The sequence below is a fragment of the Mesorhizobium mediterraneum genome (assembly GCF_002284565.1).
Classification (GTDB): Bacteria; Pseudomonadota; Alphaproteobacteria; order Rhizobiales; family Rhizobiaceae; genus Mesorhizobium; species Mesorhizobium mediterraneum.
The window spans coordinates 164,783-222,453 of the sequence record NZ_NPKI01000051.1 but is presented as its reverse complement, the minus strand read 5'-3'; the positions used below and the strand labels follow the sequence as shown (position 1 = coordinate 222,453).

The following is a 57,671-nucleotide window of genomic DNA, read 5'->3' as shown; positions in this document are numbered from 1 at the left end:
CGTAGGTGCAGTCAGCGAGGAGCGTCCATGCGGATCGAACATCTCCTGGCCGCCAAGGCCGCTGCCCATCCCGCCAAAACGGCATTGATCACCAAGGACAAAAGGCTGCGCTACGAAGAACTGGACGATCTTTCGAGCCGCCTGGCCGCCGCCCTTTTCGCGAACGGCGTCAGGCGCAACGACCGGGTCCTGATCTTCATGGACAATTGCTGGGAGGCCGCGGTTTCGATTTTCGCGGTCCTCAAGGCAGGGGCGACGTTCAGTCCGATCAACGCATCCACCAAGGCCGAAAAGCTTGCCTACATCATCGCTGATTGCGACCCTGCGGCGATCCTCACGCAAGCAAAACTGATGCCCGTTGTCGCGGAGGCGTGCGGATCGAGCGGCAAGACCGGCATCTTCGTGGCTTCCACCGCTGGTGCCGATAACCAATACCCGGCAGGTGCGACATCCCTGGCCGACTGCCTGACGCTCGAAGCCAGTGAGATCGACCACGGCGGCATCGACGTCGATCTGGCCATGCTCATCTACACCTCGGGCTCAACGGGCCGGCCCAAGGGCGTGATGATGTCGCACCGCAATAGCGACGCGGCCGCGGACTCCATCACCAACTATCTGCGCAACGCGCCAGACGACATCATTTTGAATGTTCTTCCGCTCGCCTTCGATTATGGCCTCTATCAGTTGCTGATGGCTGTCAGGCTCGGCGCCACGCTCGTGCTCGAAAAGTCCTTCGCTTTTCCTCAAGCGGTCTTTGAACGTATCCGCGAGGAGGGCGTCACCGGTCTTCCGCTCGTGCCCACGATGGCAGCGATGATCCTGCAGATGCGTGACCTGACGCCGGGTTTCCTGCCCAGCCTTCGCTATATTTCGAATACGGCGGCGGCGTTGCCGCAGGCGCACATAGAACGTCTGCGCTTCCTTTTTCCCGGTGTCAGGCTGTATTCGATGTATGGCCTGACGGAGTGCAAGCGCTGCACCTATCTGCCGCCCGAGGAGCTCGATCGCCGGCCGGGATCGGTCGGAATAGCCATTCCGAACACTGAAGCCTTCGTCGTCAACGAGGACGGGCAGCGAGTGCCATCGGGCGTTGCGGGTGAGTTGGTCATTCGCGGGCCGCATGTCATGCAGGGTTACTGGCGCAACGAAGCTGCAACCGAACGGACACTGCGGCCTGGCCCGAACCCTTGGGAGAAGGTTCTCTACACCGGCGATCTGTTCAGGACCGATGAGGACGGCTTTCTCTATTTCGTCGGGCGCAAGGACGACATCATAAAGACGCGGGGAGAGAAGGTGGCTCCGAAGGAAGTGGAAGCCGTGCTTCACGCCCATCCGGGCATCGCGGAGGCTGTTGTCGTCGGCGTGCCGGATCCCGTGCTTGGGCATGCGATCGGCGCACTTGTCATCCGCTCGGATCCGACGCTCAGCGAAAAGGATGTCATGCGCCACTGCGCGCGTCATCTCGAAGATTTCATGGTTCCCAAGGTCATCGAGTTCCGCTCGGAATTGCCAAAGACGGATACAGGCAAGGTCAGCCGCCGGCTTGCTGCAGAGATGATGGAGGCCGCGCAATGAGTGTTCGCCCCAGCGAGGACGCGCAGGCCATTCTGGCGCAGGCTCTGGCGATCGACCCCGGCGCCGAAACGGACAGGATCGTGACCGCTTTGCGCCAGCAGTTGCGCGGTATTCGCAAGCGGGGCCTCACGCTCGGTCTTTCCGGCGGGATCGATTCAAGCGTTTCGGTGGCGTTGGCAGCGCGCGCCGTCGGGCCTCAGAATGTATTGTGCCTGTTCATGCCGGAAAACGATTCCGATCCGGAAAGTCTGCGGCTCGGCCGCCTTGTCGCCGACACGTTCGGTGTCGAGGCTATTGTGGAGGATATCGGACCGACCCTGCGCGCCATGGGCTGCTACCAGCGTCGCGACGCCTTCATCCGCGAATTGGTCCCAGAATACAGCGAAGGCTGGGCCTCGAAGATCGTGATCGCGAACGCCCTCGAGAGTGAGGGCTACAATATTTCGTCGCTGGTGGTGCAGGACCCCAAGGGCAAGCAGACGAAAATAAGAATGCCGCTCCCGGTCTATCTCGGGATCGTCGCTGCCACCAACATGAAACAGCGCACCCGCAAGCAGATCGAATACTATCATGCCGATCGGCTGAACTTCGCCGTTCTTGGAACGCCGAACCGGCTGGAATACGATCAGGGATTCTTCGTCAAGAACGGTGACGGCGCGGCCGACGTCAAGCCGATCGCACATCTCTATAAAACGCAGGTCTATGCGCTGGCGGCCTATCTCGGCGTTCCCGAGGAAATCCGCAACCGGCCGCCTACCACCGATACCTACTCGCTGGCGCAGACGCAGGAGGAGTTTTACTTCTCGCTTCCCTATGACCGCATGGATATTTGCCTTTGCGGCCTCAACAAAGGCGTGGCGGCCGAAGTGGTCGGGCAGGCGGCGGGACTAGACGCCTCACAAGTGGAACGCGTCTGGGCAGACATCACCGCCAAGCGAAAAGCCACGCGCTATCTGCACCTGCGCCCGCAACTCGTTGATGAGGTTGAGGAAGTCGGTACCTGACCTGCCTCTCCAACCCGGCCACGGCGAGCGCTTCAGGTGAAGCGGCCGCCGATCAACTGGCTCCACTGCTCGCCCGCAAGCCCGTTCAGGAAAGCTTGTGAGTTCTTCATGGCATCCAAAAGCTCGGGATCGCGTGAATGCACCACGGTCGAGGCAACGGTCAGGAAAGCTATGCGTCGCCCAAGCATTGCTTCCAGAAGTGCAGGTTGAATGCGTCCGCGCAGGCCGCTGATGCCGCGCACGGTGGCATGATCGATCAGGCAGTCGATGACGGGACCCGCCTGGCCGGGGAGGGCGAGGATCTGCAACACGCGACCGATTTCACCCGTCCGTGCGTGATAGGCGAATGCGCCGACATTGGTGCCGACTGGCGATGTCACGGAAACGTAAACAAGCTCGCCCAGATCCGTCTTTTGTGCCGCATCGGTCAGGATATGATCGAGTAGGCCTTCCGCCCAAGCCGGGCGCAGGGCGAACTGGGCGGTCAACGGTTCGATCAGCTTGGCAAATGTGTGACTGTCGATTTCGGACATCCGAAAGGCTCCGTGGCCTGCCCCGTCCGCCGCCACACCGGACCAGCGTCGTTCGCTCGACTTCATTCGTCTGCAATAAAATCGGTCGAGGGCGTGGGCAAACGGACTGAGCATTCGGACAAGCTTCATGCGACTGGCGGAAAGGCCGAGCACAAAGGTCGACGGCCGCATTACGCGTACCCAGTCAAGGCTGTATTGCGGCAGGACCACGCCGCGCAGCCGGGTCCACAACTTCGTGGAGATATCATTGGCCGTCTCGCTGAAGGAGATGTCCTGCGGACCATCCAAATAAGCTTTCAACAAGCGAGCGCCGGCCATCGGGTCGCGCTCATGATCCTCGACCATGAGCGAGCTGCAAATGGCGGCTCGTAATTGTCGGCCGCTGAACTGCATCGGCAATACGTGAACGCCGACAAACCCAGAGACGCGGCCGGCGTCGTTGACATGGACAAGCGACCGCAGATCGCCTCCGCAACCCGGCGCCTCCAGATAAAACCGTCTCATATATTCGATGAGCGCGGCCGGCGCTTCGGTCCGTTCTTTGCGCAGCACGCGTTGAAACATGCCCGCGACTGCCGGAAGATCGGCACTTTCAAGGGCGCGAATGACGCTCAAACGCGGCTCCCGGCACCGGAGTCCCGTCCACCGCGTTTCCGGACCAAAGGAGAGCTGTGGTGTTGCGGCAAGGGCAGTCTCTTTGCTTGAAGGGATGAAACCAGCGTTGCTGTACCAACTTCGGGTAAACCGATGTTAAAGTTTTGGTAGCGAACCTCGTGCATTGGCGCGGCCTTGCTTCGTCGGCGTCGCGGAACGTCTGGCGAGGCCTCAGCCCTGAACCCGACAGCCTTGTAGAAGTTCAGCGCGTCAATATTCCGCCGCATGACTTCAAGGCAAAGCCCGGTTGAGCCGCAGGCGGCAAGGCGCTGATCGAGAAAGACCATCGCTCGCCTGCCGATGACTTTTCCGCGCGCCTGCGGCAACAGGTCGATATGGCCTTGCGAGGGATAGACGGCGAGCGCTTGCGGGACAGAAAAATCGGGATGATGGATCCGATGCCGCGCCCAATCGCTGCCGCGCCAACGGGAGCTATCGGGTCCAGGGTCGGCCACGCGTGCTTGAAGGTCGGGATACCACTTTGCGGCCAGGCTGGCATTGAAGGAATTTGTGTCGGCTGCGCCAAGGAGATAGCCGCAGGCACCCTCGGGATCATCGATGACGAAGGCCAGATCGGGTTGGAGGACCTGGTAGGAGATGGTGAAGGCCCGAGTAGATCCGGGTCGTCTTCGCGGCCGGTCGCGTCCTTGCCCGCATCACCGGTCTTCAGACAGATCATGGCAAGTGCCGGATGATCGGCTGTTGTTGCCGGCCGCAGGAAAAACCGTCACCGAAATCGAGGATCACGGCGGAAGGAGCCGAAAATCCTTGCCCTCGGGCAGCAATTGGCCGCCATCGACGACGATGGTCGTGCCGGTGATGTAGCTGGCATCGTCCGAGGCGAGGAACAGGAAGGCATTGGCCACGTCGCGCGGGCTGCCGAGCCGGCCGAGTGGAATGGAATCCTGCATGTTCTTGATATAGGCCGCGCCGCGGTGCATCTGGATTGCTTCGGTGAGGATGTTGCCGGGCTCAACGCCGTTGACAGTGACGCCGTAGCCGGAGAATTCCAGCGCCGCCGAACGGATGAAGCCGTTGATGCCGGCCTTGCTGGCGGCGTAGTGGCCGTGACCGGGGCTGGTGACGTGCGGGCCGGTAATCGACGAGGTGTAGAGCATGCGCCCGAAGCGCTGCGCCTTCATCGGCGCCAGCGCGGCAAGAGTGGCATTGAAGGTGCCGCGCAGATTGACGGCCATGACCCGGTCCCAGTCGTCCGGACTGGTGTTCTCGATGAGCTGCCAGGGGTAGATTCCGGCATTCTGGACCAGGATGTCGAGACGGCCGTGACGGTCGAGGGCCAGCGCCACGGCGGCCTCTGCATCGGCTATCTGCGAGATGTCGGTACAAATGAAGGCGGCGCCGAGTTCGTCCGCGGTCGCTTGCCCGGCCTCAACCTCGGTATCGGCCAGGACCAGCTTTGCGCCCTCTTCGGCAAAGCGTTGTGCGATGCCCTTGCCGATGCCGCGCGCACTGCCGACGATCAGCGCGACCCTGTTTTCGAGACGGCCAGTCATGCCAGCCTCTGGCGAATGGTTTGCTTGAATGCGTCGAGCAGCACGGCGGCGAGCACGAGCATGCCGTGGATCACTTGGGTGAAGTTGGCCGGCAGGCCCATGAGGTTGATCGCCGTGTTGATGGCCGACAGCAAAAGCACACCGGCATAGACGCCGGGCAAAGTGCCGACGCCACCCTTCAGACTGACACCGCCGATGACGACGGCGGCGAAGGCGTTGAACAGCAGGCCGACGCCCAGATTGGCGGTGGCGCCGGAGGTGCGGATCGCCAGCAGCCAGCCGGCAAGGCCGGCTATGGCGCCAGCGAGAACAAAGGCAATGACGAGGTTGCGGTTCACGCGGATGCCGGCGCGGAAGGTTGCGGTCTCGTTGCCACCGATCATGACGAGATGCCTGCCGAACGGTGTCTTGGCCATAATCAGCGAGAAGACCACGAAACACGAAATGGCGATCCAGGCGGTGAGGGGGAGGCCAAGGAGCCGCTGAATGCCGAACCAGCGGATCGCCGGAGCAAGGTCCTGCGCAGAGCGGCCGCCGGAAATAACCAGCACAAGGCCGCGCACCCAGATGTAGGACGCGAGCGTGATGATGAAAGCACTCATCTTCACTTTCACGACCAAATAGCCGTTGATGACGCCGATGATGCCGCCGACAATCAGGGCAAGCAGCAGCGAAACCGGAACCATCAGCCATTCCGGGTGCAACTGAACGCCAAGGCCGATACCCGCCGAGCAGAACAGGATGCCGACCGCCATGGCGCCGAGCGCCGCCACGGACTCGACCGACAGGTCCATGTGTCCAGTGATGATGACCAGCGCCAGGCCGATCGACATGACACCAAGCACACTCGACGCCTCTATGATGTTGGCGAAGATGCCGAGCTGGAAATAGTTTGGAATGAAAATGGAGAAGACCACCAGCACGAAGACCAGCATGAACCAGACGAGGTTGTCGAGGGCGAACTCGAGGGCGTGGCGCGTGCGGGGATTCATGTGCTGATCCGGCTGGCGCATGACCCCGAAAACCGAATCGATTTTTCCGGGATCGTGCGCGGATTGAAAATTGCTGCAGCGTCCCTGCGCGTTCGTTCTGACGTGCCGGGCTGCAGCGGTTAGGCTCCGGGCCAGCTTGGCCCGAAGCCCCAGGGGACCTTGCTATTCGATCGGCTTCACCGTGTCCGAGGGCGGTTTCATATTGCCCCAGAAGGCCGGGTTATCGACATTTTCCTTGGTGATCGCAGCGCCGGGGATCTTGATGTTCGGCCCCCAGGCTTCTTTGGTCACGGTCGACTTCAGGCCGAGCACTTCGTACTCTCCCGGCTTGATCTCCTGTTTGTTGACGACCTTGTCCATGAACATGGCGACGGCGGCGGCCTGAGCGTAGAGCGGCTGCTCGACTTCGACATTGAGCCAGCCCTTGCGGATCAGGTCGAGGCCGACCGGCGCACCGTTCGAGCTCATCAGCATAACGTCGCCCGGTTTCTTGCCGGCGGCCTCGAGCGAGGCGACGGCAGCGACCGAGAGATGCGCGGCGTGGCTGAAGATCAGGTCGATATCCGGGTTGGCGAGCATCTGGTCGGCAACGATGGTGCCGGCGTTGCTGGCTTCCCATTGCATGGCCGGAACCGAGATGATCTTGACGTCCGGAAATGCCTTCATCTTCTCCTCGAAACCCTTCTGGATATCGAGCGTGTAGGGATCGCCAGGATCGCCGAGCACCTGGAGGATTTTCCCCTTCACCGAGCCGTTCTTCGCCTTCAAGAGCTTCTCGGCCTGGTCGGCGGCGACGTAGCCGATCTCGACGGTTCCGGCCACCGATGTGAAGTCGGAGGGTGTCGAGGTGATCTGGCGGTCGAATTCGACCACCGGGATGCCGGCGGCGCGGGCGGCCTCGATGGACGGCTTCAACGCATTGAAATCGACGGCGGCGAGAATGATCGCCGACGGCTTGAGCGCGATGACGTCGTTCATCTGCGATTGCTGAGCGTCGGTCTTGTTATCGGCGTTCAGCGTTTTCATCTCGTAGCCGACCTGCTTCAGGAACAATTCCAGAGCGCTCACCGAGCCGGTCTGAAACTCGTCGAGTAGCGTCGGCACCATATAGTAGACGGTGCCCTTGGACTGGGCGAATGCCGGCGTGAGCGTGGCAAAGGCCAGTGCCAGGATACCGAAGACAGCAAGAAGTATTTTCTTCATGTCGTTCGCTCCTTTTGCGCCGGACCCCTCATTTTGTCCCTCAGCCAGCCGGTCCGGCACCGGCAAGCGTCTCTCCGGTGATCATGTTGATCACCGCGTCGGGACTTGTTTTGTTGCGCGCGACATCGCCCGCCACGACACCTTGCCGGATCACAACGATCCGGTCGGCGACCTGAAAGGCCTGCTGCATGATATGAGTAATGATGACGACGCCGATACCCTGGCTCGCCACCTGGCGGATCATGTCGAGACCGCGCCGCGTCTGCTCGACACCGAGTGCTGCGAACGGCTCGTCGAGAAGCACGAGCTTGCCGCCGAAATGCACGAATCGGTTGAGTTCGATAGCCTGTCGCTGACCGCCCGAGAGATGCTCGACATTGGTCCTGAGCGAGGGGATGCGCGTGCCGGCGCTGGTCAGCGCCTTCTTGACCACTTGCTCCATGGCGGGTTCGTCGAGCACGGGAACGCCAAGAAATTTCCTGGTGATCTCGCGGCCCATGAAGAAATTGGCGACCACGTCGACATTGGTGCAAAGCGAGAGGTCCTGGTAGACGGTCTCGATCCCCGCGGCCTTGGCCTCGGCGGGAGATTTGGCGAGGAATTCCTTTCCCTCGAACAGCATGCGGCCGGAGGTAGGCTCCAGCCCGCCGGCGATGATCTTGACCAGTGTCGATTTGCCGGCGCCGTTGTCGCCCAGAAGCGCCACCACCTCGCCCTTGCCGATCGAGAAGCTGATGCCCTTGAGCGCTTCGATGGCGCCATAGTTCTTGGTGACGTTGTCGAGCACCAGCAGGGGTTCGCTCATGCCAGGCTGAGTTCCGATCATGCCAGGCTGAGCTCCGCTCATGCCGCGATCCCCTTGCCTTGCAGGATGTCTCGCCCGCGTTCGCGCTCGGCGGTGAATATCTGGCCGAAGCGCGGCGAAAGCACTCCGGAAACTGCAAGTGCTGCGGCCCCGCGCAACACCGCATGCTGGCCGCCGCGTGCGACGGTGACACGGGGCGTCGTGCGGTCTCCTCGCGCCGAGACCGAGTTGGGAAGGTTCGCAACCGAACCGGCCAGCCGTTCAAGCAAATCGGTGGACGCAAGTCCGCCGAGGATGATGGTTTCGGGATCGAACAGGTTCTCGATGATGGTGAGGGCGATGCGGAAGATCGGCCCGACTTCATCAACCCAATCGGCGTCGCTGATGTTCCGGCGCCGCAGCGCCTCGAGCGAGAGGTATCTTTCGAGGCAGCCGCGATTGCCGCAGGGGCACGGCTCGCCAACCGGCACGACAGGGATGTGTCCGATTTCGCCGGCATTTCCCCAGGCGCCGCGCAAGGCGCTTCCGTCATGCACCATAACGCCGCCAAGACCGACACCGAAATAGAGATAGTAGTATTCGGAATATCCCGCTCCGAGGCCGTACAGGCGCTCGCCCATTGCCGCGGCCGCCATGTCGGTCTCAAAAAACGCGGGCAGGCCGGTCGAGGCCTCCAGCCGTTCCCGAAGCGCCACGTCCTTCCAGCCGGTCATCGTCGTCGGGCCGATAAAGCTCATCGATTCCACGCCGAAAGGGCCGGGCAGCGCCATGCCGATGCCGAGAACGCGACCGCCAGGGCGCAATCCGGTCAATTCAAGCACCATCGCGCCGATCAGCTCGAAGGCATGGTCGGGCGTTGCGCTGGGAGCCTCGCGGTAGGTGCTCTCGATCACGTCACCGCTCAAATTGATCAGCGCCGCATTGATGCCGAGGGGAGTGACGTGGATGCCGACGGCGTAGCCGCCCTCCGGGTTGATCCGCAGGGTCGCCGGAGGCAGCCCGCGCCCCCGCGGCTCTTCGCGCATGGACAGAACGTAGCCATGTTCTTCCAGCTCGCGAACGATGGTCGACACCGTTTGCACGGTGAGCCCGACCCGCCTGGCAATGTCGCCGCGAGTGATCGGGCCGTGGAGGCGGATGGATTCGAGGACGATGCGCCTGTTGTAAGGCCGCCCGAATTCCTGATTGGTCCCCCGCAGTGCCATGTCTTGCGCCCTTAGGAAACATAAGGTTCGCACCGAATATTTATTCAGTCAAATGGAATTCAAAAATAATTTTGCGCGGGATCCCGGTTATGTAGCGTTCCTTAGTGCCCCCCTCTGTCCTGCCGGACATCCTCCCCACAAGGAGGGAGATTGGCAGCTTCGGCGCGGTGCTCATTCATGAAACGTTGGAGACTGGCGAAAGCCGGGACGACCGCCGATCTCCCCCCATGTGGGGGAGATGCCAATTTTTGACAAAGAGGGCAGGACAGAGGGGGTACTGTCCCGCCAGCCCCAAAAAGCAGGTACAACCTATAGGCTGCAACTAATGCCAGGGAATTAGATCAGAGGTACTGTGCGACCTTCTTGCCGACCCTCAGGAAGCGCAGCGGGTCGATGGCTTCGCCATTGTGGCGGATCTCGTAATGCAGATGCGGGCCGGTTGAGCGGCCGCTGCTGCCGGTCTTGCCGATGACGTCGCCGGCGTTGAGCCTCTCGCCGACGGTCACGCTGATTTTGCTGAGATGCCCATAGCGCGTCGCAAAGCCATTGCCATGGTCGACCTCGACCATGCGGCCATAGCCGCCGTTCCAGCCGGCCTTGACGACGACACCGGGCGCCGTGACCTTGGCGGGCATTCCGGTCGGCGCTCTGAAATCCATCCCCGAATGCAGCGCGGCGGTGCCGAGGAGCGGGTCGGTGCGCACGCCGAATGGGCTGGTGACCGAACGGCCGGGGGCAGGATTGGCGAGCGGCAGCCGTCGCGCCTCGGTCTTCAGGCGGTCGAGCGCGTCCAGCGCCTCGTCAAGTTCTCTTACCTTGCTGTCGAACATCATCGAACTGTCGAGCGGTATCAGCGGACCGCCGGCATCGCTCTTGCCGAAATCGCTGTCGACCGGCAGGCCAGCCGCCTCAAGCGCCTGTGAAATCGCATCGGCGTTTCTGTAGGCGTTGTCGGCAAGCGCGGTGATGCGGGTGAGCTGCTGGCTCTCTATGGCCTTGAGCGACTCGTTGATCGACACGAACAGTCTGTCGGCACGATCGGCCGCCGTGTCGCTCGGCAGCGGATCGGAGCGGGTCGACCATAAGGAGAACGGCCTGGTGTCGCCACCGCCAAGACTGGCGCCGACGCTGGCAACCGAATAGGCCTGCGGCTGGGCGTCGGTCCCGCCGGCGCGTTTGTCCGGCTTTGCGGACGCAGGTGGCGCTCCGACGTCGCTCCCGGTGCGTTCGAGGATCGGGCCGAGGCGGCCATGGCGCAGGCTGAGCTGGGTCTGTCGCTCCAGCAGTTCGCCAACCTTGGTTTCCATGAGCTGCTGGTCGAGAAGCTGGCGGCTGGTGATCCGGTCGACCTGGGCGCGTAGCGCGGAGATGCGGTCCTCATAGGCCTGCTGCATGCGCGCCTGCCGCGCCGTGGTCGCGCCGATCAGGTCGTCGCGCAGCACGAGGTAGGAGGTCGCCAGCAGATAGCCTATGGCCATCGCTGCCAGCGCGGAGCCGCAAAATGCGGCAACCCATGGCCGTATGGTAAAATGCCTTATCTCGTTGCCCCGGGCGATAATGACCGTGTGGGGCTCCTTGCGCCTGCCAAAGACCGTTGACTGACTGGCTACGTTCACGGGACCAAGCTTTCGTTACGACACCAAACGACAAGCCTGATTACACATCATTAAGGTTAACGGTCGGTTGCTTGCGCGCAACGCCTTACACCCATGTGTTGTGCCCGAATTAGCGTGAGGCGCAGATTTTGCGCGTCTCACGCCTCACGTTGGCTGCCGTCAAAGCGCCCGCACCGCCTCCAGCACCGCCTCGGCGTGGCCCTTGACGCGAACGTTCCGCCAGATCCTGGCAATTCGTCCGTCGCTGCCGATCAGGAACGTTGCACGCTCGACGCCCATATAGCGGCGGCCATAAAGCTTCTTCTCGACCCACAGACGATAGGCTTCGATCACCTTGCGCTCCTCGTCGGCGACAAGATCGACGGTGAGGCCGTATTTCGATTTGAATTTGTCGTGTTTTTCGGACGCTGTCCGGCGACAGGCCGATCACGACGGCACCGAGCTTTTCGAATTCCGGCTTCAACTGCGAAAAGCCGATCGCCTCATTGGTGCAGCCTGTGGTGTCGTCCTGCGGATAGAAGTAAAGTACGACCGGCTTTCCCAGCAATGCCGCGAGGTTGAGTGATCCGCCGCCGTCTCGGGGAAGTTCGAATTGCGGCGCAAGCTCGCCGACGTCGAGATCAGCCATATCGATGCCCTTGTTTGTGGTTACGCGCCAAGCCGCATCGATATAATGTCAAACCGGGATTCGTCCACCGGTCGAGTTCGTTCAACGGAAAATTGCGTGGATCAGGAGCAGCCGCAGCACGAGAAGATCAGATTCAGGCGTGATGAGATCACCGACCTGGGGGCCTTCCCGTCCGCGTGCCGCGTGCCGCCGCTCGGCCAAGCGTCGATCGGCCGCGGCGTTCGTGTTCTTGCACGGCTGTTTGCCGGCCTTGTGGCCCTCGTGCTGCTGGCCGTTGTCGCTGTGTATGCGATCGGCATTTCCGGTTTCGGCACCGAGCGGCTGCGGACCGAGGCGGAAATAGCCATCGAGAAATTGGCCGGCGTCGACGTCGATGTTGCGGTCGGACCGGCCCGTCTCACGCTCGACGGATCGAGCTTCATCGCGCTGCAGGTCAGCGACGTCAGCCTCAAGACCGCCGACGGCAAGCCGATGGCCGATGCCGGACGGGTCCGCTTCGGCATTAGGCTGATACCGCTGCTTTCCGGCGAGGTGCGGCTCACCAGCGCCAGGATTTCCGACGCGCGCATCATGATGGCGGCGATCCCGACTGCTGGCGACTGGACGGCGGCGCTGCGCAATGACGACGGCCTCATCGATCCGGAAAGACTATCCGATGCGGTCTTTGCCAACCTCAACCGCGCGCTCGACACGGTGCAGGTGGATTCGATGCGCCAGATCGACCTCAGCAATGTCGACCTCGTTCTGCCTGAGGCCGGCGCGGTCAAACTGGTCCGGATCACCGACGCCACCGTTGCGCAGTCGGGGCCGGGCGGCATGGAGTTTTCATCCTACGCGGATGTCGACGGCAGGGCACTCACCGTCGCTGCCACAGCCACCCGCGATACGACGACGCGGCTCGTGACGGCATTGGATGCGAGCGTCGAGATGGCGGAGGCCGGCAAGGCCGCGGCAGCGCCAGGCGGGAAGCTGGGCGCGATTGCCTTGAAGTTGGCGGGATCGGAAGGATCCGGCGAGAACGCGTCGCGGCTGACGGCCTCGTTGTCGCTCGCCGGCTCCGTGCTCGATCTCGGCCCGCGTGCGGGGATGCTTCCAGCCGATGTCGATCTCGATGCGACGCTTGTCGCCGGCGCCAACAAGATACAGGTGGACAGGCTGCAGGTGAGGACCGGTCGCTCGACGTTCGATTTCGCCGGTTCGATCGGGCCGAAGCCGGCGACTGGAACAACGGGCGAGGAGCCGTCCTATCGCTACGACCTGACCAGCGACCGTTCGACGCTGGCGCCTTTGGAATCATCTGAACCTGCGCTGGATTTCATCGCCCGCGTCGCCGGCGTCTACCAGACCAGGAGCCATAAGCTCGTGGCCGAGCAGATCGGGATCAGGTCCGGGGGAGCCAGCGAGGCGCTGGGCACGGCGTCGGTCGAGTTCGTTGAGGCAAAGGTGCCGGGCATATCCGTTGCCTTCAACGTCCACGACATGCCGGTCTCGCATGTCAAGCAGTTGTGGCCCTGGTTTTCCGCGCGAAACGCCCGCCTTTGGGTGCTGAAGAACCTGTTCGGCGGCCGCGTCGTTGACGCCAGCCTGCAGTTCCAGGTTGTGCCGGGGCGCCTGGGCAACGGGATTCCGCTATCTTCCGATGAAGTGTTCGGCCGTTTCCAGATCGAAGGAGCGCGCTTCGATACGGCCGGTCACATTCCGCCTATACGCGATGCCGTCGGCGTTGTTGAATTCCACGGCAACGACGTCGACGTCAGGCTCTCCTCGGGCAACGTCTATATGGTCAGCGGCCGCACGGTGGCGGCGAGCAACGGCACGATGACGGTCAAGGCGGCAAACCGCCCGCCGGTGATCGGCGCGCTCGACATCGACGTCGCCGGCGAGGCGTCTGCAATCGCCGAACTCGCCTCCTATGAGCCGATCAACGCCATGCGCCATGTCGGCCTGCTGCCGGACGACCTGTCCGGCACGGTGACCGGCCACGTGAGAGCGGACATTCCGTTGCAATCTGGCGTCGACACCTCGAAGCTCGATTGGCTGGTGGCGCTCGACTACAAGGACCTGTCGCTGGCCAAGCCGTTCGAAGGCCAGGCAGTGACGCAGGCCAACGGTTCGATCACTGTCGAGCCCAATCGGGCCGTGATCTCCGCCAAGGCGCTGCTGAACGGCATTCCAGCCGAGCTCGACCTGATCGAGCCGCTCAACAATGCCGGGCCGCCACGCAGCCGGAAAGTGGCGCTGGTGCTCGACGACAAGATGCGCGCAACCGCCATGCCTGGCCTGTCGGCGCTGCTTTCCGGAACCATCAAGGTTGCGATCGACAAGAGCGGCGGCAGCAACCAGACTGTTTCGGCGGACCTGACCAACGCCAGGCTGGACATTCCGTGGGCAGGCTGGAGCAAGGGACCCGGCATTCCAGCCAAGGTCACATTTGCCATGACCAAGTCCGGCGACACCACGACGCTGTCCGACTTCGACCTGGATGGAAAGACTTTTTCGATCGACGGCGGCGTGGTGCTGGTCAACGGCGCCCTGTCCTCGGCGCGGTTCAGCAAGGTCACGTTGAACCGGGGAGACGACGTTGCCGTGTCGGTGAAACGATCGGGCAAGGGCTACGCTATCGACATCAGCGGCAACGCGCTGGACGCACGCTCGCTGATCAAGCAATTCACGTCCGATGTCGACACCGCCACCAAGGCCACGGGTTCCGACGCAATTTCCGTCAGCGCCGATGTCAATTCCCTGACCGGCTTCCACAACGAGACACTGTCGAACCTGAAGCTCGACTACAGCGCCGCCGGCTCCAGGGTGAACGGGCTCAGGGTGAGCGCCACGGCAAGTTCGGGTGCTGCCATAAGCATCAGCAATACGACCGGCGCCGGCAGGCGCGCCCTCAACATGACGTCGGCCGATGCCGGCGCCATCCTGCGGTTCCTCAACATTTACGAGCATATGGAGGGCGGTTCGATCACACTGGCGCTCGCGGGGGCAAGCGATGGGCCGATGAAGGGCCAGGTCGATTCGAGCAACTTCTTCGTGGTCAACGAGCCGAAACTCGCCTCGCTCGTATCGACGACGCCGGCCGGCGACAGCCGCAGCCTCAACGAAGCCGTCAAAGCCAATATCGACACGTCGAGAGTGAAGTTCGAGCGCGGCTTTTCCGAGATCGAGAAGGGCGCCGGCTATCTCAAGCTGGCCAATGGCGTGCTGCGCGGTCCACGCATCGGCACCACCTTCCAGGGCACGCTCTACGACCGGAACAACAACATGGACATGACCGGCACGTTCATGCCGGTCTATGGCCTCAACCGCATCTTCGGCGAACTTCCGCTTTTCGGCGCGCTGCTCGGCAATGGCCGCGATCGCGGCCTGATCGGCGTGACCTACCGGCTCAGGGGCGATGCCAACAAACCGAAACTGGACGTCAATCCGCTGTCGGTGATCGCGCCCGGAATTTTCAGGTCGATCTTCGAGTATCGGTGAGGTCAAACCGCAATCACTTCAAGCGACCGAGTCTTGACCCAAAGCGGACTCTAGCTCGCCCCGGCTGAATAGACGACGGTTTCCGCGCACGTAAGGAATGGCAGCTTTGCGCCCAATGTCGGCCGTCGAGGCCAGCTTTGCCACTTTCCGTAAGCATTGCCGGCATACATATTGAGGTCGCGGTTTCCTTCCCTGGAGGCTTTCCGACGCCGGCCCCCTGCCGGAGGACAGGCTTTCGCTTGGGCCGGCATCCGAAACCCTACACATGACCGCACGTTCCCGGCACCTCTCCAAAGCGGGCGTTCGCGCTAGCGGGAGTTGCCCCAAGGGGTAGTCCAACTTCTGGCGGTCCCACAGCCTAGCCCTGGACGGTCTTACTCCGCCCGCACACTCGGCACCTATCGCCGTGGTCATCGGCTCGCACTGACTTGCGTCAATAGACGGGGCAGCCGCGCTCGCGGCCGAAAGTCAGATAGACGCGCTCACCATCGCGCGACCGACCGCGCACTTCGATGGTGCGACGACCCGCCGAGACGATGCGTGCCCGTCGGACACCTATCCGCTCGGCCTTGTCGAGCGCTTGGCCTTCCGTGCAGCCGCGACGAACGACCCGCTGCTCGACATAACGATCTTCGTAGCAGTCATCGTCTTCGTAAGGATCGCAACGTTCGCGCGTGCGCAGTTGCGGGCCATCGCGGCCGATGCTGAACTCGAATTCTTGTGCCGCGGTGGAGCCGGTAATCAGCGGCAAGCCCGAAATGCCCATTGCCAAGGCAAGGACCGTATTGATCAGGAAATTGCGCATAGTCGGTCCTCCGTTTAACACCACAACGATTTGGGAGGGCTTGGGTTTCAGCAGACCACGTGGTTTCTTTGGGGCATGGGGATAATCTGGAACCGTCTATCGGCAGCGGTTCCAGATTTCGATAGCAAAGTGCGACACGCAGCTCGGCCTGCGCTGAGCAAGGGCGGCGCTTACAGACCAGCTAGCTGATTGATCTTCGCTGCCATGATGAAATCGTTCTCGTGCAGGCCTCTGATCTTATGGGTCTGCAGCGAGATTTCCGCGTAGCCCCAGCCGAAGCAGATTTCCGGATGGTGCCCTTCCTCTTCCGCCAACCGGCCGACCCCGTCGACGAAGGTGAGTGCTTCCCGGAAATCCGCAAACTTAAATTTGCGGCGTATCAGGTGTCCGGCCTCCAGAAGATTCCAGCCGGGCGTCTGGGAAAGATATCCGCTGGCTTCCTTCTCGGTCAGCGGCGGTATGCCGCCGCGGCAAGGTGTACAGGTTTTCTGGGCAATGCTCTCTGCCATGACGATCTCCCCTTCTTGTTCCAAGTGGAGCGACCACTGTTTACCGCACTCGATATTTACTCGCATAGTGCTTACGGAGAAACTTGCGAATCTGATCGGCAAGGCGCTTGTTGTCCGTCTCCCTCGGCCGATCGCGGCGCTTTTGTCGACTCGGTCGATCGGTACCCCGGCTCCGTTTCGGGTGTTTGTTCATCTCAGATCATCAGCGGCAACGGGGCCGTCTTCCGTTCAGAGACGATCTCGACCGGGTTCCGATCGCGAGCCCGAACCGAGGACGCTCTCTGACCACCAGCGCCGGCTACTGGCTGTATCGCCCGGTCAGGCCGGCCAGCAGACCTACCCCATCGATCGCTTCATCGACGGATTTGCGAAAATCCATTCCCACACAACCGTTATGGCGCAGGTATTGTGAACGGCAAGCTCAAGCCCGAACAGAACCGGTTTGCGCCGCCGATCCTAGCCGCCGGATTAGTCAGTAGACGGCGAACTCGCGCCCCATGTCGGCCGTTGAGGTGATGTTTGCTGCGGCCCGATGCAGACGTTGCGACCACCCTGAACATCGCCGTTGCGCCAACACCTGACATTGCTCGTAGATACAGGAAGGTCGCGATCAAGCCCACGCAGGCCCTCAGCAGGAAGTGCCACCTAAAGGTTCTGATTTCTGGCGAACCGCTCTATCGGTGGAAAAAAAACGTCGAGAGTCGGGCTACCGATCTTCCTCGCTGCGAATGGGGGACGAATCGATCGACCGTCGGTGACCTAGTATTTTTAGCTTTATTCTGCCTATGGTTCGTGTCTCAACTTAGTGGGCAGCGGTGCGACCGAGGGCTAGAACCTGCACATGCGGGAATCACACGGCCAACTCGAAGCTAGGATTGAGCTTCTCACGTTCGAGCTCAACGAAGCCCTCGAACGCGAGACGGCGACCGGCGAGCTGCTTCGCGTCATCGCCTCGTCGCCGACCGATATCAAGCCGGTCCTCGACGCTGTGGCGGCGAGCGCCGCCCGTCTTTGCGACGCCTACGACGTGATCATCCGGCTCAAGAAGGACAATATGCTCCATCTCGGTGCGCATTCGGGCCCGATTGCGGTCGACGAGGCGCCGTGGCCGCTGGAGCGCGACCGGGTAATGGCGCGATCGGTGATCGATGCGAGGACCGTGCAGGTCGAAGACCTATCCGAAGCCGGGGCCGAATTCGCGGCAGGCCGGGAAATGGCCATTCAGTACGGCTTTCGCACCATTCTGGCGACACCTCTCGTGGGCGATGGAAGAGCGATCGGTGCGATTAGCCTGCGGCGAAGAGAGGTGAGACCGTTCAGCGACAGGCAGATTGAGCTTCTGAAGACCTTCGCCGACCAGGCCGTGATGGCCATCTCGAACGTGCGGCTGTTCGAAGAAGTGCAGGCGCGGACGGCCGAACTCAGCGAAGCGCTGGCTCAGCAGACCGCGACGGCCGACGTGCTCAAGGTAATCAGCCGGTCGGCCTTCGACCTTGAACCCGTACTGCAGACGCTACTCGATTCGGCGATCCGCCTGGCCGGCGGTGATATGGGCGCGATCTCACTGCGCGATGGCGATTGGCTACGGGTCATGACCGGGACCGGTTGGACCGATGAACTTCGCGCTTATGAGAAGAGCCATCCACACCCGATCGGGCGTGGGACATTTCAAGGTCGAGCCGCCCTCGAAGGGGCAACCGTTCATGTGCCCGACGTGTCCAAGGATATGGAATACAAAAGGCCGGAAGCGGCTACCATGGGCGATTTCCGCGCGGCCCTTTCGGTCCCCCTCAAGCGAGGCCAAGAGGTGATCGGTGTCTTCGGCATGGCGAGACGAACCGTGGGGCCGTTCTCACAACGCCAGATCGAACTTGTGGAGAGTTTCGCCGACCAGGCGGTCATCGCGATCGAGAACGTGCGCCTGTTCGACGAGGTGCAGGCGCGCAATCGCGAAGTGACCGAGGCCCTGGAGCGCGAGACCGCGACGGGCTCCATCCTGCGCGTCATCGCGGCGTCGCCCACCGACATCCAACCGGTTCTCGACGCCGTCGCTGAAAGCGCCGCGCGTCTCTGCGATGCCCATGACGCGACAATCTATCTGCGGCAGGGCGATCGTTTGGCGGTCGGGGCGCATCATGGGCCAATTCCGGTCGACGACGCCGGGCTGCCTGTCGCCCGTGACGTGGTCACCGGTCGCGCGGTGCTCGACCGGGCACCGGTCCATGTTCATGACCTGACCGAGGCGGGTGTAGACTTTGCGACTGGTAGGGCAATGGCCCACCGGCTCGGCTTCCGCACCATCCTTGCGATCCCACTGCTGCGTGACGGGGAGGCGGTCGGAGCGCTGATGATCCGGCGCATCGAGATGCGGCCCTTCACCGACAAGCAGATCGCGCTGCTCAAGACTTTCGCAGACCAGGCCGTCATCGCCATTTCCAACGTTCGGCTGTTCGAGGAGGTTCAGGCGCGGACGAGGGATCTGCAGGAAAGCCTGGAATACCAGACCGCCACTTCCGACGTGCTCGGCGTGATCAGCCGCTCGCCGGCGCAGGCGCAGCCGGTCCTCGACACCATCGTAACGACCGCCGGCCACCTCTGCGAGGCGGACTATGCCTATGTCTACATGCGCAAGGATGACGGGAAATATCATCTGGTGGCGGCGCACCCGGCGGACGCCGCGCAGATCGACTACTGGCGCGCCAATCCGGTCAGCCTCGACCGCGGCACGACCACCGGACGCACGGCATTGGAGCGGCGAACGGTGCATATCCCGGACGCGACCGCCGACCCGGCCTATACGCGCTCGGAATGGATCAAGCTGAGCGACGCGCGCACCTTTCTTGGCGTACCGCTGTTGCGCGATGGCGATCCGATCGGCGTCATCGCGGCGGCGCGCAGGCGCACGGTGCCCTTCTCGGACCGCCAGATCGAACTGATCACGACCTTCGCCGACCAGGCGGTGATCGCGATCGAGAACGCCAGGCTGTTCGAAGAGGTGCAGGCGCGGACGGCCGAACTGACCGAAGCGCTTGCTCAGCAGACCGCGACGGCGGACGTGCTCAAGGTTATCAGTGCCTCGACATTCGATCTCAAGGCGGTGCTTCAGACGCTGATAGAATCCGCGGTGAAGTTATGCGGGGCCGAACTGGGTGGCATATATATGCTCGACGGCGACGTTTACCGCATATCCGCTTCGCATGGGGACTCGCCTGAGTTGAGAGCCCATGAGGAAGCCCATCCCAATCGGGTTGGCCGGGATTCCTGGGTTGGTCGCGCCGCATTGGAAAGGGTGGTCGTTCATGTCCCCGACGTGACCCTGGACTTGGAGTATGGTACTCCAGATGTGCCAAAAATAGGAAAGTTCGCAGCTGGATTATCGGTGCCGTTGTTGCGCGAAGGGATCCCGATTGGTGTCTTCTCGATGGCGCGTGCAAAGCCAGGCCCGTTTTCCGAGCGCCAGATCGAACTCGTTCAGACTTTCGCCGACCAGGCCGTCATCGCGATCGAGAACGTCCGCCTGTTCGAGGAAGTGCAGCAGCGGACGCGGGAGGCCACCGAGGCGCTAGAGTACCAGACGGCGACCAGCGATGTGCTTGGCGTCATCAGCCGCTCGCCCACTGATGTGCAGCCGGTGTTCAACATGATCGCGCAAAGTGCCGCCCGTCTGTGCGAAGCGCAGTTCTGCTTTGTCTACAGATATGATGGCCAGCTTCTGCATTTCGTCGCGCATCACGGCATCACCGAAGAAAGCGTTGAGATCGTACGCAACACCTTTCCCGTGGCACCTACTCGCGGCAGTGCCGCCGAACGGGCGATTCTCTATCTTGAGGTGGCGCAGATCCCGGACCTCACCTTGGATAGTGAGTTCACGCATCGCGCCGCGGCGGCTTTCTCGGGCCTGCGCAGCGTTGTCGCCGTGCCGGTGCTGCGTGACGGCCTGCCCATCGGTTGCATAGCAGTCGGGCGTGCTGAGACGGGCTTTCTTGCCGCCAAGCAAGTCGAACTTCTGAAGACCTTCGCCGACCAGGCCGTGATCGCCATCGAGAATGTCCGCCTGTTTGATGAGGTCCAGGCGCGCACGGCGGAGCTCAGCGAGTCGCTCCAGCAGCAGACGGCGACCGCAGATGTGCTGAAAGTCATCAGCGCATCCGCCTTCGACCTGCAGACGGTGCTGGACACTCTCGTGGAATCGGCAGTCCGGCTGTGTCGCGCGGACAAGGGTTGCCTCGAACGAATTATCGATGGCAGGTTCGAATATGCGGCCATCACCGGATTTCCCCCGGGCTTCAGGGAGTATGGCGAAACGCACCAGACGGAACCCGGCCGCGGATCGGCTGTGGGGCGCGCTGCCGAAGAACTGCGCGTCATCCAGATCGAAGATGTCACCGTGGACCCCGAATATACACATTCGGCGATTGCCGCGGTCGGCGGCATGAGCACCGTCCTTGCAGTGCCGCTGCTTCGTGAAGGCGAACTCCTTGGCACCTTTGCCATGATCCGCACCGAGGTGCGGCCCTTTAACGAGAGGGAAATCGAACTGGTCAAAACCTTCGCCGACCAGGCGGTGATCGCCATCCAGAATGTGCGCCTGTTCGACGAGGTGCAGGCACGTACCGCAGATGTCAGCGAGGCGCTGAGGCAGCAGACGGCGACGGCGGATGTGCTGAAGGTGATCAGCCGCGCGGCTTTCGACCTGCCCACCGTGTTGAACGCTCTGGTCGAATCGGCCGCCAAGCTGTGCGGAGCAAGCTATGGCGGAATCTTCCTTCGTTACGGCAACATGCTGCGTGGCCGCGCCACTATCTCCGAAAGAAAAACCGATTGGATGATGGATCATCCGATCGCAATCGACCGCCGGTGGCTTTCGGGACGCGTAGCCCTCTCGGGTAGTATCGAGTACATACCCGACGTGGAGGAGGATGCGGATTTCAATCTGCAGGAATTCCGGGCAATCACCGACACAAGGGCGCTGATGGGTGTTCCGATGCTCAGAGAAGGCAAGGTCGAGGGCGTGTTCTTCCTCGGGAAGATGGAGCCGAATTCATTCACTTCGCGCCAAGGCGAACTTGTGCAGACGTTCGCCGACCAAGCCGTGATCGCGATCGAGAACGTCAGGCTGTTCGATCAGGTGCAGGCGCGCACTGAGGAACTGTCGCGCTCGCTGGACGACCTGCGCAAGGCCCAGGATCGGCTCGTGCAGACCGAAAAGCTCGCCTCGCTCGGCCAGCTGACCGCGGGTATAGCTCACGAGATCAAGAACCCGCTCAACTTCGTCAACAATTTTTCCTCGCTGTCCGGCGACCTGGTCGTGGAGTTGCGCGAGGCGCTGCAAGGCGCGGCGATTGACGACAAGATCCGCGCGGAGATCGATGAGTTGTCGGACATGCTGAAGGGCAATCTCGACAAGGTGGTACAGCACGGCAAGCGCGCCGACTCGATCGTCAGGAACATGCTGCTCCACTCGCGCTCGGGCTCGGGCGAGCACCGGCCGGTCGACATCAATGCCGTCGTGGAGGAGAGCTTGAACCTCGCCTATCATGGCGCCCGCGCCGAGGGGAAAGGCTTCAACATCATGTTGGAAAGGAATTTCGATCCAGGCGCCGGCGAGGTCGATCTCTTTCCGCAGGAGATCACCCGCGTGCTGTTGAACCTGATCTCCAACGGCTTTTACGCGACGACGAAACGGCGGGCGGCTGAAGGCGAAACGGGTTACGAGCCGGTGTTGGCGGCATCGACGAAAAGCCTGGGCGATGCGGTCGAGATCAGGATCCGCGACAACGGCACCGGCATCCCGCCGGAGGTGAAGGAAAAGATGTTCAACCCGTTCTTCACCACCAAGCCGGCGGGCGAGGGTACGGGGCTCGGCCTGTCCTTGAGCCACGACATCGTCGTGAAACAGCACGCAGGCACCATAGAGGTCGACACCGAGCCGGGCGCCTTCACCGAATTCCGCATCGTCTTGCCGCGCGGGGCCGCGACGCTCGCCAAAGCAGGAGGCAACGCTTGAGTCTGCTCATCCTGGTCGTGGACGACGAGCCTGATGTGGAGGTGCTGTTCAGACAGCAGTTCCGGCGCGATCTTAGGGTAGGACGCTTCGCCATGGCCTTCGCGCTTTCGGCGCCGCAGGCGCTCAACGTAATCGAGGCAGCGGACAGCGCCTCGCTCATCCTCATCCTGTCGGATATCAACATGCCGGGCATGAGCGGCCTGGAGCTTCTGCCGAAAGCGAGGGCGTTGCGTCCCGATGTGCCCGTGATCATGATCACCGCCTATGGCGACGCAGAGACCAATAGGAAGGCGCTGGAAAACGGCGCCGAGGCACTATTGACGAAGCCGCTCGATTTCGTCGCGCTACGCGGCGAGATCGACGTTCGCGTCGGGCTCGCGGCATGACGGCGCTGATCCTGGTCGTCGACGACGAGCCGGACCTGGAGCCGCTGGTCCTGCAGAAATTCCGCCACCAAATCCGCGACGGCGCCGTGAGCTTTATCTTCGCCCGCGACGGCGTCGAGGCGCTCGACCTGATCGCCGCCAATCCCGACATCGAAATGGTCGTTACCGACATCAACATGCCGCGCATGGACGGGCTGTCGCTTCTTGCGAAGCTCCAGGACGCCGAGGAGCGGCTGTCGACCATCATCTTGTCGGCCTATGGCGACATGGCCAACATCCGGACCGCAATGAACCGCGGGGCCTTCGATTTCCTGATGAAGCCGATCGATTTCGCCGACCTCGAGACGACTATCGCCAAGACGCTGAGGCACCTTTCCCTTCTGCGCGACGCGCGGGGCAGGCAGGTGGCGGCCGAGCGCGCGCACGCCTCGCTGTCGCGCTACTTCTCGCCCAACCTCGCCGAGCGGCTCGCCGGCGACGCTGGCGAGCTTGCCGGGCAGCGACGCGAGGTGGCGTCGCTCTTCACTGACATCGCCGGCTTCACTGCGCTGGCGGAAACGCTCGACCCGGCGGTACTGGGCGAACTCCTCAACGCGTACCTCGCCGGCATGACCGAAATCGTTTTCCACCACGAGGGCACGGTGGCCAAGATCGTCGGGGACGCACTGCATGTACTCTTCGGCGCGCCGGGCGAGCAGCCCGACCATGCCGCCCGCGCGGTCGCCAGCGCGCTTGACCTCGACGACTTTTCGGAAGACTTCCGCGCCGGCTGGCGCGCCAGGGGCGTGGCGCTCGGCCCCACCCGCATCGGCGTCCACGCCGGGCCGGCGATCGTCGGCAATTTCGGCGGCGCCCGCTTCTTCGACTACTCCGCCTATGGCGACACCATCAACATCGCGGCGCGGCTGGAAGCCGCCAACAAGCAACTAGGCACCCGTATTTGCGTGAGCGAGAGCGTCGCGAGGCAAGTTGTGAATTTCCGAGGGCGGCCGGTGGGTGACCTCGTGTTGAGAGGACGAACGGAGTCGCTGCGCGCTTTCGAGCCACTGCGGCCTGAGCAATGCGACGACCTCGCGACAAAGGATTACCTCGCCGCCTTCGCCAAGCTGGAAGCCGGCGACCCTAGTGCGGTCACCTCGTTCGCTGCTGAAGTAGGCAGGCGCGCAGAGGACCAGCTTGCGAGCTTCCACTTGAAGCGATTGCTGAACGGGGCGACAGGTCCGCGGATCAACATGGATTGATCGAGCCTACATTCAAATGTCCGCTTCCTCTCCCTTCGATCTCCTTGAGGCTCGTTCCGAAATTCTTCAATACATGAACGGCATCGGCGGGCGCGCCGATCGTGGCGATGGCGCACCTCGGGAACATCCTTGGCCATCGCCAGGGACTGCCGCACCCTCCGATCGAATAGCCGATCAGCAAGGACGGTGCTCGGTAATGATTACGCAGATAGTCGACGGTCGAACGGAGGTCAGCGACATTCGAGGAGAAATTCGTCGGGGCGAATTCGCCCTCGCTCGATCCCAAGCCCGTGAAGTCGAAGCGTAGGACAGCGACTCCTTCGCGAGCGAGCCCAATTGGTTGAGAAGCACCATCCGCTCGTCCATCCGGAGGACCGGGCAATCTATATCGAAGGACTTCGCAAAGCCGGCCTCGGATGAGGCGAAGCGTCAATCGCTGCCCATTCCGAATTAGCAGCGCTCGTTGAACGAGTGCCCCCGCCCTCTCTCTATCGCTTCTCGGGCCCTTTTCTTCCAGCCCGTCCGACTTGGGTGAGATTCGGCGGCCGCCTCATCCAGGCGAATATCTGCTTTTCCACCTTGGCTGCACAAAGCGGACTGGCAGCCTTCGGCCCCGAACAAGACGTTCGGTGCATCGCCCTGAAGCGTCCGCAAGTGGTGCTACCTGCTCGTTCCGATCGATGAGACGAATGGCAATATTCACCCATCTCGGCCATTCTCAGTAGCCACCTGATTAAGTTTTACTTAGGCCGTGATCCCGAACCGAAGGTCAGTGCAGCAAGAAGCGAAACCGGTTTCGGAAAAGGTCATAGCTAATGGAGCCCATCCGATTCTATCGGGGACGGATCAGGCTTTGGTCAGACCGGCCGCACCAGAACGTGTTTTTTCTTGCCGAGCGACAGCTTTACGACCTCTTCCGGGCCAAGATCCTGAAGCGTCACCACCTTGCGATCGTCGGACACCGGCTGGTCGTTGAGGCGCACGGCGCCGCCCTGGATGTGTCGCCGTGCCTCGCCGTTGGACGCGGCAAGTCCGGCGATGACGAACAGCGACAATATGCCGACGCCACTTTCCAGATCGGCCCTGCCCACTTCGACAGTCGGCAGCGTGTCGGCGGTAACACCTTCCTCGAACGTTTTGCGCGCCGTCTCTTCCGCTTGCTCTGCGGCGGCACGGCCGTGCAGCAGCGTACAGACTTCAGTCGCTAGGATCTTCTTCGCCTCGTTGATTTCGGAGCCGCCAAGCCGTTCCAAACGCGCGACCTCGTCCAGAGGCAACGTCGTGTAGAGCTTGAGAAAGCGGCCGACATCGGCGTCCTCGGTGTTGCGCCAGTATTGCCAGAATTCGTATGGCGACAGCATTTCGGCATCGAGCCAGACAGCGCCTGAAGCCGACTTGCCCATCTTGGCGCCGGATGAGGTGGTGAGCAGGGGCGTGGTCAGCGCGTAAAGCTGCGCGCCCTCCATGCGATGACCGAGATCGATGCCGTTGACGATGTTGCCCCACTGGTCGGAACCACCCATCTGCAGCCGGCAGCCGAGACGCTTGTAGAGCTCGACGAAGTCATAGGCCTGCAGGATCATGTAGTTGAATTCGAGGAACGACAGTGATTGCTCGCGCTCGAGCCTGAGCTTGACCGAATCGAAGGCCAGCATGCGGTTGACGGAGAAGTGCCGGCCGACATCGCGCAGGAAGTTGACGTAGTTGATTTCCATCAGCCAATCGGCGTTGTTGACCATGATGGCGTCGTTCGGACCACCGCTGAATTTGAGGTAGGGCATGAAATTGCGGCGGATACCGGCCAGATTGTCCTCAATGTCCTGCGGCGTCAGAAGCTTGCGTGCCTCGTCCTTGAACGACGGATCGCCGATCATCGAGGTCCCGCCGCCCATCAGCGCGATCGGCCGGTGACCGGTCTGCTGCAGCCAGTGCAGCATCATGATCTGGATCAGCGACCCGGCATGCAGGCTCTTGGCGGTCGCATCGAAGCCGATATAAGCGCTCACCGTCTCCTTGGCGAAAAGCTGGTCGAGGCCGGCATCATCCGAAATCTGGTGGATGAAACCGCGCTCGCTCATTATGCGCAGGAAATCGGATTTGAAGGCGGACATCTTTTCTTTCCCGAAAGCGCCCAACCGAAGCGGATCGGGCGTGGTATGCGTGAAGGCGGGCGTTTAGCATCCAAGCGCGATCAGCAAAAGGGGAATCCGGTTTTGCGGCCCGCGCGGATGGCGTGCGGATGCTTGCTTCATCGTTTGGGCTGGCGTAATGAGGCGCCGCGCCAGCGGGTTCTTGCAGCACTTACCCCGCTGGAACGGCACCGCACGGCATCGAATCGAATGCCATATCCTGTGACAGAGCCCGACGCGATATGCCGGAGATATCCATCATCATTCCTTGCCGGAACGAGGCGGCGAACCTGCCGCTTCTGCTCGATGAGATCGGGGCGGCGATGGCCGGGCGCGACTTCGAGGTGATCGTTGTCAACGATGGCTCGACCGACGAAACCGCTTCGGTCCTTGCCGTCCAGGCAGTACTTCGGCCGTTTCCGCTTCGCCACCTCCGGCATGAGAAATCCGCCGGCCAGTCGCTCTCTGTGCGTTCGGGCGCATGGGCGGCCCGCGGCGATATCGTCGCTACGATCGACGGCGACGGCCAAAACGATCCCAAATACATTCCGGTGCTGGTCGACGCCCTGCGGCAGGCCGGTCCCGATTTCGGTGTTGCGCAAGGAGAGCGCCTGAAGCGCCGTGACAGCAAGATCAAACAACTGGCGTCCCGTTTTGCCAACTGGCTGAGAAAGGCCATCCTGCATGACGAGACCCGCGACACGGGCTGCGGCCTGAAGGCGATCCATACCGGTATCCTCAGGAAATTGCCGTTCTTCGACGGCACGCACCGCTTTGTTCCGGCGCTCGTCATCCAGGAGGGGTATCGCGTCGTGCATTGCGACGTCGTCGACCGCTCTCGCCGCCACGGTAAGTCGAATTACGGAATTTTCGATCGCGGCCTGCAAGGGGTGCTTGATCTCGCCGGTGTCTGGTGGCTGCGCCGTAGGCGCCGGAGAATGCCAAAAACAGAGGAAATCAGGCATGGCTAACGTGCTTCAGGAATTGGCGATCTGGCTTCACGAGGTCTTCGTCAAGCAATTCGATGCGTGGGTTCTGCTCGGCTTCGTCGCTCAGTTCTTTTTTTCGATGCGCTTCGTCGTGCAGTGGATCGCGTCGGAAAAAGCCAAGCGCAGCGTCGTGCCGATCGCTTTCTGGTTCTTTTCGCTGTTCGGCGGCAGCCTGCTGCTGATCTATGCCATCCAGCGGCAGGATCCGGTGTTCATCGCCGGTCAATCCATGGGCATGTTCATCTATGTTCGCAATCTCTGGCTGATTGCCAATGAGCGCAAGGCGGCGATGACGAAGGTCGACTGAGCGACGGGCCTCCGTAAGAAGCAAACCGAAGGGGCTGACGTGGCGAGCAGGAACTATCTTTTTCTCTTCCTGTTCAGCCTGCTGATGACGATTTCGGGACTGGCGGCCATGCCGCCGCTCGACCGCGATGAGCCGCGCTTCGTCCAGGCCACCAAACAGATGGCCGAGACCGGCGACTATGTCGACATTCGCTTCCAGGAACGCTCACGCTACCAGAAGCCGATCGGCATCTACTGGTTGCAATCGGCAGCCGTCGCGCTGAGCGGCGAGGGCGCCGAGGCGCCGATCTGGGTGTATCGACTGGTCTCGGCGCTGGGTATCGCCATTGCCGTTGTGGCGACGGCCTGGACAGGGGCCAATCTTTTCGGCGCCAACGCCGGTCTGGCCGCCGGCCTTGTCATGGCTGCGATCTTCGCGACGGCTTTCGAGGGGCGTGACGCCAAGACCGACGCGATGCTTTTGGCCTGCTGCGTGGCGGCGCAAGGCGCGCTGGCGCAGATCTATACGTCGTCGCGGCGGAACGAAGTCGTCGGCAGCCACCTGCCATGGATATTCTGGGTAGCCCAGGGTGCGGCAATCCTGATCAAAGGGCCGATCGCGCCGCTGCTGTCGGCGCTGACGGTCGCCGTGCTGTTCGCGTTCGAGCGGGACTGGCGCTGGCTGTCGAAGCTGAAGGCGGGGCGCGGCCTGGCTCTCGTGTTGCTGATCATCCTGCCCTGGCTCGTCCTGATCACCTGGAAAAGCGGCGGCACTTTCCTGCAGCAGGCAGTCGGCAAGGATATGCTCGGCAAGGTCGCACAGGGCGAGGAATCGCATGGCCTGCCGCCCGGCTTCTATGTCTTGACCTATTCGCTGTTCATGTGGCCGTTCGGCCTGATCGCGGTGGGTGCCGGGCTCCAGGCACTCAATCGTCTGCGCGACGATCCCCGGCTCCGCTTCTGCCTCGCCTGGTACATTCCGTTCTGGCTACTGTTCGAACTGATCCCGACAAAACTGCCGCACTATGTCCTGCCGGCCTATCCCGGCATGGCGCTCATGGTCGGTTGGCTTTTGACATTGAAGCCGCAGGACGCGAACGCGCCGCTCCAGCGCTGGCAGACCTGGTTGTGGTGGGCGACTGCCTTTGGCCTCGCCTTGGTCACAACAGGCCTTACCGTGCTCTGCATTGCCGCGCCGCTGTATTTTACCGGCACCTTCTCATGGTGGAGCATTCCGGCTGCCCTTGCTGCGCTCGGAGCCGGCTATCTCGGCTTCTCGCGCCAACTGCAAGTGCGGCTCGGCCGTATTGGGGCAATCGCGATTTGCGCCGGTACCACCTACGCCGTGCTGTTCGGTGTCATCGCGCCGTCGTTGAAGCCTATTTGGATGAGCCGCGAGATCGAGGCTGCGGTTCGCGCCAATCGACCCTGCGAGACGATGGTGCTTGCCTCGGCCGGGTATCACGAACCGAGCCTGGTATTTCTGGTGGGCACAGAAACGATATTGACCAATGTCGATGGTACTGCGCAACATCTGCTTGCCGATCCTGCCTGCGCGCTGGCGCTAGCACCGGTTGGCGAGGAAAAGCGGCTGGACGACCTGCTGGCAGGGCAGGGCAGGTTGGCGAACCGCGTCGCCCGGATCGATGGCGTCAACTATTCATCGGGGGAGAAAATGTCACTTGGTCTATACCGGATCATCAACTGACTTCAGTGGTTTGACATGAGCATTGGTCGCAGAGCTCTGGTTCTTGAGCTGCTTCGAAAGCTGCCGGCGCGGTCGGTGGGCAATCTCCAGAAAACGATAGCGATCGCTCGTTCCCGATTTGCGAGGCGGCCGGCCAATTATTCCAGGATGCCATGGCTGACCTTGGTAGTCGCCTATCTGCTTCTGACCGCTGCCAGCATGGTTTTCCTGGATGGCATTGCCGTCAGCTGGCGAGACCGCTGGCCGAACGGGCTTGTCGCGGTCGCCAACGGCTTTACCAGTTTCGGCTTGGGCGGCTGGTATCTCATACCGCCGCTGGTGCTGTTCGTGCCGGCCAATCTGCTGGACTGGCAAGCCCTTTCAAGGCGTTGGCGCATGGTTGCATACAACTGGACCTGCTTCGCCTTCTTCGTGCTGAGCGCGGCCGGTTTGTCGGGGCTGACGGTGACGGTCTTGAAGCACGTCTTCGGCCGCAGCCGGCCAGTCCTGGACATGGGGTTATTCTCGTTCCGCCCATTCGAGTTCGACCCGTATTTCGCCAGTTTTCCCTCCGGCCATGCAACGAATATGGGCATGCTTGCGGCCGTGGTGATCCTTCTTTCCCCGGCATGGGGGAAATACGTTGTTTTGCCCATCACCGTCTGGGTAGCGGCGACGCGGATTGCGGTCGGTGCACACTATCCGAGCGATACGATCGCGGGCTTCGGCCTCGGCATGGCTTGCACCGTCGTTACGGCGCTGGTCTTTGCCCGGCTCGGCTTCATCTTCCGCCAAACTGCGGCGGGACTGCCGATCCGCAAGAAGACATTCAGGCTCAGCGCGGCGTGGCGCAAGCCGGCCGGGTCGACACCGACGCCTGTCCTGGCAGCAGCCAATCCCTGACGGATACTACTTGCTATCCAGCCCGCCGTAGGATCGTACCAGCCGGACCATGTCGGGCGAGTTCGGGCTCTCGCTCTCGAGCCCTTCGGCAACACCGCTACGGTCGGCGATCGGCCGGTTCTGGCTGACCTTCCACTTGCCTTGGATGTCAGTGATCTCGATTTCCAGCCCGACAATGCCCTTGATCTGCGACTGGATGAAGGTGGTTGGCGCGTCGGTCACCGCCCAAGGTGCTTCGCGAGCGCCTTCCTGTGACACCGTCAAATCGGAAATCTGCTGGGCCAGCCAGTCCTGGTCCTCGATCACCGTTACGATGCCGCGCACCTGGACAATGGCGTAGTTCCAGGTCGGCACGACCTTGCCGGTCTCGCGCTTGGTTTCATACCAGGACGGCGTCACATAGGCGTCTGTGCCCTGGAAGACGACCAGCACCGGCGATGCCGGGCTGTCGGCCAGCAGCCGCCATTGCGGATTGGCTCTCGCCAGATGCGCGCGCAACCTGCCGTTCGGCGGCACATCGGCGTCGAGCAGGAACGGGATCGCGTTGGCGACCGGCCCCTCGGCTCCATTTGAGATCAGCAGGCCAAGCGGATGCGCCCGGATCAGCCCGTGCAGCACGTCCTGCCGCGTTTCCTGGAAATGAGGGGGCTGGTACATCGCTGCTATCTCAGCCGTTTCGGCCGCGGGTCGGACAATTCACCGGCCAACCGGCGATCGAGATAGTCCGCGCATTCCTGGAGCAGGAGGTCCGCATCGTTGGAGAAGAAATGGTTGGCGCCGGGCAAGGTCTTCTGGGTGATGGTGATGCCCTTTTGCGTATGCAATTTGTCGACCAGCCCCTGCACATCCTTCGGCGGCGCCACCTTGTCGGCGTCGCCATGGATGATGAGGCCAGACGACGGGCAGGGCGCCAGGAACGAGAAATCATAGGTGTTGGGCTGCGGCGCGATCGAGATGAAGCCTTCGATCTCCGGCCGGCGCATCAGAAGCTGCATGCCGATCCACGAGCCGAACGAATAGCCGGCGACCCAGCAGCTCTTGGAATCCGGGTGCAGCGACTGCACCCAGTCAAGTGCCGCGGCCGCATCCGACAATTCGCCGGTGCCATGGTCGAATTCGCCCTGGCTGCGGCCAATGCCGCGAAAATTGAAGCGAAGCGTGGTGAAATCCCGCTTCTGGAACATGTAGAAGAGGTCGTAGACGATCTTGTTGTTCATCGTGCCGCCGAACTGGGGGTGCGGATGCAGGACGATGGCAATCGGCGCGCTCTTTTCCTTGGAAGGCTGGTAGCGACCCTCCAGGCGGCCGGCCGGACCGGTAAAAATGACCTCAGGCATAAAATACTCCACATGGCATAAGAATGCGCGGCGCCCGGAACAACTCTTCCTCTGGCCTTGACGCAGGGCGAGCGTCTTCTTAGAAGCTAGTTTAGAATTGTTCAAAACTGGGTGGCCAAAAAAATCGTGGCTCGGCCACCCGCGCCGCAAGTCGCGTAAATAGGACGGCTTGCCTTGCAATTTCAAGGAAATAACGCGCTATCCTCGCGGAATGGCTCTTGAAGGGACCAATCGAAACGAAAATGACCGGAAGACGCGCCTATCTCGACTATAATGCCAGTGCGCCGCTGCTTGCCGCGGCGCGTGCGGCAATGATTGCCGCCCTCGATGCCGCCGCCAACCCGTCTTCGGTCCATGCCGAGGGGCGCGCCGCACGGCGGCTGATCGAGAATGCGAGGCGCGATGTGGCAGCACTGGTCAACGCCAGGGCCGAGCATGTCGTGTTCACCTCCGGTGCGACGGAAGCCGCCTCGACGTTGCTGACGCCGGATTGGCAGATGGGGCGCGGCACTATCCGCATGGGCCGGCTCTACGTCTGCGAGGCCGACCATCCTTGCGTGCTGAATGGCGGGCGTTTTCCAGCAGCCCAGGTGACGCGGATCGGCGTCGAGGGCAACGGCATAATCAAGCTGGACGCGTTGGCGGCGGCACTCGCCGCGCACGACAAGGTAGACGGCCTGCCGCTGGTGGCGACCCATGCCGCCAACAACGAGACCGGCGTCATCCAGCCCGTCGACCGCATCGCCGAAATCGTCAAGGCGGCGGGCGGCATCCTGGTCGTCGACGCCGTGCAGGCGGCCGGTCGCATTCCGCTCGATATGTCAGCGGGTTACGCCGATTACTTGATTCTGTCTTCGCACAAGATCGGCGGTCCCAAGGGCGTTGGCGCCATCGTCGCCGCTTCGGACCTGATGATGCCGAGGCCCTTGATCACGGGCGGCGGCCAGGAAAGGGGTCATCGCGGCGGCACCGAAAACCCGGCCGCGATCGTCGGTTTTGGCGCGGCGGCGCGGGAGGCCCTGATCGGATTGAAGAGCATTGACGCAGTCGGTCGCCATCGCGACGAGATCGAGGCCTTCGTAAAAACGCTGGTGCCGGATGCGGAAATCTTCGGAACCGGCGCGCCGAGGCTTGCCAATACGACATTCTTCGCTATTGCGGGCATCAAGGCCGAGACGGCGCAGATCGCCTTCGACCTGGCCGGCGTGGCGCTGTCGGCCGGATCGGCCTGTTCGTCGGGCAAGGTCGGCCCGAGCCATGTGCTGAAGGCCATGGGGCACAGTGACAGCCTTGGCGCTTTGCGCGTGTCCATCGGCCACGCAACGAGCGCCGAGGACATCGAACTGTTCCGTGCCGCGCTGGCAGATATTGCCTCGCGCCGCGGGGGCAGGGAAAAAGCCGCCTGAGTGCGGCAGAATGATGCAGGCCTTCCGGCCTGGTAGAGCCGTGCGTTTCATGGTGGCCGGGTGAATTTCCGGCAGGGACGCACTATATGGAACTTACGCCGCTTAGGGTTGCCCTCGGGGTACTCGTTTCGCGGTGCCATAGTTTGAAAACTGCCGGGCCTTGACCCCGGCGTGGATGGAGAACGCATATGCCTGCTGTGCAGGACACGATCGATCGGGTCCGAAAGATCGACGTCGACCAGTATAAATACGGATTCCAGACCGAAATCGCGATGGACAAGGCCCCAAAGGGCCTGAGCGAAGATATTATCCGCTTCATTTCAGCGAAGAAGGACGAGCCGTCCTGGATGCTGGAATGGCGTCTGGAAGCCTATCGGCGCTGGGTGACGCTGGACGAGCCGAAGTGGGCGCGCGTCCATTATCCGAAGATCGATTTCCAGGACCTCTACTACTATGCGGCGCCCAAGAGCACGCCGGGACCGACCTCGCTGAGCGACGTCGATCCCGAACTGTTGAGGGTCTATGAAAAGCTCGGTATCCCGCTGAAGGAACAGGAAATCCTCGCCGGCGTGCAGAAAACCGATGTGTCGGAATTCGAGGAAGCCAGCGACAATGTCTACAAGTCTGGTCGCGTCGCCGTCGATGCTGTGTTCGATTCAGTTTCCGTCGTCACCACCTTCAAGAAGGAGCTGGCACAGGCCGGCGTCATCTTCTGCTCGATCTCGGAAGCCATCCGCGAGCATCCGGAACTGGTGAAGAAGTATCTCGGTTCGGTCGTGCCGACCTCCGACAATTTCTACGCCACGCTGAATTCGGCGGTGTTCACCGATGGCTCCTTCGTGTTCGTGCCCAAGGGCGTGCGATGCCCGATGGAATTGTCGACTTATTTCCGCATGAACGAGAAGAATACCGGCCAGTTCGAGCGCACGCTGATCATCGCCGAGGAGGGGGCATACGTCTCCTATCTCGAAGGCTGCACGGCGCCGCAGCGCGACGAGAACCAGCTTCACGCCGCCGTGGTCGAACTGATCGCGCTCGACGATGCCGAGATCAAATACTCGACGGTGCAGAACTGGTACCCCGGCGATGCCGAGGGCAAGGGCGGCATCTACAATTTCGTCACCAAGCGTGGCGACTGCCGTGGCGATCGCTCGAAGATTTCGTGGACGCAGGTCGAGACCGGCTCGGCGATCACCTGGAAATATCCGAGCTGCATCTTGCGCGGCGACGATTCCAGCGGCGAGTTCTATTCGATCGCCGTGTCGAACGGCTACCAGCAGGTCGATAGCGGCACCAAGATGATCCATCTCGGCAAGAACACGTCGAGCCGTATCATCTCCAAGGGCATTGCCGCCGGCTTCTCGCAGAACACCTATCGCGGGCAGGTCTCGGCGCACCGCAAGGCGACCAACGCCCGCAACTTCACCAATTGCGACTCGCTGCTGATCGGCGACCAGTGCGGCGCGCATACCGTGCCCTACATGGAAGCCAAGAACGCGACGGCGCAGTTCGAGCATGAGGCGACCACCTCGAAGATTTCCGAGGACCAGAAATTCTACGTCATGCAGCGCGGCATTCCGGAAGAAGAGGCGATCGCGCTGATCGTCAACGGCTTCGTCAAGGACGTCATCCAGCAACTGCCGATGGAGTTCGCGGTCGAGGCGCAGAAGCTGATTGGGATTAGCTTAGAGGGCTCGGTCGGCTGACCGGATAAAAATTTTCAGGAAAAGAAAAAATGCTTGAGATCAGAAACCTGCATGCCCGCATCGTCGATGACGGCACCGAGATCATCCGCGGCTTGAACCTGACGGTGAAAGCCGGTGAGGTCGCCGCCATTATGGGCCCTAACGGCTCAGGAAAATCGACGCTGTCCTACATCCTCGCCGGTCGCGAGGATTATGAAGTGACCGAAGGCGAAATCCTCTACAACGGCCAGTCGATCCTCGAAATGGACCCGGCCGAGCGTGCCACCGCAGGCATCTTCCTCGCCTTTCAGTATCCGATGGAGATACCGGGCGTGGCGACGATGGAATTCCTGAAAGTGGCGATGAACGAGCAGCGCAAGGCGCGCGGCGAGGAGCCGCTGAAGATCCCCGAATTCCTGAAGCGCGTGAAGGACGCGGCCGCCTTGCTCGACATGGACATGGCAATGCTGAAACGGCCGCTCAATGTCGGCTTTTCCGGCGGCGAGAAGAAGCGCGCCGAGATCCTGCAGATGAAGCTTCTGGAGCCAAAACTGTGCGTGCTCGACGAGACTGATTCCGGCCTCGACATCGATGCGCTGAAGATCGTCTCGGAAGGCGTCAATGCGTTGCGCGCGCCAGACCGCGCCATCGTCATCATCACCCACTACCAGCGCCTGCTTCAGTACATCGTGCCGGATAGTGTGCACGTGCTCTACAGAGGCCAGGTGGTCAAGTCCGGCGACAAGTCGCTGGCGCTCGACCTCGAAGCCAATGGCTATGCCGGCGTGATCGGCCAAGCCGCGTGAGATGCCAGAAGGCCCAGAAGGCAAGCCAAACAAGGCGAAACTGATGAATATACACACGACACCCCAGCGAACGCCGGCCGAAACAGCGCTGATCGACGCCTTCAGCGACCGGCTGTCGCTGCTGCCCGGCGACGGCACGGTGATGCTGAAGCGCGACGACGCCATCGAGGCGATCAAGAGCGGACTGCCGACGCGGCGCATCGAATCCTGGCATTACACCGACCTGCGCCGTCTGCTGAATGCAGTGCCGGACTTCGATCCGGCAGCCGCCGCGAAAGCCATTGCGCCGATCGTTGAGGGCTCCGTCATTTTGCCGGTGCTGAACGGCGTGTCGAGCGCGAAAGTGCCTGTCATCGACGGCGTTATCGTCCAGCGCCTGTCGGAGAAATTAACCGACGGCAGCATCGCACCTGGGCTCGATCCCTACGGCACCGACGATGCCATCGGCGCACTGAACACAGCCTTTGTCGCCGACGGCTATTTTGTCGACATCGCCGATGGCGCCGAACTGGACAAGCCAGTCGAGTTGCAGAACCTGCAGGCCGGCGGCCAGACGCATGTGCGCCTGGCCGTCCGCGTCGGTGCCGGCGCCAAGGCTGTCATCGTCGAGCGCCAGACGGGCGAGGGCGCCGCACTGGTCAGTTCGGTCAGCCAGCTTCTGCTTGACGAGGGCGCCGACGTGACGTGGCTGATCGTGCAGGAGCAGCCGGATACGGCCACGCATCTTGCCCAGTTCAAGGCGCATCTTGGCAAGAATTCCAAACTGACGCTGTTCGTGATGAATGCCGGCGGCAAGCTGGTGCGTCAGGAGATCGTGGTCAAGACGACAGGCGAAGGCGCCGATTTCACGCTGCGCGGCATCAACCTGCTTGCCGGCGACACCCATACGGACGTGACCATGGTGCTCGACCATGCCGTGCCGCACACGGCTTCCACGGAAGTGATCCGCAACGTGGTGACGGGAAGAGCGCGCGGCGTCTTCCAGGGGCGCATCAACGTCCACCAATATGCGCAGAAGACCAACGCCAAGATGGCCTGCAACACGCTGCTTCTGTCGGACGACGGCGAGTTCTCGACCAAGCCGGAGCTCGAGATCTTCGCCGACGACGTCGTCTGCGGCCATGGCGCGACCGTCACCGAGATCGACCACAGCCATCTGTTCTACCTGATGGCGCGCGGTATCGACGAGAAGTCGGCCCGTGGCCTGTTGGTGAAGGCGTTCGTCGCCGAGGTGATCGAGGAACTGGACGACGAGGCGATTGTCGAGGCGCTGGAAACGAGGCTCGACGGCTGGTTCGCGACGCACGGGTGAAGTGGGTGAGGGGTGCTGGACGGAATGAGGCGATGCCTCGAGAGAGCTTGTGATGGACCAGAAAGTCGAAAACATCCCCTACGACGTCGAGGCGATCCGCCGCGACTTCCCGATCCTGTCGCGGGAAGTCTACGGCAAACCGCTGGTCTATCTCGACAATGGCGCTTCGGCACAGAAGCCGCAGATCGTGCTCGACACCATCCAGCACGCTTATTCCCAGGAATACGCCAACGTCCATCGCGGGCTGCATTTCCTGTCGAATGCCGCGACCGATGCCTATGAGAAAGCGCGCGAGACGGTTCGCCGTTTCCTCAACACGCCAAGCACCGACAACATCGTCTTCACTTCCAACACGACCGCGGCGATCAACACTGTCGCCTACGGCTATGGCATGCCCAATATCGGCGAGGGCGACGAAATAGTCCTTTCGATCATGGAGCACCATTCCAACATCGTGCCGTGGCATTTCATCCGCGAGCGGCAGGGTGCCAAGCTTGTCTGGGTGCCGGTCGACGATCTCGGCGTCTTCCATATCGAAGAGTTCGAGAAGCGGCTGACCGATCGCACCAAGCTCGTCGCCATCACGCACATGTCGAATGCGTTGGGCACGGTGACGCCGATCAAGGAGATCGTCCGTATCGCGCACGCGCGCGGCATTCCGGTGCTGGTCGACGGCAGCCAGAGCGCCGTGCATATGCCGATCGACGTCCAGGATCTCGACTGCGATTTCTTCGTCTTCACCGGCCACAAAGTCTACGGGCCCTCGGGCATCGGCGTGCTCTATGGCAAGAAGGACATGCTGGAACGCATGCGCCCATTCATGGGCGGCGGCGAGATGATCGAGGAGGTGACGCAAGACATCGTCACCTACAACGATCCGCCGCACCGCTTCGAGGCCGGCACGCCGCCGATCGTGCAGGCGATCGGGCTGGGCTCTGCGCTGGAATACATGGAAAAGATCGGCCGCGAGCGCATTGCCGCGCACGAGGCCGATTTGAAGGATTATGCCCATCAGCGGCTGCGGGCCATCAACTCGCTGCGCATCTTCGGCGATGCGCCCGATAAGGGCGCCATCATCTCCTTCGAGCTTCAGGGCATTCATGCCCACGACGTGTCGATGGTAATCGATAGGCAAGGCGTTGCTGTCCGCGCAGGCACGCATTGCGCCCAGCCGCTGTTGAAACGTTTCGGCGTAACCTCCACATGCAGAGCATCGTTCGGCATGTATAATACCAGGGCCGAAGTCGACGCTTTGGCAGATGCGCTCGAAAAAGCGCGAAAGTTCTTCGGGTGACGATCATGGATGATGCAGGCCGCACCGCTGAGACCACTTCGGAAACGACCGCTAACGGTCTAGTTTCCGCCTCGGCCATTCCCGCCGACGAACTGGCGCGGCTGACCGACGACATCGTCTCGGCGCTCAAGACAGTCTACGATCCGGAAATCCCGGCCGACATCTACGAGCTTGGCCTGATCTACAAGATCGACATCGAGGACGACCGCTCGGTCAAGATCGACATGACGCTGACCGCGCCGGGCTGTCCGGTGGCCGGCGAAATGCCCGGCTGGGTGGAGAATGCCGTCGGCGCCGTCGAAGGCGTGTCCGGCGTCGAGGTCAACATGACCTTCGATCCGCCCTGGTCGCCCGACCGCATGTCGGAAGAGGCGCAGGTCGCGGTGGGCTGGTATTAATGGGCATACTTGCGCCGGGCAGAAAATTTCACCATTTTAGGTGAGGAATCATTCGGCAGGCCTTGAACCTGCACGCAATGGAGAAAGAAGAAGATGGGACGCTTCGCCGTCATCACGATGACCGAAAAGGCTGCTGACCGGGTGCGCGAGATCGTCGCAACCCGTGAGAATGCGCATGGCATTCGTCTCGGCATCAAGAAGGGCGGCTGCGCCGGCATGGAGTATACGGTCGACCTGGTGACCGAGCCGAACACCAAGGACGATCATATCGAGCGCGACGGCGCCCATGTCTATGTCGCGCCCGAAGCGGCGCTTTTCCTGTTCGGCACCGAGATGGATTTCGAGCAGACGACGCTGCGCACCGGCTTCACCTTCCGCAACCCGAACCAGAGTTCGGCCTGCGGTTGCGGCGAATCGGTTGAGCTCAAGCCGGCCGATCTGAAGGCACTGGCCGAGGCACGCGCTTCGGCCTGATCGGGCTCCTCACTCCACCCACATTTTTGTTCGTTTGTGCCAGTCGGCGATCGACTCTTCCGGGTAGACGTCGAACACCTTGTCGCCCTTGCCGACGTCAGGTTCGACCCAGTTCGCCTTGTATTTCAGCATGAGATGCACCTTTTCAGGTGGTTTCGGCAGGTCTGTGTCGATCGCCGACGCGAAGGGATGGACCAGTTCCGGCCAGGTCGGATCGTAGAGCCACAGTGCCGATCCGCATTTCCGGCAGAAATTCCGCTCGCCCGTTGAAACCTCGCATTGCGGATGCTCGTCGTCCTCGATCTCCGCCTGGTAGACGCCAAGATTGCGTTTGCCCTTGATTTTCAACGTGTCGAAATCGGCGCCGAGATTGATGGCAAAGCCACCGCCGCCCTGCTGCTTGCGGCAGATCGAGCAGTAGCACAGCATGAACGGCACCGGCGTGTGGCTTTCCACCTCGAAACAGACAGCGTTGCACCGGCAGGACCCTTTGAGCAGAAGCGGCATGAAAAAACTCCGACGAAATTGGTCTCAACTTGTCAGGATGGTGCTGGTTGCGGCGATGACAAGGAGAAATCCCGATGACATGATCGCGGCATGGACAATGAACGCATCGCCGAACTTTTCGAAGGCTTGGGCCCGGTCAGCATCCGCAAGCTGTTCGGCGGCAAGGGCATCTACTTCGACCGGGTCATCGTCGCGATCGTCCTTCGCGGTGAACTTTTGCTGAAGGCCGACGCGGAAAGCGCGCCGGAATTCGAAGCGGCCGGCTGTCGGCAATGGACCTATACCGGCTCGAGGCATGGCAAACTCGTGTCCATGCCATACTGGAGCATCCCTGACAGTGCCTTCGATGATCCGGATGAGATGGCGGTCTGGGCACGCCGGGCCTATGAGGCGGGGCTGCGGGCCGGCAAGTAGGCTTGCCTCCCCGCTGGTCATCACCTCATGCCAAGTCCTGCGCCTCGGGCACAAGGGTCAGCGCCTCAGCAAAACTCGCCGCCGTAAAAGCCGGCGCACGCCCCATACCCTCGCTGGCAAGCATCGCCACGGCAACGCCTTCGCGTAGCGCCGCACGTAGTGTCAGGCCGTTGAGCAGGGCAGCCACCGTTGCACCCCCCAGCGCATCGCCGGCGCTGTCCGACACCTTTCCTGGGGCTGGCGGCAGGATCGAGAAGGCGCCGACCTCGTCGAAGCCCAGCACCGGACCGTCATCCGCCGTCACGACGCCGCCTTTGAGGTCCGCGCGCCTCAGGCCGTCGATGATATCTTGCTCCGCAGCACCGATACCCACATCGGCGAGTGCGATGGCCTCGCGCCGGTTCATGAAGACCAGCGCCAGACTGCCGAGCATTGGCGCGAGTCGCGCCGCCTTGGCCGGTGAGACGGCAAGGGCGAAAACCGGCTTGCCGGCGGCAAGCGCCACCAGCCGCTCAAGTGCTGCCGATGGCAGGTTTGCGTCGCACAGGATCGCATCGGCAGTGCTGATCGCCTCGCGCACCTTGGCGCGGCGGATCTGCTTGGCAAGCGCCAGATCGTAGAGCGCCATGTCGGCAAGGCCGACGATCAGCGCACCGTCGCCGTCGACCAGCATCGTGTTGCTCGGCGTCGCGCGATCGAGGAACACCGCGGACAGATCGGCAATGCCGGCAGCATGGATGGCGCGCGAGACCGTATCGGCCAGAACATCACCGCCGCGCACCGAAAGCAGCGAGCCGGAAACGCCGCGGCGCACGGCGCTGCGCAGCGCATTGAAGACGGCGCCGCCGACAGCCTCGCGCATCGTGCCGGGATTCGACGCTGCCGGCACAAAGGCGCCCGAAACCTGGCCGCGCCGATCTATATAGGCGCCGCCTACGGCCAGGATTGTCGGCGACTTCATCATGCCGGCGAGAAGACCATTGCTGTTGCCAGGTGAAGACTAGGTTGTCCGGCGGAACCCGGCAACCGGAGGCGCGATTCGGAAGATGCCGGCACGATCCTGCGGGAGACGCGGGATACATCTTGGCGTGAAAGCGCGAAACAAAAAAAGAACAAATGCGGATACTTTTTGTTTTTCAATGGGTTGTATCCCCTTGCCAAATGAGAACAAAAAAGGTACAAATTAATAAGGATTACGGATTGTCCGGCCTTCATTGACGACCAAGGGGTGATGTATCATGGCTCAGAATTCTTTGCGGCTTGTAGAGGACAAAGCAGTGGATAAATCAAAGGCTCTGGATGCGGCGCTGTCGCAAATCGAGCGTGCCTTCGGCAAGGGCTCGATCATGCGGCTCGGCGCAAACGAGCAGGTCGTCGAGATCGAAACGGTGCCGACCGGCTCGCTTGGCCTCGACATCGCGCTTGGCGTCGGCGGTCTGCCGCGCGGCCGCATCGTCGAGATCTACGGGCCGGAAAGCTCGGGCAAGACGACGCTAGCGCTGCACACGGTGGCCGAGGCCCAGAAGAAGGGCGGCATCTGCGCCTTCGTCGATGCTGAGCATGCGCTCGATCCGGTCTATGCCCGCAAGCTCGGCGTCGATCTCGAGAACCTGCTGATCTCGCAGCCTGATACCGGCGAGCAGGCGCTGGAGATCTGCGACACGCTGGTGCGTTCCGGCGCCATCGACGTGCTGGTGGTCGATTCGGTCGCGGCGCTGACGCCGCGCGCCGAAATTGAGGGCGAGATGGGCGATTCGCTGCCGGGCCTGCAGGCCCGCCTGATGAGCCAGGCGCTGCGCAAGCTGACCGCCTCGATCTCGCGCTCCAACACCATGGTCATCTTCATCAACCAGATCCGCATGAAGATCGGCGTCATGTTCGGTTCGCCCGAGACCACGACCGGCGGCAACGCGCTGAAATTCTATGCTTCGGTCCGCCTCGACATTCGCCGCATCGGCTCGGTCAAAGACCGCGACGAGGTCGTCGGCAACCAGACCCGCGTCAAGGTCGTCAAGAACAAGCTGGCGCCGCCCTTCAAGGTGGTCGAATTCGACATCATGTATGGCGAGGGCGTGTCCAAGACTGGCGAGCTGGTCGACCTTGGCGTCAAAGCCGGCGTGGTCGAGAAGTCGGGCGCCTGGTTCTCCTACAATTCGCAGCGTCTCGGCCAGGGCCGTGAGAACGCCAAATTGTTCCTGCGCGACAATCCCGATACGGCGCGCGAGATCGAATTGGCGCTGCGGCAGAATGCCGGGCTGATCGCGGAGAAATTCCTCGAGAATGGTGGTTCCGAAGGCGGCGACGATGGTTTCGAGGATGAAGCCGGCGCGATGTGAGGCTTCGGTGGTGGCCGGAGTTTGGCCATAATTCCCGCTCATCACCTGCAGCTCATGTAATCGAGTTCTGTATTGTTGCGTTTCGAACCGCCGGCCTAGCGCCGGCGGTTTGCGTTTCAGCGGCGGCGCCGAGATGACCGACAAGCCCTGCAAATTGGCCCAATTCCGTGTTTCTGGACAGGGTGCAACGCGGCGGCTAAAAGGCCATGTCCATTTGCCGTCGGCCGGGCCGACGGCTCTCTCTAAAAGTTAAAAGGCAGTATTATTCATGAGTGGCGTTAACGAGATCCGGTCGACATTCCTCGACTATTTCCGCAAGGAGGGTCACGAGGTCGTCGCGTCGAGCCCGCTGGTGCCGCGCAACGATCCGACGCTGATGTTCACCAATGCCGGCATGGTGCAGTTCAAGAACGTCTTCACAGGCCTGGAAAAGCGACCTTATTCGCGTGCCACGACGGCTCAGAAGAGTGTGCGCGCCGGCGGCAAGCACAATGACCTCGACAATGTCGGCTACACCGCCCGCCACCTGACCTTCTTCGAGATGCTCGGCAATTTCTCGTTCGGCGACTATTTCAAGGAACGCGCTATCGAGCTTGCCTGGAACCTGATCACCAAGGAGTTCGGGCTGAAGCAGGACAAGCTGCTGGTCACCGTCTATCACACCGATGACGAGGCCGCCGCCTTCTGGAAGAAGATCGCCGGCTTTTCCGACGATCGCATCATCCGCATTCCGACCTCGGACAATTTCTGGGCGATGGGCGACACCGGACCTTGTGGGCCGTGCTCGGAGATCTTCATCGACCGTGGCGAGCACATCTGGGGCGGGCCTCCCGGCAGCCCCGAGGAGGACGGCGACCGTTTTCTCGAATTCTGGAACCTGGTGTTCATGCAGTATGAACAGGTGACGAAGGACGAGCGCATCGACCTGCCGCGCCCGTCGATCGACACCGGCATGGGCCTGGAGCGCATGGCCTCCATTCTGCAAGGGGTGGAGAGCGTCTTCGAGACCGACCTGTTCCGTCACCTGGTCGACGCTGCGTCGTCCGCGCTCGGCCGCGGTCCGGATGCGGACACCGTCGGATCGTTCCGCGTCATCGCCGATCATTTGCGTTCGTCTTGCTTCCTGGTGGCCGACGGCGTGCTGCCGTCCAATGAAGGCCGCGGCTATGTGCTTCGTCGCATCATGCGCCGCGCCATGCGCCATGCACAGTTGCTCGGTGCCCGCGATCCGCTGATGTGGCGCCTGGTGCCGGCGCTGGTGCGCGAGATGGGCCAGGCCTACCCGGAACTGGTGCGCGGCGAACAGATGATCACCGAGACGCTGAAGCTTGAGGAAACGCGTTTCCGCAAGACGCTGGTGCGCGGCCTGGGCCTGCTTTCAGAGGCGACGGAAAGACTGGGCGCCGGCGACATGCTGGATGGCGAGACAGCCTTCAAGCTCTACGACACCTATGGCTTTCCGCTCGATCTGACGCAGGACGCGCTGCGTCAGCGCAACATCTCGGTCGATCTTGCCGGCTTCACCAATGCGATGGAGCAGCAGAAGGCCGAGGCGCGCAAGAGCTGGGCTGGCTCCGGCGAGGCCGCGACCGAAACGGTGTGGTTCCCGGTGCGCGAGAAGAACGGCGCCACCGAGTTCCTCGGTTACGAGACCGAGCAGGCGGAAGGCCTCATCCAGGCGCTGGTCAGGGACGGCAAGACCGTTGACAGCGCGGCCAAGGGCGACGCCGTTGCCGTGGTCGTCAACCAGACGCCGTTCTATGGCGAATCCGGCGGCCAGATGGGCGACACCGGCCTCATTTTAGGCGAAGGGTTCTCGATCGAGATCTCCGATACGCAGAAGAAGGCCGATGGGCTTTTCGTGCATCTCGGCAAGGTGATCAGCGGCACGGTCAACACGGGCGGAACCGTCGAGCTGAAGGTCGACCATGCGCGCCGCTCCAGGCTGCGCGCGAACCATTCCGCGACGCATCTGATCCATGAGGCGCTGCGCGAGGTGCTCGGCACTCATGTCGCGCAGAAGGGCTCGCTGGTTGCGCCCGAGCGTCTGCGCTTCGACATCTCGCACAACAAGCCGATTTCGCCGGACGAGCTCGAAGAGGTCGAGCGCATGGCCAACGAGATCGTCGTCCAGAACAGCCCGGTGTCGACGCGCCTTATGTCGGTCGACGACGCCATCGCCGAGGGCGCCATGGCGCTGTTCGGCGAGAAGTATGGCGACGAAGTGCGCGTCGTTTCGATGGGAACGGGCTTGCATGGCGCCAAGGCCAACCGGCCCTATTCGGTCGAGCTCTGCGGCGGCACGCATGTCAGGGCGACCGGCGATATCGGTCTGGTGCGCGTCGTGTCGGACAGCGCTGTCGCCGCCGGCGTGCGCCGTATCGAGGCGTTGACCGGAGAGGCGGCCAGAAAGCATCTCGACGAGCAGGACAAACGGCTGAAGGCGGTCGCTGCCACGCTGAAGATTTCGCCGGCCGACGTGCCCGCCCGCGTCGAGGCGCTGCTCGATGAGCGCAAGAAGCTCGAAAAGGAACTGACCGAGGCGCGCAAGAAGCTGGCGCTGGGCGACCGCTCGCCATCCGGTGTGCCTGCGGAAAACGAAACCATTGCCGGTATCGGTTTCCTTGGCAAGGCGGTGTCCGGCGTCTCGCCAAAAGATTTGAAGCCGTTGGCCGATGCCGGCAAGAAGTCGCTCGGCTCCGGCATCGTGGTCTTCGTTGGCGCCGGCGAGGACAACAAGGCGAGCGTCGTGGTCGGTGTCACCGACGATCTGACCGCTCGCTTCAGCGCCGTCGATCTGGTGCGCGTGGCATCCGCTGCCTTGGGCGGGCAGGGCGGCGGCGGTCGGCCTGACATGGCCCAGGCCGGCGGCCCGGATGCCTCGAAAGCCGAGGAAGCGATTGCTGCGGTGAAGGCGGCGCTGGAAGCTGCGTGAATCCTCCACCAGTCAGGCGAGGCCGAAGTGGCAGCGGGGATGATGTGGCAACGTTGACCATGTATCAAGTCGACGCCTTTGCCGAACGGGCTTTCCAGGGCAACCCTGCTGCCGTTCTCATTTTGGCGGACTGGCTATCGGACGATGTGATGCAGGCCATCGCAAACGAGAACAATCTTGCTGAAACCGCGTTTGCGCGGCCGAATGGCGAGAGTTGGGATTTGCGCTGGTTCACGCCGGTTCATGAAGTCGACTTCTGTGGCCATGCTACTCTTGCGACCGCCCATGTATTGGCCGCGGAACACAATGTGCCTGGCGACATGGCCTTTGCCACGCGGGTGGGTGAGTTACGAGTTTCCCAGCGGGAAGGTACCTACCAGCTCGATCTGCCGTGTTTTCCGCCGCAGCCGCTCGGAGGGAAGTTAACGCTGGCGCTGCAAGAGATATTTCCCCTGCGTCCGGTTGCGAGCTTCCGCAATTTCGAAAACCTGTTTGTCGAGCTTGCCGACGAGGCTTCCGTACGGTCATTCGTTCCCGATCTGCTGAGGATCGGAACCCTTCATCCTCTTGGCCTGGTCATTACGGCGCCTGGGCGAGCCCATGATTTCGTCTCGCGTTATTTCGTGCCTGGGGCGGGCATTCCCGAGGACCCGGTGACTGGCTCCACTCATGCGACACTGGTGCCTTACTGGTCTGAAAAACTCGGCAAGACGCATCTGTCGGCATTCCAATGCTCGCGGCGCGGCGGGCATTTGCTGTGCGACCTGGCTGGAGATCGCGTGCTGATCATAGGTCGTGCGAAGACTTTCATGAAGGCGGAAATCTATCTTCCCGAATGAGCAGCTGCCATTCGGAGACCGCTTCGCCTCACCCGGCCTTTTCAGTACGGGCAAAACTCGGGCGCTCGGCGATGCGAACCCACCAGGCCTGGACATCGGCAAACTCGGCGAGCAGGTTCCGCCCTTCGGCGACCCTGATGAAATAGCCGATGATCGGCGCCGCATGCAGGTCGGCCAGCGTCAGTTCGCTTCCCATCAGCCATGGTCCCGGGGCTTTCAGGGAGGAGAGCGCCTGCAAAGTCGTGCGGGCCTTTAAAAGCCCGTCGGCGATCAGGGCTTCGTCGGGTGTTGTCTTCTCCAGCCGCTCGACGGCGACATCCCAGACCATAGCCCGATAGGCATAGGCGTCGAGCATGCCGATGATCTGGTTCATGGTCGCCCGACTGCGCGCCTCTTGCGGTTGCAGCGCCGGCCCGTCGAACGCCTCGTCGACATATCTGGCAATTGCACTGGTCTCGTAGAGGCGAAACCCGTCATGCTCGAAGGCAGGGATGCGGCCAAACGGGTGATGGTCGAAATACCAGCCCGGAGTGCCGGTCGCCGCAAAAATGTCGACCGGCACAAGTTCGTAGTCGATGCCCTTTTCCTCGAGTGCGAGGCGGACGATGCGTACATAGACGCTGTAGTCCGCCCCGTAGAGGATCGGCTTGGTCATCGATCACCCTTCTTCCGCTCTCGGTTGCTTGCCCTAAGAAGAAGGCTCCTCTCGGAGCCTTCTATGTTGCCGGGTTTTGGCCGTCAGGCCATCGCCTTCTGCAGATTCTCGTCGATCTTGTCGAGGAAGCCGGTAGTCGAAAGCCATGGTTGGTCGGGGCCGATCAGCAGCGACAGGTCCTTGGTCATGAAGCCGGCCTCGACGGTCTGGATGCAGACCCTTTCGAGCGTCTCAGCAAAACGCTTCAGCTCGGCATTGTCGTCGAGCTTGGCGCGATGGGTGAGGCCGCGCGTCCAGGCGAAGATCGAGGCGATCGAATTGGTCGAGGTTTCCTCGCCCTTCTGGTGCTGGCGATAGTGGCGGGTGACGGTGCCGTGCGCGGCCTCCGCCTCCACCGTCTTGCCGTCCGGCGTCATCAGCACCGAGGTCATCAGGCCGAGCGACCCAAAACCTTGCGCCACCGTGTCCGACTGCACGTCGCCATCGTAGTTCTTGCAGGCCCAGACATAGCCGCCCGACCATTTCAGGCTGGAGGCGACCATGTCGTCGATCAGCCGGTGCTCGTACCAGATCTTTTTCGCCTTGAATTCGGCTTCGAACTCAGCCTCGTAGACTTCCTGGAAAATGTCCTTGAAGCGGCCGTCATAGGCCTTGAGGATGGTGTTCTTGGTCGAGAGATAGACCGGATAGTTGCGCAGCAGGCCGTAATTCAGCGAGGCGCGGGCAAATTCCCGGATCGACTCGTCGAGATTGTACATGGCCATGGCGACGCCGGCGGCCGGCGCATCGAACACCTCATGCTCGATCACCTTGCCGTCCTCGCCGACGAACTTGATCGTCAGCTTGCCCTTGCCGGGAAAGCGGAAGTCGGTGGCGCGGTACTGGTCGCCGAAAGCATGACGGCCGACGATGATCGGCTTGGTCCAGCCGGGTACCAGCCGCGGCACGTTCTTCATGATGATCGGCTCGCGAAAGATGGTGCCGCCGAGGATGTTGCGGATCGTGCCGTTCGGCGACTTCCACATCTTCTTCAGCTTGAATTCCTCGACGCGCTGCTCGTCGGGCGTGATCGTCGCGCATTTCACGCCAACGCCATGTTTCTTGATGGCATTGGCCGAATCGATGGTCACCTGGTCGTTGGTGGCGTCGCGGTGCTCTACGCTGAGGTCGTAATATTCAAGCTTGAGGTCGAGATAGGGGTGGATCAGCTTATCCTTGATGAACTGCCAGATGATGCGGGTCATCTCGTCGCCGTCGAGTTCGACGACCGGGTTCGCCACCTTGATCTTCGCCATGGAAAGAATGCCTCATTGTTGGGGATCGGAACGGCCTTGCCCGCATGGCTTTCGGCCGGGGATGCGGCCCGTATATCAAAGCATTTTTGGCCGCGCAAACGGCGATCCGCGCTGGCGGGCTCGACCGTGGCATTTGGGCGTTCTCCACGAAAGCTTCATTTTCGCGGCCGGATATGGCAGGGGACGCTGAAATGCCGCAAACAGCAGTTCATTGACATCATGCAAGCCAGCAACGACATCCCTCCTGCCGCAGGCCCGGCGATCATCCTCGTCGAGCCGCAGCTCGGCGAGAATATCGGCATGGTCGCGCGCGCCATGGCGAATTTTGGGCTTGCCGAACTGCGCCTCGTCAATCCGCGCGACGGCTGGCCAAGCGAGAAGGCGCGCGCCGCCGCGAGCCGCGCCGACCATGTCATCGATGCCGTCACGGTCTTTGACGATCTGGCCTCGGCGGTTGCCGACCTGAACTTCGTCTTCGCCACCACGGCGCGCGCGCGTGATAATTTCAAGCCGGTGCGCGGACCGGTCGAGGCGGGCAGGGCGCTGAGAGCGCGCCAGCAAGCCGGGCAGCGCACCGGCATCCTGTTCGGCCGCGAGCGGTTCGGGCTCTACAATGACGAGGTCGGCCTCGCCGACGAGATCGTCACCTTCCCGGTCGATCCCGCCTTCTCTTCGCTCAACATCGCCCAGGCGGCCCTGCTGATGTCCTATGAATGGATGAAGTCGGGTTTGGAAGATGAGACGAAAACCAATTTTTCCAGCCCTGACATGATGCCGGCGACCAAGGAGCAGTTGCACGGCCTGTTCGCGTATCTGGAAGGTGCGCTCGAAGCGCGCGGCTATTTCCGCCCGGCGCCGAAGAAGCCGAAGATGGTCGACAATCTGCGCGCGGTGCTGACGCGCGCCGGCTTCGCCGAGCCGGAGCTCAAGGTGCTGCGCGGCATAATATCATCGCTGGACAGGTTCTCGCCGGCCATGCCGCGCGGCGACGGATCGCCGGGTGATGATCCGAGACGGCTTCCGGCAGCCGCGGCACGCGCCGCCAAGGCGGAAGACAACGACTAGGAACAAATCGTTGGGCCTACCACTGGTAACCGAATGTTATTTGGTGGGGTCCATCATTTCAAAATGATGGACCCTCGGATGTGCGACCATCTTCCTGCCGTGGTCCCAGCCTTCCCTCTGAGTCCCAGTCTTTTCTCGTAATCCCAGTCCTTTCTCCTAATCAATGACAATGACAGATCCCTCAAGCGCCCGCCCGATCCTGATGTTCGATTCCGGCATCGGCGGCCTGACAGTGTTGCGCGAAGCGCGCGTGCTGATGCCCGATCGTCGCTTCGTCTATGTCGCCGACGATGCGGCTTTCCCTTATGGCGCTTGGGAGGAGCCGGCGCTGAGGGCACATGTTCTGGAGCTGTTCGGCAAGCTGCTCGACCGGTTTTCGCCGGCCATTTCGGTCATCGCCTGCAACACCGCCTCGACGCTGGTCATCGATGCGCTGCGCGAAAGATTTCCCGGCCATCCTTTCGTCGGCACGGTGCCGGCGATCAAGCCGGCGGCGGAACGCACGCGCTCCGGGCTGGTTTCGGTGCTGGCGACGCCCGGCACCGTCAAGCGCCAGTATACGCGCGACCTGATCAGCAAATGGGCTCAGAAATGCCACGTCCGCCTGGTTGGCAGCGACAATCTGGCGGGGCTGGCCGAGGTCTATATGCGTGAGGGCTTTGTCGATGAAGAGGCCGTGCGCACCGAAATCGCGCCGTGCTTCGTCGAGCATGACGCGCTGCGGACCGACATCGTCGTGCTTGCCTGCACTCACTATCCCTTTCTGGCCAACCGCATGCGCAAGACGGCACCTTGGCCGGTCGATTGGCTCGATCCCGCCGAGGCGATCGCGCGGCGGGCGCTCTCGCTGCTCGCGGAGACCGAGGTCAGGAATCGCGGCGAGGCGTTGCCAGAAGGCGCCGATCTTGCTGTCTTCACCTCAAAGCGGGTTGATTTTCCGACTCGCCGCCTGATGCAGGGGTTTGGGCTGGCGATTTCCTGATGTTTAGGAACATCATCCCGACCGACACGTTTCCTTCCTATTGCAACAGGAGAAACGATCATGCCAGCCACATCAAAGGCCCAGCAGAAAGCCGCCGGCGCGGCATTGTCCGCCAAGCGTGGCGAGACCAAGAAGAGCGAGCTCAAAGGCCCTTCGAAGGGCATGTACAAATCCATGAGCGAAAAACAGCTCGAGGAATTCGCCGAGACCAAGCGTAAGGGCCTGCCGGAGAAGAAAGCGAAGCACTAGCCGCTCGTCCGCACCAGGCAGGGAGGTCGGTTCCGGTTCCATGGTTTGACAGCCGCGGCCGAGCCGCGGCCCTTGGGTCGTATCCACTCGCCATCACCGACGCCAGCCGCAAGCTTGACACCGGTTAAATCTCCGTTTAATCAGCCCACCAACACCGGGCCGCAACGCCCGGTGGTTTCTTTATGTGCGCAAGACGTTTGGGAAGCGCTCTATTTCCTGAGTCTTGTGTAAAATGACGTGTCCCGTGGGTTTTCCGCCGCGTTGCGTGGGAAAACCCTGTCAGGTCTCGAAAACGGGGGCCAGAGGAGGGCGCGTTTCCTTCAGCCGGACCATGAGGTTCCGGGTGTACTGTTTTGAAAGGGAATGCGATGAGCAAGCGCGAATCCGCGAAATACAAGATCGACCGCCGTCTCGGCGAAAACATCTGGGGCCGCCCGAAATCCCCGGTCAACAAGCGTGAATACGGTCCCGGCCAGCACGGCCAGCGCCGCAAGGGCAAGCTTTCCGATTTCGGCCTGCAACTGCGTGCCAAGCAGAAGCTGAAGGGTCACTACGGCGACGTTTCGGAAAAGCAGTTCCGGAAGGTCTATGAAGAGGCGGACCGCCGCAAGGGCGACACCTCGGAGAACCTGATCGGCCTGCTCGAATCGCGTCTCGACGCGGTCGTCTACCGTTCCAAGTTCGTGCCGACCATTTTTGCCGCTCGCCAGTTCGTCAATCACGGCCACATCAATGTCAACGGCAAGCGTGTCAACATCGGCTCGTACCGCTGCAAGCCGGGCGACGTCATTGAAGTGCGCGAAAAGTCGAAGCAGCTGGTGATCGTCCTGGAATCGGTAGGCCTGGCCGAGCGCGACGTGCCTGACTACATCGAGGTCGATCATAACAAGATGACCGCGACCTTCGGGCGCATCCCCGGCCTGTCGGATGTTCCCTTCGCCGTGCAGATGGAACCGAACCTGGTCGTCGAATTCTATTCGCGCTGATCGATTTCTTCATCTGCAACAGCATCGAAGGCCGCCCCTCGAGGCGGCCTTTTCTTTTGGGCATCCGAAAATCGATTTCGATTTTCGGGCCGATGCGCTAATCCGGGCAGCAACGAGGATTTTGAGGCCGACGCGCCATGAACATGCTGCCTGATGCCAAGACACTCGAACCGATCGCCGATGCTGCAGGCGGCTTTCATCCGCTGTTTGCCGATGTGCCGTCCTCCGTCGAGTTCAACAAGCTGCGCAAACGGCTGCTGCGTCTCGCCCGTCAGGCGATCGACGATTTTTCGATGGTGAGGCCAGGCGATCGCTGGCTGGTTGCCTTGTCGGGCGGCAAGGATTCCTACGGCCTGCTTGCCTCGCTGCTCGACCTCAAATGGCGCGGGCTGCTGCCGGTCGAGCTGTTGGCCTGCAATCTCGACCAGGGCCAGCCGAATTTTCCGAAACACATCCTGCCCGACTATCTCGATAAATATGCCATTCCGCACCGCATCGAATATCGGGACACCTATTCGGTGGTGACCGACAAGATCGCCGAGGGCAATACCTATTGCTCGCTGTGCTCGCGGCTCAGGCGCGGCCATCTCTACCGCATCGCGCGGGAGGAGGGTTGCTCGGCGCTGGTGCTCGGGCATCACCGCGAGGACATACTTGAAACCTTTTTCATGAACCTATTCCATGGTGGGCGCCTCGCCGCCATGCCGCCAAAACTGCTCAACGACGACGGCGACGTCATGGTGCTGCGGCCGCTCGCCTATTGCGCCGAGGCCGATCTCGAAAAATTCGCCGGCGCCATGAAGTTCCCGATCATCCCGTGCGATCTATGCGGGAGCCAGGATGGCTTGCAGCGCAATGCGATGAAGGCGATGCTCGACGGCCTGGAAAAGCGCATGCCCGGCCGCAAGGACACGATGATCCACGCCATGACCAATGTGCGGCCCTCGCATCTGCTCGACAGAAAGCTGTTCGATTTCGCCGCCCTCAACGAGACCCTCACCACAAGGCAAGACATTCCCGATGACATTTGACGATACCGCGATCGACTGGCTTGCCACCCTTCTGTCCGACGCCGCCATTGCCGAGATCATGCCGCGTTTTCGTCGGTTGGATGAGGGCGACGTCCGCCAAAAAACCTCGGCAGCCGACCTGGTGACGGAGGCCGACGTGAATGCCGAGCGGCTCATCACCGTCAGGCTGCGTGAGCGTTACCCCCAGGCGATGATCGTCGGCGAAGAGGCATGCTCCGACGATCCGGCGCTGCTCCAGGGTCTCGGCGACGCCGATCTCGCCTTCGTCATCGATCCGGTCGACGGCACCTTCAACTTCGCCTCCGGCGTGCCGCTGTTCGGCGTCATGCTCGGCGTCGTGGTGAAGGGCGAGACCGTCGCCGGCATCATTCACGATCCCGTCGGCAAGGACTGGCTGATCGGCGCCAAGGGTGCCGGCAGCCACATACGGCATGCGCATGGCACTCTGGAGAAGGTGCATGTCGCCGAGCCTGCACCGATCTCGCAAATGACCGGTGCGGTTTCCTGGCAATACATGCCCGAGCCGGAACGGTCACGGCTGGCGCGCAACCAGACGAAATCCCTGTCGCAGTTCGGCTATCGCTGCGCGGCGCACGAATACCGCCTGCTGGCGAGCGGCCACGCCCACTTCGTCGTCTACAACAAGCTGATGCCGTGGGATCATCTGGCCGGTGTGCTGATTCATGCCGAGGCAGGTGGTTACGCGGCGCGTTTCGACGGCAGCGCCTATCTGCCTTCGCATGTCGGAGGCGGCCTTCTTGTCGCGCCGGACAAGGAAAGCTGGCACGAACTGCGCCGCGAGCTCTGGGCGGAATAGGCCGTCCGGCATCGATCCGGTTCAGGCCACGCCCGGCCGATCTCGATTAGCCCGCATTGCGCTCGATATGATTCCGACTTTTCGGGTCACGCGCTAGCCGAGGCTGTCGCCCAGGTTTCCGCGATTGCGACGACGGCGGCGTTGATCGGCCCGCTCGGGATCGTCGGCATCACTGACGCGTCGACGATGAAGACATTGTCGAAGCCGTTCAGCCGCAAATCCGGGTCGACGACTGCGTCGGCATCCCCGCCCATCCTGCACGTGCCGGCAGGATGATGATGTGTGGAGGCAGCGCTCGCGACGAAAGCGTCAAGGTCGGCGTCCGACCGCACCGCTGATCCCGGCAGGACTTCCACGTCGCGCCATTCGTCGAGCGCTGGATGATGACCAATCGTGCGCGCCGTCTTCAGCGCCGTCCTGAAAACCGCCCGGTCGTGTTCGGTTTCGAGATAATGCGGGTCGATGATGGGTGCATCGGCCCGGCCCGGCCCGCTCGGTGCGATGCGCCCACGGCTGGTCGGATGGGTGACGCCGCATAGGATCGTGAAAGCCGAGCCATAGGGCGGGGCACTCAGGCCGTCTGCGGCTGATGGGGCAACGACGCAGGCTAGCACAATATCGGGGCTTCCCGTCGAACGGGTAATGTCGCTGCCGTGCAGGTACATCAGCGATTCCGAGTGCTGCAGGCGCGACGGCGGCAGCGGTTTTTTGGTGCTGTAGACATTTCCAAGGACCAGCAGATGGTCCTGCAAATTGCGGCCGACATCGCTTCGGTCGGCGAGGCAGCGTATCCCCGCTTGCTTCAGCGTGTCCGCATCGCCGATGCCCGATCGCATGAGGATGAGCGGTGAGGACACCGCACCGGCGCAAAGAACGATCCTGTCGGCGGAGACCGTCGTGGTCTCTCCGTCACGCACGACAGCCACACCCGTGGCCCGCTGGCCCTCCAGCAGGAGGTGCTCGACCTCGTGGGCGGTGAGCAAGGCAAGGTTCGGTCGTGCCCTGACCTCCGGCGGCAGATAGGCATCGGCGACGCTCAGGCGCCGGCCGGCGCGGATGTTCAGCGAATTGGGGCTGGTGCCGGCCAGTTCGCCGCTGTTGTGATCGGTCAGGGCGGAGATTCCCATGGCCCGTCCGGCGGCCATATAGGCGCGGACGACGGGGCTGACCTCTGCATCCGGCAAATAGACATCCAGCGGTCCGCTGCGGCCGCGCGACGGCGCATCGAAGGCGGTGAAAGCTTCACTGCGGACAAAGCCCGGCAACAAGCCCGAAAAGGACCAGCGCTCGCCGCCGGCAGCCGCCCAGGGTTCGAAATCATCGGGATGACCACGCACATAGGCCATGGCATGCAGGCAGCTCGAACCGCCGACGATCTTTCCGCGTGGCCATTCGTGCACGCGGTTTGCGGTAAAGGGTTGCGGCACTGTCCGATAGGCCCAGTCGTAAGCGCGGCCTTGCAGCATCGTCCATTTCAGCGGGTCGGCGATATCGGGATCGGACGGCATCACCCCGGCCTCGATCAGGCCGACCTGGCATGATCGGTCCTCGCTCAGCCGGCTGGCCACCACCGAGCCGGCCGATCCCGCGCCGACGACCAGCACGTCGAAATGACGTTTCACTTTTGAAGTCCCCGCGCAGGCTGTCTGGCTAATAGGAAAACACGCTTATGCGGCAAAGGCGCCGGCATTCGATCGTTCGGTGATCTGTCTTTGCACGGACAGCAAATGCGCGCGCATCGCCGCCTCGGCCGCTTCCGGGTCGCGTTTCGAGATCGCTTCGGCAATCAGACGATGTTCGCCGTCGCGCTCGGCGATCCGCTTGGGGCAGGTGGGTGCCGCGGTGCGTGCGATCTTCACCCGCGCATCGACCCCGACCTGGCGCAGCATCTTGTAGAATTCAGTGGCAAGATGGTTGCGAGCGGCTGCAACGATGGCGAGATGAAACGCGAAATCGACTGCGCCCGACGAGGCATTCTCCGGCGTGGTTGCCGCATCGATGATCCGGGCCGTCTCGAATGACGAAGCGCGCAGCGATGCCAGCCGGGCGAGGCCCGGCTCCATCAGCAGGCGCAATTCCAAAACCTCGATTGGATTGGTTACCCTGACAAGCTCCTCGCCATATCGGGGCAGGGCGGTTGGCGCACGCCGGGCGCGCGCCGGTTTCAAATCGCCTGATTGACGCAGCAATTCGAGCGCCTTGCGAAGCTGGTGACGCTTCACATTCAGATGTTCGGCAAGGTCACGCTCGGAAGGCAACTTGCCGCCACCCTGTTGCAACCGGCGGACCGCTGCAATGATGTCGTCGAGATCCGATGATACGATCTGCGGCTCGAATGCGTTCAAAACCAAATCTCCTGTCTGATCGGCAGCCGCCGACTCAACGTCCTGACATCATCTTGTGACGCGGAATCGATGAACACGGCACTCAACCAACTCAACCAATCTACATCTGCGCCCAGTGGTTGACAACACCAGTTGCGCGATGGTTGAGTGCCGCAGTTGTTTCTTTGACGGCTCACATCTCGGTGGGGCCGTCCTTCTCCCGAGGACCGTGCATGCCGTTTGGGGAAACATTTGACTATGTCATTGTCGGAGCCGGGTCGGCCGGCTGCGTGCTTGCAAACCGCTTGAGCGAAGATCCGGATGTTTCCGTGCTGCTCTTGGAAGCCGGGGACTGGGATCGCGATCCGATGATCCATATCCCGCTTGGCTGGGGCAAGATTCTGACCGAGCGCCGTCACGACTGGATGTATTTCTGCGAGCCCGAGGCCAATGTCGGCGGACGCAAGGTCGAATGCGCCCGCGGCAAGGTCATCGGCGGCTCCTCCTCCACCAATGCCATGGCCTATGTGCGCGGCAATCGTGGCGACTATGATCGCTGGGCGGCCAGCGGCCTCACCGATTGGTCGTTCGACAAGGTGCTGCCCTATTTCAAGAAGCAGGAGCGCTGGGAAAAGGGCGAGAGCGACTATCGCGGTGGCAGCGGACCGCTGAATACCCAGTTCTGCCGCTACAAGGACGAGCTGATAGATGCCTTCGCCACAGCCAGCCGGGATGCGGGATATCCTCAGACCGACGACTATAATGGCGCCGTGCAGGAGGGTTTTGGCCGACTGCAGATGACGATCGCAAACGGTCGCCGCTGTTCGACCGCGTCGGCCTATCTGCGTCCCGCCATGCGCCGCAGCAATCTCAAGGTGCTGACCGGCGCGATGGCGACGAGGATCCTGCTGAAGGATGGGCGCGCGACCGGCATCGCCTACGCCAGAGGCGGTGCTACCCATCAGGTTTTGGCGCGGCGTGAGGTTCTGCTTGCCGGCGGCGTCATCAATACGCCTCAGCTGCTGATGCTGTCGGGGATTGGCGATAGTGGCGAGCTCGCCGCGCATGGTATCGAGACGAAAGTCGACCGTCCGCAGGTCGGCAAGAACCTGCAGGACCACGTTTCGGTCATCTTGATGTATCGGCGCAAGCAGCCGGGACCATTCCTCAAAATGATGCGAGCCGATCGTATCGGGCTGGATTTCGTCAAGACCTATCTCACCGGCAAGGGCTTTTCTGGCGATGTGCCAGGCGGGGTCGTGGCGTTCCTGAAAAGCGATGCAAGCCGGCCGTTGCCAGACGTGCAGTTGCTTTTCACGGCTGCACCGCTTGCCGCATGGCCCTACATGGCACCATTCAAGGCGCCCTTCGCCGATGGTTTTGCGACGCGCATCGTCGCCGTCCAGCCGGAGAGCAGGGGGAGCGTGAAGCTGGCGTCGAGCGACCCGTTGGCCGCGCCGCTGATCCACCAGAATTTCCTGTCCTCACCGCGTGACTGGCAGTCGCTCCGCGCCGGCTTCCGCGTGGCGCGCAACCTCGCTGCGCAACCGTCGATGACGCCGTTTATCGCCTCGGAATTCTTTCCGGGGCCGCAATGCCAGAGCGACGACGAGATCGACGAGCATATTCGCAAGACCTCGATCACCGTGCACCATCCCGGCGGCACCTGTCGCATGGGTGTCGACGCCGGGTCGGTGGTCGATCCCGAACTGCGGGTGCGCGGCGTTGCCGGTCTTCGCGCAGTGGATGCTTCCGTGATGCCGGACCTCATCTGCGGGAACATCAATGCGGCGGTCATCATGATCGCCGAAAAGGCCTCGGACCTGATCCGCAGCCGTGCTGAACAAGCCATGGCGGCCTGATGGCGGCGCCCGGTGTTCAACCAAAATCCTTTGGTTGAAAGAAAAATTCGAATTGGTTGGGCTGCCGAGCAATTGCTACGGTCGCGGTAGTTTGATCTGCATCTGCTCGATTATCCGTTTTCTCGCGCATTTCCGAGTTTTTCTGCCGCTTTTCGGGGCATTTGCCTTTCAGAAAAGCACTCAACCAAAAACTTAAAAAATTCTCAGTTTTGGGATTGTCGAGCAAAACCAATCCGAATACGGTTGAGTTGGTTAAATGCATTTTCTTCGCGAAGAGAGGTGTCAGACATGTCCATGGCGCAACCAGCAGACCTTGCCGTCACCAACAAGAAGGCCGCGCTGAAGGGCCTGTATGACGCCCTCTACGAAAAGAACATGTTTCCGTTCTGGGCGACATCGGAAGGCGTCGATCACGACGAGATTAAGCAGCTCATGGCGACGTCGAAGGCGATACCCTTCGTCTGGTCCTATGCCGACATCGAGCCGCTGCTGCAGCGCGCCGCCGAACT

At 62.0% G+C, this 57,671-nt stretch carries 49 protein-coding genes and 2 pseudogenes (2 of these 51 running past the window's edge); 30 read left to right on the top strand and 21 right to left on the bottom strand.

What is annotated here, in order from left to right; translation table 11 throughout:
- The 3 genes in view from CIT25_RS35120 to nadE are tightly spaced (at most 22 nt apart) and all read left to right on the top strand, a layout consistent with a single transcriptional unit that may run on beyond the window.
- Positions 1 to 5, top strand: partial view of an acyl carrier protein gene (locus CIT25_RS35120; protein WP_095489621.1) — the 3' portion only. 256 nt of this gene lie to the left of the window's left edge; only the last 5 of its 261 coding nucleotides appear in the window; its start codon lies off the left edge, out of view; the stop codon is at positions 3 to 5.
- Positions 6 to 27: 22 nt separating this feature from the next.
- Positions 28 to 1,575: a class I adenylate-forming enzyme family protein gene (locus CIT25_RS35115; protein ID WP_095489620.1), complete on the top strand. Its 1,548-nt coding sequence runs from the start codon at positions 28 to 30 to the stop codon at positions 1,573 to 1,575.
- Entirely contained in the window at positions 1,572 to 2,579 is a 1,008-nt protein-coding gene (gene nadE / locus CIT25_RS35110) for an NAD(+) synthase (RefSeq protein WP_095489619.1), read from the top strand. The genes CIT25_RS35115 and nadE overlap by 4 nt, the downstream gene beginning before the upstream one ends.
- Positions 2,580 to 2,611: 32 nt before the next feature.
- Here nadE and CIT25_RS35105 read toward each other — a convergent pair whose 3' ends face one another.
- From CIT25_RS35105 to CIT25_RS35065, 8 genes and pseudogenes are all read right to left on the bottom strand, one after another.
- Positions 2,612 to 3,727: a hypothetical protein gene (locus CIT25_RS35105; RefSeq protein WP_095489618.1), complete on the bottom strand. Its 1,116-nt coding sequence runs from the start codon at positions 3,725 to 3,727 to the stop codon at positions 2,612 to 2,614.
- 782 nt (positions 3,728 to 4,509) lie between these two features.
- Entirely contained in the window at positions 4,510 to 5,280 is a 771-nt protein-coding gene (locus CIT25_RS35095; protein ID WP_095489617.1) for an SDR family oxidoreductase, read from the bottom strand.
- Positions 5,277 to 6,272: an ABC transporter permease gene (locus tag CIT25_RS35090; RefSeq protein WP_095489697.1), complete on the bottom strand. Its 996-nt coding sequence runs from the start codon at positions 6,270 to 6,272 to the stop codon at positions 5,277 to 5,279. Before CIT25_RS35090 ends, CIT25_RS35095 begins: the two co-directional genes overlap by 4 nt.
- Positions 6,273 to 6,434: 162 nt before the next feature.
- Entirely contained in the window at positions 6,435 to 7,475 is a 1,041-nt protein-coding gene (locus CIT25_RS35085; protein WP_095489616.1) for a sugar ABC transporter substrate-binding protein, read from the bottom strand.
- Between the two features lie 40 nt (positions 7,476 to 7,515).
- Positions 7,516 to 8,280, bottom strand: coding sequence for an ATP-binding cassette domain-containing protein (locus CIT25_RS35080; protein ID WP_095489696.1), 765 nt, complete (start codon positions 8,278 to 8,280; stop codon positions 7,516 to 7,518).
- A gap of 38 nt (positions 8,281 to 8,318) precedes the next feature.
- Positions 8,319 to 9,485 carry an ROK family transcriptional regulator gene (locus CIT25_RS35075; protein WP_095489615.1) on the bottom strand — a complete coding sequence of 389 codons (1,167 nt, stop codon included), beginning with the start codon at positions 9,483 to 9,485 and terminating at the stop codon, positions 8,319 to 8,321.
- A 341-nt stretch (positions 9,486 to 9,826) separates the two neighbouring features.
- On the bottom strand, positions 9,827 to 11,101 hold the full coding sequence (locus tag CIT25_RS35070; RefSeq protein ID WP_095489614.1) for a M23 family metallopeptidase: 1,275 nt from the start codon (positions 11,099 to 11,101) through the stop codon (positions 9,827 to 9,829).
- A 159-nt stretch (positions 11,102 to 11,260) separates the two neighbouring features.
- Positions 11,261 to 11,729 (bottom strand): annotated as a pseudogene (locus CIT25_RS35065) (peroxiredoxin).
- Positions 11,730 to 11,825: 96 nt separating this feature from the next.
- On the opposite strand from CIT25_RS35065, the gene CIT25_RS35060 reads away from it, so the two are divergent.
- Positions 11,826 to 15,212: a YhdP family protein gene (locus CIT25_RS35060; RefSeq protein ID WP_095489613.1), complete on the top strand. Its 3,387-nt coding sequence runs from the start codon at positions 11,826 to 11,828 to the stop codon at positions 15,210 to 15,212.
- A gap of 433 nt (positions 15,213 to 15,645) precedes the next feature.
- On the opposite strand, the gene CIT25_RS35055 is transcribed toward CIT25_RS35060, so the two are convergent.
- Positions 15,646 to 16,017, bottom strand: a complete 372-nt coding sequence (locus tag CIT25_RS35055; RefSeq protein ID WP_095489612.1) for a hypothetical protein — start codon at positions 16,015 to 16,017, stop codon at positions 15,646 to 15,648.
- Positions 16,018 to 16,187: 170 nt separating this feature from the next.
- The gene (locus CIT25_RS35050; protein ID WP_095489695.1) at positions 16,188 to 16,526 is read right to left on the bottom strand and encodes a 4a-hydroxytetrahydrobiopterin dehydratase; all 339 of its coding nucleotides are present in this window, start codon (positions 16,524 to 16,526) and stop codon (positions 16,188 to 16,190) included.
- Positions 16,527 to 17,367: 841 nt separating this feature from the next.
- Between CIT25_RS35050 and CIT25_RS35045 the strand changes: the two genes are divergently transcribed.
- The 3 genes from CIT25_RS35045 to CIT25_RS35035 are packed head-to-tail and all read left to right on the top strand — an operon-like array spanning position 17,368 to position 24,160.
- Entirely contained in the window at positions 17,368 to 22,533 is a 5,166-nt protein-coding gene (locus CIT25_RS35045) for a GAF domain-containing protein (protein WP_095489611.1), read from the top strand.
- Positions 22,530 to 22,919 (top strand): response regulator, encoded by a 390-nt coding sequence (locus CIT25_RS35040; RefSeq protein WP_095489610.1) that lies wholly within the window; start codon positions 22,530 to 22,532, stop codon positions 22,917 to 22,919. Before CIT25_RS35045 ends, CIT25_RS35040 begins: the two co-directional genes overlap by 4 nt.
- On the top strand, positions 22,916 to 24,160 hold the full coding sequence (locus CIT25_RS35035) for an adenylate/guanylate cyclase domain-containing protein (RefSeq protein ID WP_095489609.1): 1,245 nt from the start codon (positions 22,916 to 22,918) through the stop codon (positions 24,158 to 24,160). Before CIT25_RS35040 ends, CIT25_RS35035 begins: the two co-directional genes overlap by 4 nt.
- A gap of 7 nt (positions 24,161 to 24,167) precedes the next feature.
- Here CIT25_RS35035 and CIT25_RS37980 read toward each other — a convergent pair.
- Together CIT25_RS37980 and tyrS are read right to left on the bottom strand one after the other, a co-directional pair.
- Positions 24,168 to 24,497: pseudogene (locus CIT25_RS37980) on the bottom strand (alpha/beta fold hydrolase); the annotation flags it as partial.
- A gap of 520 nt (positions 24,498 to 25,017) precedes the next feature.
- Entirely contained in the window at positions 25,018 to 26,271 is a 1,254-nt protein-coding gene (gene tyrS, locus CIT25_RS35025) for a tyrosine--tRNA ligase (protein ID WP_095489694.1), read from the bottom strand.
- Between the two features lie 260 nt (positions 26,272 to 26,531).
- Between tyrS and CIT25_RS35020 the strand changes: the two genes are divergently transcribed.
- From CIT25_RS35020 to CIT25_RS35005, 4 genes are all read left to right on the top strand, one after another.
- Positions 26,532 to 27,260, top strand: coding sequence for a glycosyltransferase family 2 protein (locus CIT25_RS35020; protein ID WP_095489607.1), 729 nt, complete (start codon positions 26,532 to 26,534; stop codon positions 27,258 to 27,260).
- Complete coding sequence (locus CIT25_RS35015; protein WP_095489606.1) at positions 27,253 to 27,585, top strand: lipid-A-disaccharide synthase N-terminal domain-containing protein; 333 nt, start codon at positions 27,253 to 27,255, stop codon at positions 27,583 to 27,585. Before CIT25_RS35020 ends, CIT25_RS35015 begins: the two co-directional genes overlap by 8 nt.
- An 84-nt stretch (positions 27,586 to 27,669) precedes the next feature.
- Positions 27,670 to 29,271 (top strand): ArnT family glycosyltransferase, encoded by a 1,602-nt coding sequence (locus tag CIT25_RS35010; protein WP_095489693.1) that lies wholly within the window; start codon positions 27,670 to 27,672, stop codon positions 29,269 to 29,271.
- A gap of 147 nt (positions 29,272 to 29,418) precedes the next feature.
- Entirely contained in the window at positions 29,419 to 30,153 is a 735-nt protein-coding gene (locus tag CIT25_RS35005) for a phosphatase PAP2 family protein (RefSeq protein ID WP_245330146.1), read from the top strand.
- Between the two features lie 6 nt (positions 30,154 to 30,159).
- Here the strand turns inward: CIT25_RS35005 and CIT25_RS35000 are convergent, their stop codons facing one another.
- Together CIT25_RS35000 and CIT25_RS34995 are read right to left on the bottom strand one after the other, a co-directional pair.
- Positions 30,160 to 30,810, bottom strand: a complete 651-nt coding sequence (locus tag CIT25_RS35000; protein WP_095489604.1) for an FMN-binding negative transcriptional regulator — start codon at positions 30,808 to 30,810, stop codon at positions 30,160 to 30,162.
- A gap of 5 nt (positions 30,811 to 30,815) precedes the next feature.
- Positions 30,816 to 31,490, bottom strand: coding sequence for an alpha/beta hydrolase (locus tag CIT25_RS34995; RefSeq protein ID WP_095489603.1), 675 nt, complete (start codon positions 31,488 to 31,490; stop codon positions 30,816 to 30,818).
- A gap of 242 nt (positions 31,491 to 31,732) precedes the next feature.
- On the opposite strand from CIT25_RS34995, the gene CIT25_RS34990 reads away from it, so the two are divergent.
- From CIT25_RS34990 to sufA, 7 genes are all read left to right on the top strand, one after another.
- On the top strand, positions 31,733 to 32,896 hold the full coding sequence (locus tag CIT25_RS34990; protein ID WP_095489692.1) for a cysteine desulfurase family protein: 1,164 nt from the start codon (positions 31,733 to 31,735) through the stop codon (positions 32,894 to 32,896).
- A 188-nt stretch (positions 32,897 to 33,084) separates the two neighbouring features.
- Complete coding sequence (gene sufB / locus CIT25_RS34985; protein ID WP_029353581.1) at positions 33,085 to 34,602, top strand: Fe-S cluster assembly protein SufB; 1,518 nt, start codon at positions 33,085 to 33,087, stop codon at positions 34,600 to 34,602.
- Between the two features lie 29 nt (positions 34,603 to 34,631).
- Positions 34,632 to 35,387 (top strand): Fe-S cluster assembly ATPase SufC, encoded by a 756-nt coding sequence (gene sufC, locus CIT25_RS34980; RefSeq protein ID WP_095489602.1) that lies wholly within the window; start codon positions 34,632 to 34,634, stop codon positions 35,385 to 35,387.
- Between the two features lie 43 nt (positions 35,388 to 35,430).
- Positions 35,431 to 36,699 (top strand): Fe-S cluster assembly protein SufD, encoded by a 1,269-nt coding sequence (gene sufD, locus CIT25_RS34975; protein ID WP_095489691.1) that lies wholly within the window; start codon positions 35,431 to 35,433, stop codon positions 36,697 to 36,699.
- A 52-nt stretch (positions 36,700 to 36,751) separates the two neighbouring features.
- A complete protein-coding gene (locus CIT25_RS34970; protein WP_095489601.1) occupies positions 36,752 to 37,993 on the top strand; it encodes a cysteine desulfurase in 1,242 nt (413 codons plus the stop codon).
- A gap of 5 nt (positions 37,994 to 37,998) precedes the next feature.
- Positions 37,999 to 38,391, top strand: coding sequence for an SUF system Fe-S cluster assembly protein (locus tag CIT25_RS34965; RefSeq protein ID WP_095489690.1), 393 nt, complete (start codon positions 37,999 to 38,001; stop codon positions 38,389 to 38,391).
- 93 nt (positions 38,392 to 38,484) lie between these two features.
- Positions 38,485 to 38,865 carry a Fe-S cluster assembly scaffold SufA gene (gene sufA, locus CIT25_RS34960; protein ID WP_006206001.1) on the top strand — a complete coding sequence of 127 codons (381 nt, stop codon included), beginning with the start codon at positions 38,485 to 38,487 and terminating at the stop codon, positions 38,863 to 38,865.
- Between the two features lie 9 nt (positions 38,866 to 38,874).
- On the opposite strand, the gene CIT25_RS34955 is transcribed toward sufA, so the two are convergent.
- Entirely contained in the window at positions 38,875 to 39,372 is a 498-nt protein-coding gene (locus tag CIT25_RS34955) for a GFA family protein (protein ID WP_095489600.1), read from the bottom strand.
- 90 nt (positions 39,373 to 39,462) lie between these two features.
- On the opposite strand from CIT25_RS34955, the gene CIT25_RS34950 reads away from it, so the two are divergent.
- Positions 39,463 to 39,786 carry a TfoX/Sxy family protein gene (locus tag CIT25_RS34950; RefSeq protein WP_095489599.1) on the top strand — a complete coding sequence of 108 codons (324 nt, stop codon included), beginning with the start codon at positions 39,463 to 39,465 and terminating at the stop codon, positions 39,784 to 39,786.
- A 25-nt stretch (positions 39,787 to 39,811) separates the two neighbouring features.
- Here CIT25_RS34950 and CIT25_RS34945 read toward each other — a convergent pair whose 3' ends face one another.
- Positions 39,812 to 40,750 carry a carbohydrate kinase family protein gene (locus tag CIT25_RS34945; RefSeq protein WP_095489598.1) on the bottom strand — a complete coding sequence of 313 codons (939 nt, stop codon included), beginning with the start codon at positions 40,748 to 40,750 and terminating at the stop codon, positions 39,812 to 39,814.
- Positions 40,751 to 41,024: 274 nt separating this feature from the next.
- Here CIT25_RS34945 and recA point away from each other — a divergent pair, with 274 nt between their 5' ends.
- From recA to CIT25_RS34930, 3 genes are all read left to right on the top strand, one after another.
- Complete coding sequence (gene recA, locus CIT25_RS34940; protein WP_008875470.1) at positions 41,025 to 42,122, top strand: recombinase RecA; 1,098 nt, start codon at positions 41,025 to 41,027, stop codon at positions 42,120 to 42,122.
- A 268-nt stretch (positions 42,123 to 42,390) separates the two neighbouring features.
- Entirely contained in the window at positions 42,391 to 45,057 is a 2,667-nt protein-coding gene (alaS, locus tag CIT25_RS34935; RefSeq protein ID WP_095489597.1) for an alanine--tRNA ligase, read from the top strand.
- A 59-nt stretch (positions 45,058 to 45,116) separates the two neighbouring features.
- Positions 45,117 to 45,896, top strand: coding sequence for a PhzF family phenazine biosynthesis protein (locus CIT25_RS34930; RefSeq protein WP_095489596.1), 780 nt, complete (start codon positions 45,117 to 45,119; stop codon positions 45,894 to 45,896).
- A 28-nt stretch (positions 45,897 to 45,924) separates the two neighbouring features.
- On the opposite strand, the gene CIT25_RS34925 is transcribed toward CIT25_RS34930, so the two are convergent.
- A complete protein-coding gene (locus CIT25_RS34925; RefSeq protein WP_095489595.1) occupies positions 45,925 to 46,551 on the bottom strand; it encodes a glutathione S-transferase family protein in 627 nt (208 codons plus the stop codon).
- Between the two features lie 83 nt (positions 46,552 to 46,634).
- Positions 46,635 to 47,846, bottom strand: coding sequence for an NADP-dependent isocitrate dehydrogenase (locus CIT25_RS34920; protein WP_095489594.1), 1,212 nt, complete (start codon positions 47,844 to 47,846; stop codon positions 46,635 to 46,637).
- 219 nt (positions 47,847 to 48,065) lie between these two features.
- On the opposite strand from CIT25_RS34920, the gene CIT25_RS34915 reads away from it, so the two are divergent.
- The 6 genes from CIT25_RS34915 to CIT25_RS34890 all read left to right on the top strand — a co-directional run bounded on the left by CIT25_RS34915 (position 48,066) and on the right by CIT25_RS34890 (position 52,976).
- A complete protein-coding gene (locus CIT25_RS34915) occupies positions 48,066 to 48,911 on the top strand; it encodes an RNA methyltransferase (protein ID WP_095489689.1) in 846 nt (281 codons plus the stop codon).
- A 169-nt stretch (positions 48,912 to 49,080) separates the two neighbouring features.
- Entirely contained in the window at positions 49,081 to 49,893 is an 813-nt protein-coding gene (murI, locus tag CIT25_RS34910; protein ID WP_095489593.1) for a glutamate racemase, read from the top strand.
- 60 nt (positions 49,894 to 49,953) lie between these two features.
- Positions 49,954 to 50,142 carry a DUF3008 family protein gene (locus tag CIT25_RS34905; protein WP_095489592.1) on the top strand — a complete coding sequence of 63 codons (189 nt, stop codon included), beginning with the start codon at positions 49,954 to 49,956 and terminating at the stop codon, positions 50,140 to 50,142.
- Positions 50,143 to 50,510: 368 nt separating this feature from the next.
- Entirely contained in the window at positions 50,511 to 51,128 is a 618-nt protein-coding gene (rpsD, locus tag CIT25_RS34900; RefSeq protein ID WP_095489591.1) for a 30S ribosomal protein S4, read from the top strand.
- A 137-nt stretch (positions 51,129 to 51,265) separates the two neighbouring features.
- Positions 51,266 to 52,159, top strand: coding sequence for a tRNA 2-thiocytidine(32) synthetase TtcA (gene ttcA / locus CIT25_RS34895; RefSeq protein WP_095489590.1), 894 nt, complete (start codon positions 51,266 to 51,268; stop codon positions 52,157 to 52,159).
- Complete coding sequence (locus tag CIT25_RS34890) at positions 52,149 to 52,976, top strand: inositol monophosphatase family protein (protein ID WP_095489589.1); 828 nt, start codon at positions 52,149 to 52,151, stop codon at positions 52,974 to 52,976. The genes ttcA and CIT25_RS34890 overlap by 11 nt, the downstream gene beginning before the upstream one ends.
- A gap of 86 nt (positions 52,977 to 53,062) precedes the next feature.
- On the opposite strand, the gene CIT25_RS34885 is transcribed toward CIT25_RS34890, so the two are convergent.
- Both CIT25_RS34885 and CIT25_RS34880 read right to left on the bottom strand, forming a co-directional pair.
- On the bottom strand, positions 53,063 to 54,598 hold the full coding sequence (locus tag CIT25_RS34885; protein ID WP_167391129.1) for a GMC family oxidoreductase: 1,536 nt from the start codon (positions 54,596 to 54,598) through the stop codon (positions 53,063 to 53,065).
- 45 nt (positions 54,599 to 54,643) lie between these two features.
- Positions 54,644 to 55,321, bottom strand: coding sequence for a FadR/GntR family transcriptional regulator (locus CIT25_RS34880; protein ID WP_095489588.1), 678 nt, complete (start codon positions 55,319 to 55,321; stop codon positions 54,644 to 54,646).
- Between the two features lie 212 nt (positions 55,322 to 55,533).
- Between CIT25_RS34880 and CIT25_RS34875 the strand changes: the two genes are divergently transcribed.
- Positions 55,534 to 57,162 (top strand): GMC family oxidoreductase, encoded by a 1,629-nt coding sequence (locus CIT25_RS34875; RefSeq protein WP_095489587.1) that lies wholly within the window; start codon positions 55,534 to 55,536, stop codon positions 57,160 to 57,162.
- 16 nt (positions 57,163 to 57,178) lie between these two features.
- Here the strand turns inward: CIT25_RS34875 and CIT25_RS36705 are convergent, their stop codons facing one another.
- Entirely contained in the window at positions 57,179 to 57,424 is a 246-nt protein-coding gene (locus CIT25_RS36705; RefSeq protein ID WP_128285698.1) for a hypothetical protein, read from the bottom strand.
- Between the two features lie 32 nt (positions 57,425 to 57,456).
- Between CIT25_RS36705 and CIT25_RS34870 the strand changes: the two genes are divergently transcribed.
- Positions 57,457 to 57,671: the beginning of a cupin domain-containing protein gene (locus CIT25_RS34870; RefSeq protein ID WP_245330145.1), read on the top strand. Its footprint extends 931 nt past the window's final position; only the first 215 of its 1,146 coding nucleotides appear in the window; its start codon is at positions 57,457 to 57,459; the stop codon falls past the right edge of the window.

Bases quoted from the DNA above. Each gene is read 5' to 3' on its own strand.
- CIT25_RS35045 (WP_095489611.1), top strand. From the start codon at position 17,368: ATGCGGGAATCACACGGCCAACTCGAAGCTAGGATTGAGCTTCTCACG.
- sufC (WP_095489602.1), top strand. From the start codon at position 34,632: ATGCTTGAGATCAGAAACCTGCATGCCCGCATCGTCGATGACGGCACC.
- CIT25_RS35015 (WP_095489606.1), top strand. From the start codon at position 27,253: ATGGCTAACGTGCTTCAGGAATTGGCGATCTGGCTTCACGAGGTCTTC.
- CIT25_RS35115 (WP_095489620.1), top strand. From the start codon at position 28: ATGCGGATCGAACATCTCCTGGCCGCCAAGGCCGCTGCCCATCCCGCC.
- ttcA (WP_095489590.1), top strand. From the start codon at position 51,266: ATGAACATGCTGCCTGATGCCAAGACACTCGAACCGATCGCCGATGCT.
- nadE (WP_095489619.1), top strand. From the start codon at position 1,572: ATGAGTGTTCGCCCCAGCGAGGACGCGCAGGCCATTCTGGCGCAGGCT.
- sufD (WP_095489691.1), top strand. From the start codon at position 35,431: ATGAATATACACACGACACCCCAGCGAACGCCGGCCGAAACAGCGCTG.
- murI (WP_095489593.1), top strand. From the start codon at position 49,081: ATGACAGATCCCTCAAGCGCCCGCCCGATCCTGATGTTCGATTCCGGC.
- CIT25_RS35055 (WP_095489612.1), bottom strand. From the start codon at position 16,017: ATGCGCAATTTCCTGATCAATACGGTCCTTGCCTTGGCAATGGGCATT.
- CIT25_RS35035 (WP_095489609.1), top strand. From the start codon at position 22,916: ATGACGGCGCTGATCCTGGTCGTCGACGACGAGCCGGACCTGGAGCCG.
- CIT25_RS34920 (WP_095489594.1), bottom strand. From the start codon at position 47,846: ATGGCGAAGATCAAGGTGGCGAACCCGGTCGTCGAACTCGACGGCGAC.
- CIT25_RS34890 (WP_095489589.1), top strand. From the start codon at position 52,149: ATGACATTTGACGATACCGCGATCGACTGGCTTGCCACCCTTCTGTCC.
- CIT25_RS35095 (WP_095489617.1), bottom strand. From the start codon at position 5,280: ATGACTGGCCGTCTCGAAAACAGGGTCGCGCTGATCGTCGGCAGTGCG.
- tyrS (WP_095489694.1), bottom strand. From the start codon at position 26,271: ATGTCCGCCTTCAAATCCGATTTCCTGCGCATAATGAGCGAGCGCGGT.
- CIT25_RS34925 (WP_095489595.1), bottom strand. From the start codon at position 46,551: ATGACCAAGCCGATCCTCTACGGGGCGGACTACAGCGTCTATGTACGC.
- rpsD (WP_095489591.1), top strand. From the start codon at position 50,511: ATGAGCAAGCGCGAATCCGCGAAATACAAGATCGACCGCCGTCTCGGC.
- CIT25_RS35020 (WP_095489607.1), top strand. From the start codon at position 26,532: ATGCCGGAGATATCCATCATCATTCCTTGCCGGAACGAGGCGGCGAAC.
- CIT25_RS34955 (WP_095489600.1), bottom strand. From the start codon at position 39,372: ATGCCGCTTCTGCTCAAAGGGTCCTGCCGGTGCAACGCTGTCTGTTTC.
- CIT25_RS35075 (WP_095489615.1), bottom strand. From the start codon at position 9,485: ATGGCACTGCGGGGGACCAATCAGGAATTCGGGCGGCCTTACAACAGG.
- CIT25_RS34965 (WP_095489690.1), top strand. From the start codon at position 37,999: ATGGATGATGCAGGCCGCACCGCTGAGACCACTTCGGAAACGACCGCT.
- CIT25_RS34905 (WP_095489592.1), top strand. From the start codon at position 49,954: ATGCCAGCCACATCAAAGGCCCAGCAGAAAGCCGCCGGCGCGGCATTG.
- sufA (WP_006206001.1), top strand. From the start codon at position 38,485: ATGGGACGCTTCGCCGTCATCACGATGACCGAAAAGGCTGCTGACCGG.
- CIT25_RS35010 (WP_095489693.1), top strand. From the start codon at position 27,670: ATGACGATTTCGGGACTGGCGGCCATGCCGCCGCTCGACCGCGATGAG.
- CIT25_RS35000 (WP_095489604.1), bottom strand. From the start codon at position 30,810: ATGTACCAGCCCCCTCATTTCCAGGAAACGCGGCAGGACGTGCTGCAC.
- alaS (WP_095489597.1), top strand. From the start codon at position 42,391: ATGAGTGGCGTTAACGAGATCCGGTCGACATTCCTCGACTATTTCCGC.
- CIT25_RS35090 (WP_095489697.1), bottom strand. From the start codon at position 6,272: ATGAATCCCCGCACGCGCCACGCCCTCGAGTTCGCCCTCGACAACCTC.
- recA (WP_008875470.1), top strand. From the start codon at position 41,025: ATGGCTCAGAATTCTTTGCGGCTTGTAGAGGACAAAGCAGTGGATAAA.
- CIT25_RS34945 (WP_095489598.1), bottom strand. From the start codon at position 40,750: ATGATGAAGTCGCCGACAATCCTGGCCGTAGGCGGCGCCTATATAGAT.
- sufB (WP_029353581.1), top strand. From the start codon at position 33,085: ATGCCTGCTGTGCAGGACACGATCGATCGGGTCCGAAAGATCGACGTC.
- CIT25_RS35080 (WP_095489696.1), bottom strand. From the start codon at position 8,280: ATGAGCGAACCCCTGCTGGTGCTCGACAACGTCACCAAGAACTATGGC.
- CIT25_RS35050 (WP_095489695.1), bottom strand. From the start codon at position 16,526: ATGGCAGAGAGCATTGCCCAGAAAACCTGTACACCTTGCCGCGGCGGC.
- CIT25_RS34875 (WP_095489587.1), top strand. From the start codon at position 55,534: ATGCCGTTTGGGGAAACATTTGACTATGTCATTGTCGGAGCCGGGTCG.
- CIT25_RS35085 (WP_095489616.1), bottom strand. From the start codon at position 7,475: ATGAAGAAAATACTTCTTGCTGTCTTCGGTATCCTGGCACTGGCCTTT.
- CIT25_RS34990 (WP_095489692.1), top strand. From the start codon at position 31,733: ATGACCGGAAGACGCGCCTATCTCGACTATAATGCCAGTGCGCCGCTG.
- CIT25_RS35005 (WP_245330146.1), top strand. From the start codon at position 29,419: ATGCCATGGCTGACCTTGGTAGTCGCCTATCTGCTTCTGACCGCTGCC.
- CIT25_RS34995 (WP_095489603.1), bottom strand. From the start codon at position 31,490: ATGCCTGAGGTCATTTTTACCGGTCCGGCCGGCCGCCTGGAGGGTCGC.
- CIT25_RS34970 (WP_095489601.1), top strand. From the start codon at position 36,752: ATGGACCAGAAAGTCGAAAACATCCCCTACGACGTCGAGGCGATCCGC.
- CIT25_RS36705 (WP_128285698.1), bottom strand. From the start codon at position 57,424: ATGCATTTAACCAACTCAACCGTATTCGGATTGGTTTTGCTCGACAAT.
- CIT25_RS34915 (WP_095489689.1), top strand. From the start codon at position 48,066: ATGCAAGCCAGCAACGACATCCCTCCTGCCGCAGGCCCGGCGATCATC.
- CIT25_RS34950 (WP_095489599.1), top strand. From the start codon at position 39,463: ATGGACAATGAACGCATCGCCGAACTTTTCGAAGGCTTGGGCCCGGTC.
- CIT25_RS34930 (WP_095489596.1), top strand. From the start codon at position 45,117: ATGTATCAAGTCGACGCCTTTGCCGAACGGGCTTTCCAGGGCAACCCT.